The organism is Bacillus sp. sid0103 (assembly GCF_019219025.1).
In genome coordinates this window covers 1-57,671 of record NZ_JAHUWN010000030.1, presented here as the reverse complement: position 1 = coordinate 57,671, position 57,671 = coordinate 1, and the positions used below count along the sequence as shown (strand labels likewise).

Sequence of the window (57,671 nt, the reverse complement as noted above, 5' to 3'; positions counted from 1 at the left end):
CCCAAAAACGGAACCCTATATTGTCCGAATGCAAGGCCTTTTTGGACACTCCCCTTCTACAAAACCCTTCCACAAATACCTTACAACTCTTCTCCCCTCGTCTCAATAATATGCTTGTACCAATGAAACGACAGCTTTTTCTTTCGGTTTAAGTGATCCTGATGATCCACATAAATAAAGCCGTATTGCTTTTTATACCCATTCAGCCAGCTTAATAAATCAATCACAGACCATGCATAATATCCTTTTAAATGGATCCCTTCTTGAATGGCGCGCTTTACTACTTTTAAATGTTCCTCAATATATTTAATGCGTGGAACATCGACGATTTCACCTTCAATAATCGGATCTTCATCACCGAGGCCGTTTTCTGTTACATACATTTTTATATCACCATAACGCTCCTTTAACATATGCAGCCCGTCTAAGAATCCTTGCGGCGAGATTTCCCAGCCCCATTTTGTATAGGTTTTATCTTCCATTTTGACCGTCCGATAAAAGCCATCAAACGATGGGTTGCCTGGAGCTAACGTAGAGGTTTCCCGTGAATGTTCCTTAGTAGAACCAGTTTCATGATTTTTCTCTACTCGAATGGGCTGGTAATAATTAAGTCCGATAAAATCGTTTTTGGACGCATTTCTTCTCAACGTATCAAGCTCTTCTTCTGTCCAATTAGGGGTCCACCCTTTCTCCTTTAACTGCTCAACCACATAGGATGGATATTCTCCTTTTAAAATGGGGTCATAATACCAAAAAGTTTCATACTCATTCGCATGCCGAGCAGATGATACATTCTCAGGCTGATCATCTACACTGTATGCGGGTAAGAACACATGAGTAATCCCTATTTCGCCGTACTGTTTCAATTCCTTGTAGACTTCAACGGCTTTCGCATGAGCATAAAAAACGTAATGTGTTGCTTGAAAGTATTTATTCTCATCGTTTTGGATGCCTGGCGGATGTGCTCCTTTTAAATAGCCTAATCCGCAAAACATCACGGTTTCATTGAAGGTGATCCAATGTTTCACTCTGTCCCCGAATGCCCGAAAACAAATTTCTGCATACTTGACGAAGGCGTCAGCTGTTCGCTTATTCGTCCAGCCTCCGTCTTCCTCAAGCGTAAGAGGCAAATCCCAATGATACAAAGTAACAAATGGAACAATACCATACTTTAAACATTCATTAATAATATGATTATAAAATTCTAGGCCTTTTTCATTGACTTCCCCGTCTCCCGTCGGCAAAATCCGAGCCCATGAAATCGAAAACCGGTACGATTCAAGCCCCATCTCTGCCATAAGTTTAATATCTTCTTTGTAACGATGATAATGGTCAATCGCTACATCACCGTTCGTCCCTTCATACGTTTTTCCCGGAATCTTTGAAAAAACATCCCAATTCGTTAGCCCTTTCCCATCTTCATTCCAAGCCCCTTCTATTTGATAGGAAGCAGATGCCGCTCCAAATAAAAAATCATGTGGAAACTTCATTTTAAACCCTCCATTTTTATGCCAATTTATTAAATTTATAACCATCTATAAAATTTATAGGTACAAATACTAAAATGATTATATACCTATAATCCACATTTGACTAGATAATTCTCGGAAAACAATTAAAGATAGTATCTGCCTTGATGAAATAATTAAATCTAAAAAAATGAAAAAAGAGCTGGAGTTCAGCTCTTAAATTACTATTCTATAACGTAATCCACAAAAACATATTTTGTTGTATCTATGTCCGAACTAAAACTCGACCGACGAATCAATTAGTGGATGCTGATCAATTTTTCTCTGCAATCGATGATTTAAATAAAAACCATTTATTGGATGGATCATCAATTTGAATACATGATAGTGGTATCATCTGGTTGGAGTGAAGAATATTGTAGCCATTCATTATTCGTTACCATTGACTCTCTTTTTTAACCCGGATGGGCACGATTAGACTCTATTCGTTACCGTTTACTCTTTTTTTAACCCGGATGGGCACGATTAGACTTTATTCGTTACCGTTGACTCTCTTTTTTAATCCGGATGGGCACGATTAGACTCTATTCGTTACCGTTGACTCTCTTTTTTTACCGGGTGGGCACGATTAGACTCTATTCGTTACCATTGACTCTCTTTTTTAACCCGGGTGGGCACGATTAGACTCTATTCGTTACCGTTGACTCTCTTTTTTAACCCGGATGGGCACGATTAGACTCTATTCGTTACCGTTGACTCTCTTTTTTAACCCGGATGGGCACGATTAGACTCTATTCGTTACCATTGACTCTCTTTTTTAACCCGGATGGGCACGATGAGACTCTATTCGTTACCGTTGACTCTCTTTTTTAACCCGGGTGGGCACGATGAGACTCTATTCGTTACCGTTGACTCTCTTTTTTAACCCCCGACTGGCATGCGATGGGAAGCCTTTCTAATTCAGGGATTTTTATCAACAATACGCCGGGAGTGCGCATCAGTGAATCCGCTCCAAATAGTTTTATTCAAAAGATCCCTACTTTTGCCAAAGTTTATTTTTTCCTCCCGATATATAACAAGTGCGAGGAAATTCCAAGAATATATGGGTCTGCCGCCCTTTCTTTGATTAATGCAATAATTTTTTCTACTTCATGTTCCCCTTTGTCTCTCCAATACTTCCAACTATCATGGGTCAAATACGCCCCTACATTTGAACCTATTAATTCCAATGTTTCAAATCCGTGTGCTTCCATAAAAGGATTGATGTCTTCAATAGTAAAATAATACGCACCTGTGAAACGTCCCTCATCTGCGTGATTAAAGCAGCCTGTGTGAGAAAATTCTATAATGGTATCCATGTTATCGTGGGGTCTCCAATTCTCTGGATATAAGAGTGAAGTAAGAATATGTCTTATTCTCGGCATAAAAGCAACAAAAACGAGGCCATTCCTTTTTGTCACTCGATTTAATTCTTTAACCGCTTGAATTCGCTCATGTTCCTCCTGTAAATGATACATCGGCCCAAGCATTAAAGATGAATCAAACTGCTCATCCTTAAACATATTAAGATTTCTTGCATCAGCTGTATAAAAACCTTCAAATTTTCCTTCTAAATGAAGTTCTATAGCTATATTTTCAGCAATCTTTACTAATCTTGGTGTAAAATCTGTCAAGGTAACCTTATAGCCTTCTTTTGCAAGTTCCATTGCATATTTTCCAGGTCCTGCACCATTATCAAGCACATATCCTGTTTTAGGCAGATATTTTTTTATATAATGCCAATTAACTTGGAATTCAATTGGTTCTCGATCCAGTCTACCCCACTCATCAAACTCGCTATAATAGTTTATTATCTTATTCACAAAATCCCATCCATTTCCAACATTTTCATAAGTAAAATTCTATGAAAAACGTTAATCTCCTGCATGAAACAAATTCTTCATTTAATCATTTCAACTTAGGTAGTGAAATAAAAGAAAAGTATTTTCATTTTTTAAAGAGTTTCATATAATAGAAATTGCTTTTATTTTTAATAGGGAGAGATAAAATAGATATGGTATTTTATGGTTCAATAACCACAATGAAGAAAGAGACCCTTAATGGTACTCTCGAACAACTGTCCTTTTTCATATCTGAAAATTCAAAACCTTATTTATCATTGTCATGTGATGCATTATGATTGAGTTACCACACGTCTTTGATCAGGTTTTAATCGTCCTTTTCCCCATCCTGGTTTACCAATTGTTCTTTAATGAGAGCGATTACACGCGAAGAAAACCGTATGCCAAATTGTCTATGTTGCTGCTAATTATGTTATTGCTGACGATGTCGTTTCCTATTGAATTAGAAAAGGGATATTACTATGACTTTAGAGTCATACCTGTTATCATTTCGTTTGTTTATGCAGGTGTCATTCCTAGTTTCATCTTGGTAACCGTTCTGTTTCTATACAGGTTTTATCTTGGCGGCGATGGGATTTACCTCAATTTAGTGAATATTATACTTATTACTTCTCTTTTGTTATTTTTCAAGCTGAAGTGTCAATCCTTCTTGATGAAAAATAAGACGGTAGTAGTCAGCATTATCTATCTTGCATCCGTTGTAATCAAACTAATTTATCTGTTTAAGTACGATCAGACAGAACAAATAGCTTTCACGATTTCATTTTATATTATTTCCTGGATTAGTTTGCTGATGGTGGTATTTATCATCGATTATGTGGATCAGCATGTTAAGATCCAAAAGGAACTGCAAAGGGCTGAAAAATTGAATGTTATTAGTCAACTAGCAGCTTCCGTTGCGCATGAGGTACGAAACCCTATGACGACCGTTAATGGCTTTTTGCAGCTAATGCGTAGTGACACTCATTTAGATAATAATCATAAGGACTATATTGACATTTCACTTAGAGAATTAAACCATGCCCAATCCATTATTAATGATTACTTATCTTTAGCTAAACCTAATACAGAGGGGGTCAGCGCAATTAACCTCTCGAATGAAGTAAAGAATGTTATCGGACTCATCACTTCATACTCTACTATTAAGAATATCCGAATTGAATCCTCCATCCAAGATTCGTTATATATGAATGGAAATCGGGATGAATTGAAACAGATTTTGGTAAATATCATCAAAAATGGTATTGAAGCAATTGAAGACAATGGCCTTTTGACCGTAAATGCCTATTTACATAATCATGATGAAATTATCATTGAAGTGATTGATACAGGGATTGGAATGACAAAGGAACAGGTCAGCAAGGTCGGTACACCATTTTACTCGACAAAGGACAAAGGGACAGGTGTAGGCTTGACCATCTCGTATCAGTTAGTTCATTCGATGAAAGGAAAAGTGAAAATTGAAAGCGAACCTGGGAAAGGAACTACATTCATCCTAACCTTTCCAGCGGTCACAGTTGATTAATAAAAACAATAAATACTTCCTATCCTGCGGAATAATCCCTAGGATATTTTTTTGTCATCCGTTACCCGATTTAATGGCGAACGAGTGTATATAAAGGTTTCCCTTCTTATTCACTCCTATTTCGTAAATGCCCTATTTTAAACCATTCATGAATCGAATAATCCGAAATGGAAATAGTAAGTTTGTAAGAATACTACGCGGAAATTTAATTTCTTTTGAAAAAGTGGAGGGAAAACCATGGCTACAAGAAAAAAAGACAAGTTTGCCGTTTATTTAGGGAATATTGCTACGAATTTAAAAGAAAGTGCAAATTATTTTGCTGACTATAAACTAAAAAATGTTAGCGATTTGAAAATTTTTTCTGAAAAAATGAAGGAATATGAAAACAAAGGCGATGATTTGGTTCACGAAGTAACTAAAGATTTACATAATGCTTTCATCACCTATATAGAACGTGAGGATATTTTAACACTGACAATGAGTATGGATGATGTTTTAGATGGCTTAGAGCATACTGCTGCACTCTTTGAAATGTACTCCATTATCAATGCTGATGATTTTATGCTTAAGTTTGTTGAAGCCATCCGCAGTTGTGCAGCCGAAATTGAAATAGCGGTTGAAATGCTAGCCACAAAGAAATTACTTAACATGCGGGAGCATGCCATCAAAATTAAAGATTTGGAATCAAAATGTGATGGAATTTTACGTGAATCGATTACTAATCTGTTTGCAAATGAAAAAGACCCAATTCGTATTATTCAATATAAAGAAATCTATGAAGAGCTTGAAAACATTGCGGACTTCTGTCAGGTTGTGGCCAATACATTAGAAACGATTATTATGAAGAATGCGTAATCATATTTATGTTTATGATTATTTCAAGTCAATACATTTTTGGAAGTACCCATGACGATTATCGTTATCATCCTTATTCTTGCATTGATCTTCGAATTCATAAATGGTTTTCATGATACCGCCAACGCAATTGCCATGTCCGTGTCAACAAAAGCTTTATCACCACGATTTGCGGTTATCTATGCAGGAGGATTAAACTTTGTCGGGGCATTAACTTCACAAGCGGTTGCGAAATCGATTGGCGGAAAAATTGCCGATCCTTTTCAAATTGAAAATGGATTGCTAATCGTCATCGCAGCTCTTATTGCCGCAATTTTTTGGAACCTATTTACTTGGTATTATGGGATTCCCTCTTCTTCATCCCACACCTTAATCGGTTCAGTGGCTGGTGCAGTTATTTTTGGATCTGGTCTACATTCTATAAACTGGGAAGGATTCACCGATATTATTAAAGCTCTCATCATTTCTCCTTTTTTAGCGTTTGCAGTAGGATTTATCCTCATGAAACTACTAGCGATTATCTTTAAAAACGTAAATCCTTACCGTGCGACTCGAGGTTTTCGAGGGTTCCAAATCGTAGCCTCTGGTTTAGCCGCCTTTTCACATGGTGGAAATGATGGTCAAAAAACAATGGGAATCATTGTTTTTGCCTTGGTTGCCGGCGGTTTTCAATCCACGTTAGATGTTCCATTTTGGGTACAAGTACTTTGTGCCGGTACCATTGGTTTAGGAACCATGATTGGTGGAATGCGGATTATTAAAACAGTTGCTAAAAAAATATTTAAGGTAAAACCGATCAATGGATTTGCAGCAGATCTATCCTCATTTATCGTATTACAAGGTGCCACCATGCTAGGATTACCAGTATCGACAACCCATGTATCCTCATCTTCCATATTAGGTGTTGGTTCTTCAAAACGGTTTCGGGGGGTAAATTGGGGAGTGGCCATAAGAATTGTTACAACATGGGTCATTACACTCCCGATATCGGCAATAATAGCTGGTTTAATCATGATGATATTGAAAATTTTTGTATAAGTATGATATCTGCTGATAACAATGGTTCAGTATTTTTACCAGAGTCAGATAGTGTGAAACATAAAAAAGAGTGGTAATAAACAATTGAACATCATTTGTTTATTACCACTCTTTTTTTAATTCAACAGTTTATGAATGGGCATAATTTAAATGTTACATGTCAGCGGATTGGAAGGATGAACAAAATGATACACCAACTTACGATGTATTTTCCTTTAATGCTTACCATGATACTTTTGATTTTCGCTTGGATATATGCTTGGAGTAGTTTATTTACGGTGATAGAGACCATTTTTTTATTTTTGAACCTCTTGTCTTATCACCATGGATGGAACTTTTGGTGGTCATATGTGGTTTGGATTTTCATCTTTATTGCTCTCATCATTCATCAAAAAACACCATTATTTGCTTGGCTTCTCTGTTTTTCATGTACAATTTTTCTTATTCTCTATTTTCATATACCTGTTTTAAAAATGAAATAAGTACTATCAAAAAAAGCTGGTCTCTACCCTTGGTAGAAAACCAACTAAAATTTATTCATATATCTTGTAGTGAATTATAAAGCCTGTCCCTAAAAAACATTAGAGTGTTTCCGATTCTAGTCGGAATCCTTCGATAACCACATCTTCATCAATCTCTAATAATAGGCACCGTTTTCCTTGATACATAATATATTTTACATTTTTCAGGTCTTTTGGGCTGATCGAGACATCTGCCACCTTTGTATTAATTTTTATGGATTTAGGAAGTAAACTACTAGCTTTGAATTCATGGTTTTCATCATCTAAGACACTCTTAAAGGCATGTTCCACTTTGGCCGTCTCTACATTTTCAACGCCGCTTACCGTTAAGATCCGTTCAATGTCTCGAGAATCCAACATAGGGGCTTCACTTTCCTCATTTTCTTCATTCTCTTGCACCATTTTATCGATTTCCTCATACATATTGGAAATAACCTTGGAATCCACTTCGTTTCCTATCACTTCTTTTAAAATGAGTTCGAAACTGTCCTTATTTTCCTGTGCTGTCATGATCACTTCACAATTAAGAACCTCTTCAATAAATCTTCCATCTGGTTGATTCGGTTTTCCCGCACAATATAGAATATGGTTCACATCTGCACCATTGTCATTAAAAGCAGGGAACAGAAAACCTGACAATGGAGATGCTAAATTGATAATGGGATCAAAAACGGTATTTGGTTTGAATTCTTTCTCGATATAATCAAACAGCAAGGCTTTTTTCGGCTGATCCGTTTTATTAAGACTGCAAAGGATAAACTGGTTGGAAAAGACTTCATCATCCCCGCCCTCTTCGCTTTCCTCATCCCGTTTCTTGGTTGGTTTTCGATATTCTCCCCGGATAAACGTCACCATCGTATCAAATTCATAGGCAATATCAGCAAACATTTTCTCCACGATTTGGAGCATGTTTTCTTTCCAATCTTCGGAATTCACTTGTAATCCTTCGTAGAGGATGGTTTGTGTGCTGTCTTCTACATCCCGACTGAATTTCAGCTCAAATAGCTTGGCATCAAGAGAACCTGTCAAAACTTTCTTAAAGTTAGTCAAAAATAATTCTTGTGTTTCTTGTTCTAGCATTTGAAATGGTTGACTGACTTCATGATAAATCTCACCGGATTCTTTTTTTACATACACATTGAAGATTTCTTGAATTTGCAGGTAGTAATTGTCTAATTTAAATTGCTTACGGATATTAGCGATATCTTGTTTATTCATTTATCTCAACTCCCATTCCTGATTATACTGTTCAAATTTAAAAATAGGAATACTTATAAACTCCTAGGTTCGATTCAGAGTTACAACTTTTTACAAATACAGTCTTGAATATCTTTAAACTGGAATATCCTTTACTTTGAAGGCAATAAGTTATATGGAACACATTAAAGGAATTGAGGAGGTTCTAATGAAAGCAATCGTTTCTAACAAATATGGTCCCCCTGATGTGCTTGAATTAATAGAGGTAGAAAAACCAATCCCTGGGGACAATCAGGTACTGGTAAAAATACAGGCCGCTTCCGTAAATTTTGGTAACTTGGTCCTTTTAAAAGGAGAACCGTTCTTAGCCCGTTTTGCCTTCGGACTCTTTAAACCAAAATACAGCGTACCTGGAGGTGACATAGCAGGTCAAGTTGAGGCGGTTGGCAAAGGTGTACAGCTGTTCCAACCAGGTGACGAGGTGTTTGGTGATCTATCAGGTTTTGGCTGGGGAGGCTTTGCTGAATATGTATCGGTTCCGGAACGTGCACTAGCATTAAAACCAGCTAATCTGTCCTATGAAGAAGCCGCTTCGGTCCCTATGGCGGGTGTGACAGCCTTACAGGGTCTACGGGATAAAGGTAAGATTCAGTCAGGCCAAAAGGTATTAATTAATGGTGCGTCGGGTGGTGTCGGTACTTTCGCAGTCCAGATCGCAAAATCATTCGGAGCTGAGGTAACGGGTGTGTGCAGTACAAGAAATGTAGACATTTTGCAATCGCTTGGAGCAGACCATACGATTGACTATACCAAGGAAGATTTTACCCAAAAACCACAGCGTTATGACCTCATTCTAGGAGTTAACGGACATAAACCACTCTCAGCTTATAAGCGGATATTAAGTCCTGATGGAATTTTTGTGCATGTTGGGGGTTCAGGTTCACAAATGTTCCAAGCCATGGTCCTCGGGCCTTGGATTTCAATGACTGGAAAAAGGAAAATGGGTACCTTTTTACAAAGACCGAATCGCGATGATTTGATTTATATGAAAGAACTACTTGAAGCTGGCAAAGTCAAACCTGTCATTGATCGGAGTTATAAGTTAAGCGAAGTACCCGAAGCATTCCGATATTTTCAAGAAGGACACGCACAGGGAAAAGTGGTGATCGCGATGTAAAGTATTGTTGAATAACGGTGTTATTTTCCGAAAAACATCCCATATTTGCAATAACTCTAGTCCGATTAAAAAAAGAGCTGTGTAAACAGCTCTTTGGTAACTTTACCGAAATACCGGCACTTCTTTACTACTTATTTGCTTTGAATGTTCGCAATATATTTTTTAACGACTTCATATACATACTCTTGATTTGCTGATGCTGTATTTGGGTCGTACTTTCCGCCATTTGTTTTGTTATTAGATAGGATACGAATTCCCAAGAATGCAACGTCATATGCTTGGGCAATTTGTGCTGCGGCGGCACCTTCCATTTCCTCTACCGATGTACCATAATTCGTATGGAACCATTTAATGCGATCCACTTCATTATTCCAAACGTCGGCTGAACCGATTGTACCTTCAACTACCTTACCCTTGGTGTATTGATCTTTTACGGCATTCGCAGCTGCAAGCAGATCTTCATCACCTTCGTAGTAACGGACTTTTTCAGCGTTCGGATCTGATCCACTTCCTTCAGAAGCCATTAAGTCCATTGGTTTCCAATTAGTTGGGTCCATCCCATGGTTTTCTTCCATATTTCCTGTTTTTAATGAACCAATGTTTGTCGTTCTCTTTCCTAAAACAATATCAAACACGTTCAAATTTGGGTCATGTCCGCCTGATGTTCCTTGGTTAATAATGGCGATCGGGTTATATTTTTCAATCGCTACTGCTGTAGCAGCAGCTGTATTTTCCATTCCCTTACCTGTTTTAACGACAATAACAGGATAATTATTTAACTTACCTTTGTAAAACACAAAAGTTCCTGACTTTTCCACTTTAACTTTTTCTAATTTTTGTGCAAAATTTTCTGCTTCAATCGGCATTGGACCTTGAATGAGAATCGGTCTCGCAGCCCCTTCTACTTTTGATTCTACTAGTAAAGTAGAATTACGAAATGCAAGCAACGATAAGAATAGTACAACAATAGCTGCTAATGGAGCGTATTTCCTTAAGATTTTGTTTTTCATAAAAACCTCTCCCATTTCTTTTGATGTGGTTGATACACTCGATCGTTCTTGTCCAATGAAAAAGGTCTAGAAATGTAGATTGATATCTACCTTCTAGACCTACGAAAGTCAAAGTATCGATAATTAGCAAAAAATTGAAATTTCTGCTACCTCAAATAATGGCTAAGGCAAAAAAATTGCCGAAATAGAGGCCAAATACTTTAACTCGTAGTCTAGTTCTTTCATTGGGAACTAGGTAGAGACACTCAGACCATATTACCGAGTATATACGAGTAACGATATATAAGTTTATTACTTTCTTAATATAACAAACTTATAATTGAATTACAACGAAAAAGTGAATATTATTGAAAATATAAGTCTTAATGTTCGTGTTTACAAGGAAATTCATTAAAAAACGGGACTAATTACTTATAAATTTGGTTATTCTACAAATATTTATTAAAATTTACCTACATATTTTAATTGAAAATCTACCTGTTTTAATGGCTATTTCAATATGCATTATTTTTCATCATGCAACGTTCATGCGAACAGAAACTCAAAATAAAATACAAAATTTGTCCTCATGGGGCGTTCATGAGGACAGATATCCATAAATTAGCAGAAAAAAGCCCTTCTCAGTTGAGAAGAGCTTTAATTTATTAATTGATTAATTTAGCAATTACCATGGACAGCCTCTTTATCCAAGGCGATTTTCGCATAGTTTGCTGTATTTCGTATCATTTCATCAACCCGTATAACAAAGTGCTTCGTGGCATCTTTACGTAAGAACATTTGCGAAAATCGCCTAGAAACCTAGTAAATGATCCTTATTAATTAAGCTCCACAAGCAACAAAATTTACGAAAAAGGCCTTATCCAATATCCTCGCGTCGTCTTTGCCTATTTCTTTGTAATTCTCCTTGTTTCCATATGTATTTTTGCATATATAATGTTAAAACATCCTTCATAGTCTTTCCATTTCTTTCAACTGCCTCCCGAAAATCGTCTTTAATGCACTCTGGAACTTCGATCGATAATCGAGAGATTTTTACCTTTAATTTATTTCCCCTTCTACCCCTTGTTATTTTCCTTGTCTGTATCTGCTTCATTATTAATACCCCCTTGCCATTCTGAACTAAACAGGAACATTTTTCATTAAAAATATAAATATTTCAAATATTCATTTAGATAGAATGATTTTAACAATTGAAAGCGAATACATAAAAATGATATTTTTCGTGAAATTTCGACAAATTTTTCACTAACCTAATCAATTCCATTATTCGTGCATATCATCAAAAAAAAGTGCCTCCGTTGGCAGCTCATTGCATTAGGAAAAAAAAACGCCCTGCCCCAAAAGGACAAGACGTTAAAATGGTGTCAGGCACCGCAAAAAGACATTTGTCTTTTTATAGTGCCTGACACCATAAATTACTTTATTAGTTTTCTTTTATAGACGAAATAATACATACTTAGCGGCCACCAGAGTATACAAAAGATCGGGTATACGGCCCATACGGTATGCGGTGTAGAAATCACATTTAGGATGATAAAAAAGACCGCGATTATTAGAGTAGCATGAATAGAGAATTCAAAAAAGGTCTTTTTCTTAGCATGATAGATGGCAAGCGGCCACCAAACAATTGCAAATGTCGGAAAGATCACCCATGGATAACCTGGTGATAGCAGCAGATTAAGAATGGCATAATATAAAATGATACTGGTACTCCCTGCCAATGCAACCGTTAATGTTAGCGCATGCTTTTTTAAATAGATAAGAATGGGCCACCAGAAAATAGGATAAATTGCATATAGAGACCAATGAGAGTATGGCGAATACAGATAATTCTCAACGGTCAAAAAAGCGATAATAAGTGCGGAATAGGAAAGTGAAAGGTGTTTGTGTTTCCCATTCTTCAAACAATACAAACCAATTGGCCACAGTAAAAGAACAATGGAAGGATAAATAAACCACGGATAATGGGGGCTAGTTAAATAATTAACTAGTATAAAAAAGATAATACTCATTACACTTCCCGCTGCGGCAAAACCTGCATCAAATTTCTTCATGGCTCCCCCTCCTTACTTCGAACGCTGCCAATGAAAATACATAGACAAAGGCCACCATAATACCCCAAATGTTGGATAGACAAACCAAATGGTCCCAGGTGAATAAGCAAAATTAATAAACACAAATAGGGCTATGATTAAGATACTCCCCCAAATGGAAAAGCCCAAATTTATTTTTGACATATTCTTTTTCACTGGCTGCTTTATTCCCAGCTCATTCTTTAAATCTTCAATATCGCCAAAATCAACGATCGCTTTATTAATGGCATCTTCCTCTTCCTTACCTTGTTCCATTAAGTCCAACACTTTTTCTTCCAGGTTTTCCAAAACCTCCTGCTTAATCGCCTGCTTTTGCTCACTCTCCGGAACATCCTTAAACAACTCATCGACATGATTTCTTAACTTTTTCACTCTAATCCCTCCATAAACAAATCGATCACTTCTTTTGTTTCAATCCATTCCTTACTCATTTCTTTTAAATAGGCTTTTCCGAGGGTTGTGATTCGGTAGTACTTCCTTTTCCCGCCTTGGCTAACACTTCCCACGTAAGATTCGATAAGTTCCTTCTTCTCCAGCCGCTGAAACACCGCATAAAGAGTCGCCTCTTTAATTTGAAATCGATTGTTTGTCCGCAGGCTAATTTCCTTCGAAATTTCATAACCATACCGGAAATTACTCTATCTGTCAAAGTAATTTTTATTAACGTGATATACTCAATCTAAAAAAGTTTTTTAAGGTTTGTAATCGACTCTTATTTAAAAAAAAGAACCCATCTTTTTGTCAAAGATGGATTCTCTTAAGACTATTTAGTGATTTTACTTAAATAGAGACAGATTATCAGATGTATCATTTTGATGTCTCTGCAAGTTAGGTTCTACTTCGGATCTACTTCTTTACCAGTCTTAATATCTAACACTTTTGTATGATCCTGCGGGGATGTAATGACTTTACTTTTAGGTGCTTTTTTATGATGTTCCACCCAGTCCACGAGTAAGTCAAAAGCTTGATGGGCGTACGGAAGTAAAGGTTGCAGCTCTTTATTCGGATCCGTTGGATTGTTCCAGACCAAGCTGTCGACATGGTTTCCTTTTTCAATAGTATAAAGTCGGTGTAATTTGCCTTTTCCAGCTTGGTTTACTAGCTTGTCGTAAGCATCCGCATGGATGGACGGAAAAATTAAAGAGTCCCAAGAACCAGTTATACTAATCAACGGCACATCAATATCGCCGGTATTTTCAATCGCTTTTACATTTTGTTTGACTTCGCTCGGGCGTAACATATAATTGTAATCTTTAAAGATGGAATCGTAGGTACGATCACGAATACCATCTTTATAGTTTAAATAGTTTCTCCAATCAATTTGATTTGGAGCGGTTGAATCAAGTTCATCCCGATAAATATTTAATGTGAGGAACCAGTAGACCTGGTCATGATAACCCCACAGTTTTTCAGAACCTTTCGGTAAACCAGCTTTATACATTTTTTCCATTGCTGTTTGCTTTTCTTCGCCAGTACCGTAAAGGGCTTTCTCAGCATTATTGACGACTTGTGTTAACGAACTAATTAAATTCGGTTCATTCGCTCTCCATAACACACCTTCCCAATCCACTCCGCCATCATATAAAGCGGGTTCCCCTGTCTTATCTGGGCCGTCATGTTCAAGTGCATAACGGACGACATAACCGCCATTTGAAATTCCCATCGCATAGGTAGGAACTTTGTGTTTTTTTGTAATCAACTTACTGGCTGGAGTTTTCCTATCACTCTCTTTAATCAGCTTATCACGATAATTTTCAGTTAAGTATTTTTGTGCTGCAATGGTTAATTGTCTATAGCGTTGATTCCATTCAGAGATACTGTCATCCTCTGCAACTAAGGCGTTCTTTACTTTTGCGAGTGAATCGGTAGGATCAATTTCCCCTTGTGTTCCTTTATCCGTAGCAGCAAATGCATAACCCTTTGCTAAAACATAATCACTAAACAGTAAATCGGTCGCCGTTTCATTTCGAGTCGCGGGGATGCCGGCTACAACTAATTTTCCATTCCAGTTGTCTGGTACACGAATGACAAATTTCGCATCGTCAAACATACCGTTTACTTGAACACCGCTTACTGCTGCAGGGTTGTACATGTTATACCAACCGGTTCCTTCTTCCTTTTTCCCCCAATTATAAGGAGTCAGTCCTATATTCCCAAAGGCAGTTGCGGCTGCATATTGTGACGGGTTTTTCGTTGTTAACCAGTTTCCGTTTGTCCCATCAAACATGCTAACCGTAACGTCTTGTGCCCCCGATACTTCTGGAGAATAGGCAGCAGAGACACTCTTTTGCAAGAAATTCTGAGGAACAAGCGGAAACATTAATGCAGAGGCAGCAGCTATCGCTAAGACTTTACGTTTAACCAAAAAATCCCCTCCAATTCTTAATACTGAAAATAATGGTTTTCTTAATTTATAGTTTGAAAGAATCACATTTCATACATTCATTGCTGTTTTGCATCTTCGTTTTTAGTCTTGTTTTTACTGAGATACAGCAGTAACCAGCAATTCCGTACAAATTGTAAAAGAGGCTTCAGTTTTTCCCTTAACTTCCTCTAGTGTAACCCCTTCTTGTGTTTCCACTAAGACCATTCCTTCAGGCGTAAAATCAAATACAGCTAAATCAGTAATGAGGCGATGAACGACTTCTTTCCCTGTTAGTGGAAGTGTGCATTCTTTTTTAATTTTAGACTCGCCATATTTATTGACATGTTCCATGATCACAACTATGCGCTTAGCACCATTTACAAGATCCATCGCTCCGCCCATGCCTTTTACCATTTTCCCTGGTATCATCCAATTGGCAAGATCTCCTTTTTCTGAAACCTCCATACCGCCAAGAATGGCTAAATCAATATGGCCGCCGCGGATCATGGCAAAGGACTCGGCACTATCAAAATAAGAAGCGCCATTAACCGTTGTGACCGTTTCTTTCCCAGCGTTGATTAGATCAGGATCCACATGTTCCTCTTCCGGATAGGGCCCGATTCCCAAAAGACCATTTTCTGATTGAAGCAAAACACTGTATTCTGCAGGTATTTCATTTGCTAATAGCGTCGGTATTCCAATACCCAAATTGACATTCATCCCATCTTGTATTTCTTGCACTGCCCGCTTGATAATTTTTTGACGTACATCCATTGAAATTTCTCCTCCCTATGCTTGAATAACCGTCCGTCTCTCAATTCTCTTTTCATAACCTTTCCCTGCTAATAGTCGCTGCACATAGACGCTTGGTGTGTGAATGTGGTCAGGATTTAGTTCACCAGCGCCGACAATTTCTTCTACTTCTGCGATCGTTATTTTTCCAGCCATTGCTGCCAACGGGTTAAAATTTCTGGCCGTCTTGTGGTAAACTAAATTCCCTAACGAATCCGCTCTCCAAGCCTTTACTAAGGCAAAATCGCCAACAATGGCTTTTTCAAGGATATAGGTTTTTCCGTCAAAAATTTTATGTTCTTTTCCTTCGGCGATCGGTGTTCCAACTCCGGTTGCTGTATAAAATCCGGGAATGCCGGCACCGCCTGCACGGATTCGTTCAGCCAGGGTACCTTGTGGCACGAGCTCAACCTCTAATTCCCCGCTTAAAAATTGTCGTTCAAAAATCTTGTTCTCTCCAACATAGGAGGAAATCATTTTTTTAATTTGTTTATTCGCAAGTAAAAGTCCGAGTCCCCAATCATCGACACCACAATTATTGCTCACAACGGTTAAGTCTTTAACTCCTTTATCTCTTAAAGCCAGAATAGCCTTTTCTGGTATCCCGCAAAGGCCGAATCCTCCGACAATGATCGTGGCTCCGTCATGGATATCATCGATGGCTTTTTCAAACGAATCAATTATTTTTCCATTCTTCATTCTGTTTTCCCCTTTTTTATAGAATCATGCCTCGGAAACATGCTGATGCTTATTCCGAAAGCGTATTCATTTATCGACATGTATGAGCGGTACAACCTATCTACAGAAAACGGTTACAAAATTCTAACCTCCTATTCTATAAAATGCCTCCTTTCTTAATAATCATTAAGTAGCAAGTTTTATGCCAAATCTTTTTTATTATTCAGAATTAATTAAAAAGGGCAGGAATCCTTAGGTAACAATCATTTATATCTTTTTCTTGTGTAAATAAAATAAATATTTTCCGCTTTTTCGGAATATAATCCATATACCTTTTTCCGGAAAACAGGAATATTCCGCTTTTTCGGAAAACGCTTGTAAATAGTTTTAAAGTGCTCATTATTTATTTCCCGAAAACACCATTATCTAAAAAAGTGACTGATTTCATCACATACATACTTATTTACCAACTAAGAAAAACTAAGTTATCTATTTGAACTAAAATGCGGTGGTAAAAATGAAAGTGAACAGCGAGGTATCAAATGCTCTGCAAAACAATATACAAATTTTAAATACTATTTTAGGTAAGAGTTCTGATTTTCAAATAAGAGAAATTTATTTGACAAGTATAGATAAAAAAGCGGCAGTTCTATTCATCGATGAGATCGCCGATTCGAACGTTGTTCAACGACACGTAATAGAACCCCTAGTATCGTTCTACATACCCCATTCTAAAACGGATGAGGAACTGCTAGCTTTTATGGAATCAGCTGTCATTCAATCGATAAATATTACACGCGTGGAAGATGTGACACATGCTTCTAATGAGTTGCTGGAAGGCAAAACCCTTGTTATGGTGGAAGGAATAAATACGTTTCTCTCGGCCAATACAGCCAAATGGAACGGACGAAGCATAGAAAGCCCGAAAGGACAACGAGTTGCTAAAGGACCTGATGTCGGTTTCTCCGAAAATAGAAGTACAAACATCTCTCTCGTTCGTCAGATTATTAAAAATCCGAATGTAAGAGTAACCACCAAACAGTATGGAACAAACACCCGAACTGGTGTATCGGTTATGTACATTGAAAACATAGTGGATAAACAAGTGCTAGACAAAATTTATGCACGCCTAGAAAACCTCCAGTTGGATGCAGTGCTGGAAGCAAATTACATTGAAATGGTTCTGACGAAGGAGACCAAGTCTTTTTTTCCACTCATGCTCAATACGGATAGACCTGATGTAGTTGCTGGCGAAATGCTGGAAGGAAAAATCGCAATCTTTGTAGATGGTTCGCCTTTTGTTCTTATTGCTCCTGCGGTTCTTATTCAATTCTTCCAAACACCGGAGGACTATTATCAAGGTAAAACAGGTTTAGTCAATCCGCGATTGGTTCGTTTTTTTCTATTTATTTTTTCTATGTACATTCCTGGGATGTATGTAGCGTTTGTGACCTACCATGCAAATTTGTTACCTGTTAAACTGCTAGTGGGTTTTGTATCACAACGAGAATTGGTACCATTTCCAACATCGTTAGAAATAACCGTTTTGACGATTGTGCTAATTGCAATAAACGAAAGTTCCACTCGGTTACCTCAAAACATTGCTATTACAGTGTCCATTTTTGGAGGAATCATTTTGGGGCAGTCTGCAATAGAATCGCAATTAGTAGCAGCTGCTAGCTTAGTTGTAGTCAGTGTTACGTATATTTTCTTAAGTGTTGTCCCTATTAATACACTGAGAATAGCTGCAACAAATATCTCTCTTTGTTTTACTGCCATGGGTGCAGCACTTGGCTTCTACGGAATCGCCTTGTTGTCACTTCTATTATTGCTTCATCTTTGTTCTTTGCGTAGCTTTGGCGTACCTTATTTATCGCCTTTCGCTCCACTCGTTGCTCATGATTTAAAAGACAGCGCTATTCAGCTATCACAAGAGGAAATGACAAACGATGAATCTCATTACATGAACGAAGAAATGATGGAAGAGACAGATAAAGGGTAAAAAGGAGAAACGTATGCTAAGGAAATCAACTATAACCCTCTATCTAGCGATAGGATTAACCATCGCCTTAATGATAAGCAAACAAGTACAGGACAACATGTTGGATAAAATTAGCGTTATTTCTGCGATCGGGATTGATAAAAGTAAAAAAGGATACATCGTTACCCTCCAAAAATATAATCCAGCTGCCACCAGCAAAGAAGGAGCAGCTGAACTAGGCTCGTATACGTACAGTGCACACGGACGAACCATTCCTGAAGCAATCGACCGTATTCAAAATAAATTCTCGCGGACAATCTTCTTGGAAAGCGTGGAAGTGGCTGTATTAGGGGAATCATTGGTAAAATCCGAAGGAATAAATGCTCTTGCGGATTACTTTTTGCGGGAATCCAATCTTCCTTCCAATATAAGGTGGGTCATATCAAAGGGAGTGAAACCAGATAAACTGCTTCAAATCATCATGCCTATTCAAAAGGTTTCGGGAACAAGATTCGAAGAAATGTTGAATCGAAAACGTGAGTCCTGGGGGAATCTCTCGGATATGACTGCCGACAAAATAAAGGGAATGGTATTACAAAATAGGACAGAACTAACCATCCCTTATATTACCAAAATAGGTCGTACTTCAAAGGGAATTTCAAAAAGCAATATAGAAAAGGCGAGTCCAGATATGACAGTAGAGATAGAAGGATTAGCTGTGTTTCAACATCAACGATTTTCATACTGGCTTTCTTCACAGGAAAGCAACCTATATGCGTTAACCCGAACCAAAATACAAGATACTACAATGGTAACGAAGTGCCGTAAACAGTCTGGATACGTGACGTGGAAAGACATGCGAAGCAAATCTGTTATACATTTACTAGATAAAAAGGGAGTTCCATCCTTTCTTCTTCAGGTTCAAATAAAAGCTGAAGTGTCGGATGTGTCTTGCAAGATGGACACTTCTACTGTCCAAGCCATTGCCCAATTGGAACATGATGCAGAACATGACCTTCAAAACCAGATTAATCATCTGATAAAGAAAACGCAAAATAAAAAAACCGATATAGATGGATTTGGAGAAACTTTGTATCGAAAACAACCTGATCGGTGGGACAGGGTTAAAAATGATTGGGATTCCGTCTATTCAACCGTACCCATTCGGATAAGAGTGAGGGTTGATCTTATAGAGCCAGGAGAATTTTCATCGCAATAAAATTGACTCTATTTATGGAAAGGACTCGATAGGATGATGGTCAGATTAGCGCCAATTGAAATATTTTCCTTAATGATCAACTTTTTGCTAGGAAGTGCTATTGTCGTAGGATGGAACTTCGAAACAAAACAAGATGCTTGGATCACGATCTTGTTGTCGGTAGGTTTGGGAGTGGGGATTTTTTATTTCTATGTCCTTCTTCACTCATTAGGCAAATGGGGAAACTTAATTCAACTCTTAGAACTAGGATTTGGAAAGTGGATATCCAAACTACTTGGATTTATTTATTGTCTATACTTTTTATACATTGCCGGAAGAGTGTTGAAAGATTTTTCTTTTTTCATCGGTCAAGTGCTATTTAACAATATCCCTTCTGGGTTTATATCCTTCACGTTTCTTTTGGTGGTGTCATATAGTTGTTTCCTTGGGATCGAAGCTACGGCAAGAAGCTCATTGATCTTATGTGCAGTTACATGCGTTATTATTTTGGTACTCCTGGTATTTGGATACCTATCTCCTTATTTTGAACTTAGCCATTTAACTCCAGTTTTTCGGACGAGCTGGAAGCAGATCATTTCTTCCGTATTCCCTACCGGATTAACCTTTCCGTATGGAGAGCTCATCGTATTTACCATGGTATTTCCCTATGTAAACGATAGAAAAGCCTTACGAAAATACGGTTGGATTTCTGTGTGTACAACTGGAGTGTTACTACTTGTAGCCGGAGAAATGATATTAGGCTTGTTAAGCCCTGAAACAGTCAACTTGTATGTATTTCCTTTTATAAAGGCTGTCGAGCTAACCGCCGTCTTAGATTTCCTGCCACACTTAGACGCTTTTGTGGTGATACTCAATCTTATAGGTGGATTTGTTAAAATTTCTATATATATGTACGGCGGGTTAATGATTCTTGCTCAATTGTTTCCAAAGGCAAAGCAAAATCGACAAATTATAGCTGCAACAATCCTAACCTTTTTATTTGCATTTACATTATCTAAAAACATCATTCAACACTTGTTCATTGGATTGAAAGTCGTTCCACTTTATTTGCATATACCATTACAACTTATCATTCCATTAATCTTACTGATCAGTTTGAGTATAAAGAAATATATAGTAAAATCATTATAAAAAACGTCACACCCAACATTCCGCACTTAAGTGAAAAAAGGCGTAGATTTTTACTCATATCTTACCTGAGGAGCACCATTTTTTTCATAGTCGAAAAATAACGTTCTAAAGGAATGCTAAATTGCTGGTTAACTCATTAAAAAAGGAGCGCCGCAAGAAAAGGCAGATCTCCAAATCGATCCGCCTTCTATTGGCCCAAATAAATGAAAACGATTGGGCTAATTCTTTTGCACGATTGATTGTATGTTCTTTGATTTCCTGTGTTTTTTCGAGCTTTGCAGCGTGTCCTTCAACAAATAGTCTTTCCAATGGAGCAGCAAAGCCACCTTATTGATCCTTTTAAGTGCATCATTCAGCATTTATTAACTTATTTTGTAGCTGAGAAGCAGCGAAAAGTGCAGCTTTGTCTTGTAGAACGTCCTCAGGTTGGTTCCCTTCTCCAAGGACATATCCACCAAAATCCATTCCCATAAAATCAAAGATATACTTAAACTGTTGAATCATGGGCAGACCTTTCAGGTATGGATGATCGCCTCCAACAGCAATCACAAATGCTTTTTTGGACGCCATTTTATTTTTGAAGTCAGGAAATTTTGGATCCCTTAATGTTTGAGACCACCTGTCTATAAAGTTTTTCATAGTTCCCGACATACTGTACCAGTAGATGGGAGTAGAAAATATTAAAATGTCATGCGGCAGGATACGTTCAATGATGGAGTTATACTCATCATTTCTATCCTGAAATCCATCGGGCGAATGGCGCATGTCTACAATGGGTTGGATATGATGTTCTTTTAAGTAAATTTTTTCTGGAGCGATTCCTTGAATAACGTGTTCTGTGAGTGTTTCTGTATTGCCATTTGGACGGGTTCCCCCATATATAACTGCTATTGACATATCTTCTTGCTCCTTTTCTTAAAAATTAAAACTTTTTCAGCATAAGTACTAATAGTTCTTTTTTTATTATAATCAACTATTATGTATTAATCTCGTTGATCACTTAATCAGATCGTTCAATATGAAATAACAAATCCTTACATGAAAAAACCCTTCTCAAACGAGATGGGCTTACTCCTTCTCCGTTATAAACCAACCCTCAGGTTTTTTTTCTATATGAAAAACATCTTCATCGAATTTTTTGCGAAGTGCTTTATATTCCTCATTTTCAATTTTAATCTCTGAAACTCTGATTTGTTTTAGTGTAATTTCGGGCTTTTTGAGTTCAAATATCAAATCTTTAATAAGAAAAAAGGTTCTTTGTCGTTTCATCCTCTCCACTTCCTTCCTTTAATATTTCTTACATATAGAATTAGGCAAAAATGAATGAAACCCTATAAAATTCTTTGTAAATTTATTGTAACAAAAGAATCCCTACTCATTCAAGAATGGCATATTAAGCTGGATAGGAAGATATTAAAAATCATGGAGAAAGTAAAACCAATTATTAATCATTCCTTAATTTTTTAAGCAACTGGAAAATCTGACCTCTATGATGGGATTCATGTTCAATCAAATGATACACAACCCACTCAGGTGTGACGTCATATTGTTCCAGTACTCTTGGTTTACGCCAATCTGTTAGGTCCATTGAACGAAAGTGGGAAAGAAATACTTCACGAACCTTATTTAGGCGGTGAAAATGTTCTTCTAAACTTTGTCCCTCCATGTGGGCTAAAGAGCCGTCTTGGGACCTGTGTTCTAACGGAAACATCGAGCGTATTTCGGGATCCCATTCGGTAACAAGTACCTCTTCATATAACCAATCTGCCTCGATCAAGGCAATGTGATACAACAGCGAGCCAATCGTTTGTCTTTCATCCATTTTGGTATCGAGTATCGATTGGCTGATACCAGTTAATTCTGTTAAAAGAGTACGGCGAACATCTTCTAAACACCATAGCCATCGGCCAATTTCTTCGTTATATCCTGGTAAGGAAGATACCAGTAAACTTCTTCTCTCCATTGAGATCATCCTCCTCTTAATTAAAGTACTTACATTCTATCAAAAAGGGTGTTTTCCTTCTTTTAAATAGCTTTTTTCGTAAATAATGTTGTAAAAACTTAAGGAGAATCAAATTTTGTGGAAAAGTACTTTCTAATTTTTTGATATTTATGATTTATTTATCGACTTTTCCCTACAATAGGCGAATTTGTGAGTTTTATGAGCGAATTCTTTGCTTCAATGGGCGAATTTAGTGTATTCATGAGAGAATTTTGTTTTTTAATGGTGGAAAAATGAATGAACTCCATAAAAAAAAGATGCTTTCCCACGGCATCTTTTTTTGAATTCCAACAATTAGTTGAAATTACTTTTCATATAGATAGTAATCCTGAGAATGGTAACTTCTAAATCCACATGATTCATAAAGTCTTAAGGCATGGGCATTTTTGGCCTCGACCTCGAGAAAAATAGGCAGCCCTTTTTGATGCTCCATTACTACCACGTTTGTTAACGCTTTTCTCCCAATCCCTCTTCCCTGAAGTTCAGGTAAAACGGTAAAACCATAAATCCACGCTTCGCGATTTGATTCGGAAACGCGCATTTTCCCTGCAGCTCTTCCTCCTGCCTCGATAATGAGGCGGTGATCACTACTGTTATCTCTAATCAGCTGATTAAACTCCCGCGCTTCCTTTTCATTCAATCCAAAGCCCAAGACTTCCAGTTGTATTTCGGTTTCCTTATCTTCATCTGAAATAGACGGTCTTAGGGTAACCGTGGAATCCTCGATTAATTCTGTTTCCTGCCATTTCATTTGATATTCAGCAACCTCAAAGGTACATGGAATATTCTTCAAAAACTGCTTGGCTGATTGGGATTCCGTTGGAGCGTTTAACAAAATCCTAGAAAATCGTTTTTGCACCTCGCTAAGGCCCATCTCCATTAAGCTTGAGAATATCCCTTTTCTTCGATAATCCGGGTGCACCATCCCGCAAATCTCTACTTTATCGCCAAACGCATAGCAACCAAGAAAACCGACTAGTTTGCCATCTTCATAATGGAAGAAGTCTTCTTTTTTATTTCCTAAGCGATTTTCAAGCATATCAAAATTCAACTTCAGATGAAAGCCTCCCTCATCTTCGCAAACCTTCTGAAGTGCTTTTATTTCTAACAATTGTTCCTTTGTTAACATCCAGTTCACCTCTATTCATCGTCACCTATTCCTATTCTTGACAGTGGGTTGTCATTCCTTCTTTTCCAAAAACAAATTTTTGCAAATAAAAAAAGCCACCATGATGGCAGCTTATATGTTTACTTTGGTATTGGGATTTCTAATGTATTTATTTTTGAACCATCCTTTGCTGAGTAAACAAATAATTGCAATGTAAGAGGATTGCTTGAAACTAACGCTTTATCAAACGTAATTTCAAAATCTCCCCAAGCAGGTGCACCTGCTGTTTGGTAATTACTTTCTTTCACCACTTTGTCTCCATCATAAAGAGCATATTGAAACACCCCTTCAAAGACTTGGGCTTTCCCGGTTATAATGATGGTATCAGTGGTTTCCTTGACGACGACATCCTTAAATACTTCATTTTGATATACGTTTTTTTCTGGTTCATGGGTAACAGGATCTTCTGGTTCATGGGTAACGGGCTCCTCTGGTTTATTGGGCTCCGATGGATTTTCTCCGTTGGGTTCTGTGACAGGTGGTTTTTCTTTGACCACTTCTTGATGTTGGTTATACCAGGCAAAACCCATTGCAGCAATGACGATAACGACCAAAATAAAAAGTTTTTTCATTATTTTATCCCGCCTATTTTCTTTTCATTTATTATATTTTATTTGTTTCTCTAAAATCCGTGTTTTGAAAAAGCAAATCCAAAAAAATTTGAATTCGTCTATATTTTTGAGTTAATTATGAGAAAAGTAATAAGTCTGGTTTTTTTAATTATGACTGTCGTATCAGGCTGCCGAGTGAAGTGCATGTGGTGAGCAAGTGGTAATGGCTGGTGTGGATTTAATTAGGTGGATGATAATGTCTATGATGGAAGGTAATACAGGTGTTATAGCGGTGAAGAATATCGTCACGAGCTTTATCAGCAAATCAAAAATAGCATCAATTTTTATTGTACCATCTTTCTAAGATGATTCTTTTGTAAAAGACGCTACTTTACAGCTTATCTCGCTTGAAAAAGCATTCATGGATGGCTCCATGAATGCTTTTTGTTCGGACTCTATTTTACCGAGAAATCAGATTAACTAAGTTCTACTTCATTTAGGTTTGAAGGTTTTACAACAGGTTTCGGCTGAGGTACCAGCCGTATCGACATGATTCTTTTCACCCAATTCGGAAGAAAATTCAGTATCATAGCGTGCATGGTTATCTATTTCAACCATAATTTTTTCCGCAGTACAAACATTTCCTTCTCCATAAAACGTACAATTGGCGATCGAACAAGATACTTCAACTTTAGGCATTGCCATACCTCCTAGTTAATGACCTGTTGCTTTATTATTTTTTGTAAAAACAATTTTTTCATTCACTGGATCATTACTTATTTGGGTTCTGGAAATAATATGATAAGGGTTTGAAGAACTAGTTACCAAAAAACGTCATAATCTTATCAAAGTATGAGGAATCATTTTGCCAACGATTTGAAACATATTTTCTTCTCAAAAAAATGAATGCAGAGTAGATTGAAACCAAAAGAAAAAGGATTCGTCTATATTTTTGAGGTGGTAATATGAGGAAATCAATCACTCTGTTTATTGTAATTTTGACCATCCTGTCAGGCTGCCAAACAATAGGTCAACGTTCTGTCATTGATTGGGTCGATTTTATTAAGTGGGACGATAAAATGTATGAAGGAATTTATACAGGTATTATTGCTGATCAAAAGTTCATCGAAAAAAAACTCGGAGAGGTGAAATTTAAGGTAGCTGATAATGTTTCCGATCTTGAGTATAAAATTAAAAATGGCGATGCTGCCTTCCACGAAAAAGGAACAAACATTTATACGATTAAGGGAGAGCCCAATCTCCTTGCCATTAAAACCGCTGGGGCCATAAATGGCTATAACCTTTACTACGCAAGAGATGAGGAAAAGTTTCACTGGCAATTTCAAGATATGCCCTTAGAAAAAGTCAATCGAATCGAAATTTATCAACATAATCCTGAAGATGGTACCAAACGAATGACAGAATTAAAAAATCCGGATCAAGTTAGCAAATTTCTTCAGATATTAAAAAATAGTAAAGAATCTCCTAACTTTCATCCGAATACGGAAAAAGTTGATCCTGATATGTTTGAAATGGTATTGTACACAGGTGACCCCGTGGCCTATAAGTTTTCCTTTCAGTTCGATGGACACAGCTATTTCTGGTATCCATCAGACATGGCCATTTTATCCAATGAAATTCAGGCATTTATTCCAAGTAACTAAATGGTACTTACATGATAAATTAATTAATATATGCCGTACCTGGGGAAGCATTGAGAAACTGGTGTACCAACTTATTTTTTTGTATGATATCCATTCTCTCCATATGGTTGGATCTCGTCAAACCACTTCTCTTCAAGTTTTCGCAGCTCTTCTTTTTCGTTAAAGTATTCTACTTCCTTCTTTTTGAGGACTTCCAATACTTCGATTTTAAAAGCATCTTTGCCATATTCTAACCACTCTTTTTGTAATTCTTTATTTTTATGACCATTCATATCAAGCATGAATTTAACTCCGTTTAACGTTTTTAAATTCTTCGTGCTTGCAATAAAGCTCTTCTGATTTTTGGTGTTTTTAATCTGATAGATTCCCGCTTCTACAGGTGTTTCTTTATATAATTGCTTCAATTCTTTTTTACGATCCATTTGATTTACCCACTTTCTATATTACTTTTTCAACCAATATTGACTGCCGTCTGCTTTACGATCTAAAAATCCATATTCGATTAAATACCTTCTGAGGAGTGCATAATCATCATAGAAGGTCAGCAACAATTGGTTTAATTCCTTTTCATCATACGTTCTTTCGCATTTTACATGTTCGACAATCTTGCGTAAGATCACTAGTTTTTCCTTTTCTCTAAGTGGAAATTTTTTCAATCGACCTTCCAACTCACCAGGAAAATACTTCTTCACAATTTCCGTTTGCTCATCTTCGGTAATATTGTAACGTTCATCAAGCATCTTCGCCGTTTTATGTACTGGTACAAAAGCTGGCGCATGTTTATCTTTTTCTTTTAATAATTCCATCATCGTCAAGAATATCTTAGCTTGGCGCTCTTTCTCTTTTAAAGCAAACCGATGATGCCTTATGGTAGAGGTACTTCCAATGCCCATTTCCTTTTGCACTTCAGTATCGTTTTTCCCTTGAAAAAATAAATGAAGAAGCTGATTCTGATGTTCAGTGAGACCGGTAAATTTTTTATCTAATTCCATTAGAGATTCAAAAACGGAATGGTGGGTAACTTCAATATGAACACGTATAAACCTTTCTGCTTCATAAAGAATATCCTCAAGAGGATAAATAATCCCCTTCTCTAATTTCTTACCACATAAGAGGCATATAAAGGAATCTGCATCCTCCGTATATCCCCTCTTCAGTTCTTCAATCGAGGCATTCCAAAATATTTCAGAAAGCTCCATAGATTAGGCACCTCCTTTTAACTTATACATATTTTATAAACATTAATTAAATTCGTTTGTTTATTTACAAACATATTAAAATAAAGTTTAATTATTGTCAATGAATCTCATAATATTAAACCTACTTGTTTATAAATGTGACAGATACTCGTCCGAAAGTTTTCACCTTTTTTATCCCAGTTAAGACAAAAGGCAACGAACCAATTTGGTTCGCTGCCTCTTTTTTTAGTGGTCTATTAACTTGCTCGTGTCTCTGGTGAAAGGTTGTGAATCTCGCCATGATTCCTTTTTTTCTTCGTTTTCGGTTTTTCAATGCCTGGTGCCTTAATCGTCATGGCGATGAGTAATGAGACAATGCTCAATACTGCAATAAGCTTAAAGGTAGGTAGGAAACCACCTAAGGCAGAAGCAATAAATGATCCAGAAATGGCGCCAATTCCGAAGCCCTGATAAATGATTCCGTAGTTTTTGCTCTGATTTTTCAAGCCAAAGAAATCAGCTACAATCGCTGGGAATATCGTAATGTTACCGCCAAAACAGAAGGCAATCCCGGCTACACAGGCAAAGAACAAGACATAATTAAGTTGGATAAAGCTTAATACTGTCACCGATGCTGCTGTGACAAGAAGTGGATAAAGCTTAATACTGTCACCGATGCTGCTGTGACAAGAAGTGCACCTGATACCACTCTTAACCGGCCCACTTTATCTGATAATGCCCCGAGAATGATGCGTCCGCTTGTATTAAAGATGGCAACTAATGCTACAGCATTACTTGCAGCTTCAAGATCAAGTCCTACTAATCTAACACCAATATCCTTAACAATCCCAATCAGGAATAAGCCACTCATGCACGCTGTGAAGAAAATGAAAAATAATAGATAAGCCTGCTTTGTTTTAAGCATTTCTTTAACAGTGAAATCTGTTTGGATGCTGCCACCATGGGTTTGCGGCTCCTGACTCATTTTTGCTTCCCGTATAAGGAATGAACCACCCACAACCAAAATCAGGACGATTAATCCCCAGTAAAAGAAGGCTTGGGACACTCCAACTGATTGGATGAGTGAACCGTTAATAAACTTGAATAACAAACTTCCCGTACCGTACGCCCCTACTGAAATTCCAGAAATAAGTCCTTTTCTCTCCGGAAACCACTTAATTAGATTAGATAAGGAGGTGATGTACGCCGTGCCGTCTGCTGCCCCAACTACAACCCCTACTAAAATATAAAGCATCCACAATGACGATACCTGGGAACTAAGAATTAATCCTGCCCCGAGCACAAGACCTGCACAACCAATTAAACGACGAAGGCCCCATTTATCCTGCAGCTTCCCGGCAAACAACGTAGAGAATGCCAAGGCGAAGCTTGTAATAGAAAACGTAATAGCAACTGAATTTAACTTCCAATGAAAGAGTTCTACTAACGGCTGGTTAAAAAGACTCCACGTATAGATGGTACCTAATCCCATCTGTACAATAATCGTTCCTAACACAATCAGCCATCGACGATCTGTATTTGATTTCATTGCGATCTCCTCTTTTCTTCCCTATAAAAATGATAATGTTTAACATAAGAATCAATATTTGATCTTGTTTACATCATCATAGCATCGAAAAAAAGAAAGAAACCGTTTTCGGAATGAGATGCCTATTATTCGGAATGAACGGAGGTTATAGGTGCATAATTTGTCGAAACGCTTTCACTCTGCTTCTGCTGACTGGAATTTCCTCTGTGAGATCTTTCAGACGGAGCATAAAGGTTTGATTAAACCATGGAACAATTTCACGGATTTTGGTCACGTTAACCGTATAAGACCGGTGACAGCGAAAGAAATGGTTTTCTGGCAGCAGGGAATCAAACTCCGTTATGCTCATCGGCATGGTATACTCCTCCTTCTGGGTATACACCAATGTAACTTTTTCACTTGCCATCGCGAAATAGATATCATTCACATCTGTGACGATTATTTTATCATTCTTTTTCAAATTGATCCGACCAGCAGCCTTCGAAGGGATTTCACTTAGCTGTTCTTGAGCATTCAGATGAGATTCGAGTTTTCTATCTGGGAGCGTTGTTTCAGCGTAATCTCGTTTAAAGGCAGATTCCAGCCTGCTTAACATCGCGGCAATCCGCTTCTCGTCATAAGGCTTTAAGATATAATCAAAGGCTTCAAGCTCAAAGGCTTGTGCTGCATGCTCTTTGTAGGCTGTGGTAAAAACAATATAAGGCCTTTTTGTAAATTTACTAATGGTGCTCGCCAACAGCATCCCATCAAGGGAAGGAATATTTATATCCAAAAAGATCACATCTGTATCCTTCTCCTGCAAAAATTTTAGAACATCTAATCCATCATCAAAGAAATGAGTTACTTCAATTTCACTATAGGCTTCCACTAAATACTCCAGTTCTTCTCGAGCTGGTATTTCATCTTCTACAATAATCGCTCTCATGGGTTCTCCTTTACCATATCAAAAAAAACTTCTGTTCCAGGTGATAGCCGGTGAATGACCAGTCCATGTCCAAAGATGAGTTTCACTCGCTGGTGAACATTATACAAGCCGATTTTGTTGGCGGGTACATCATCTTGGAGCAACCGATGAATGACATCCTCACTAATTCCTGCCCCTGTATCCTTGACACTAATTCTTATTTTTTTCCCCAAATCCTTAACCGAAATGGTCACCACTCCTGGGCCTTTTATCGTTAAGATCCCATGGATAATGGCATTTTCGACTAAAGGCTGGATGAGCAGGCTCGGTATGTTGACATTTATATCGTCAATATCGTATTCCACCGTTAATCGGCTGCCGAAACGCGCCTTCTCGATCTCCACATAATCACGGACTTGTTCTAATTCTTTATGAATATCAATCAATTCATCACTTATTTCTAAATTGTAACGCATATAGCCAGAAAGATTGATGATCAACTCCCGTGCCTTGTCCGGATTTCTGCGTGTAGTGGAGGCAATTGCATTTAGTGCATTAAATAAAAAGTGCGGATTAATCTTAGTTTGAAGTGCCTTCAACTCCGCCTTGTTTGCCGCTTCCCTAATCTGTTCAATACGGGAAACCTCCATAAGTGTGGAGATAATTTGCGATAGTCCGATCGCCATAGTCTGCAGTGAATAGGTCATTTTATAGGCTTTGCGGTAGTAGATTTTAAGAGTTCCTGTCACCTCTCCATGCTCCTCAAAGGGAACAATCAGAAGAGAGTGAATTTGCGGTGTATGGTGATCCGCCACTTGATTCCGAATAACGAATTTCCCACTATGAATCGCTTCTTTTGTCAAATCACTAATGATTTCATGCCTGATGACATATCGTTCTTCTCCAAATCCTACATAAGCGAGGACATTATGGGTATCTGTAATGGCAACTGCGTCGGCCTTTATATCATTTTTGATAATACCGCAAATCTTCCTCAGGGAATCCGAGTTAACAGACCGAAAGTATGGCAGTGTCTTATTGGCGATATCCAATGCTAACTTTGCCTGTCTCGCTGCAATCAATTCTTTTTCACCTTCAACACTCATCACAAGCAAAACAATTAAGCCAATGTTCACCTCTCCTGCAATCATAGGAAAGGCAATTTTAGAGACAATGTCCAAACCTAGTTCAAATGGATTGGCCATCAGAAGAATTAGCACCATAGTCAACATTTCAGTCAACATTCCAGCTGCGATCCCATAAATCCAACGCATGGACCTCTTTACTCTTCGGTTAATATACCCTGAAACAATCCCTGCTAAAATGCTCGTAATGAGACATGGGATCGAAGTGGGTCCACCAATATCAATTACATATCGATGGACTCCAGAAACAATCCCAGTAATGATGCCTACCCAGGGTCCAAATAAGATTCCACCCGAAACGACAGCGATAATCCTGACATTGACAAGTGACCCTTCCACATTTATTCCCGAATACGTACCAAATATGGCAAATAAGCAAAACACAAGTGTAATGACCACACGCTCTGTAGGAGAATGCTGGTCTTTTTGAAGTGACTCCTTAAATCTTGGGATCCGAATCATAAAGAACAGGCAAATCAAAAGCAAGGCAGCCCGTTCAAATAAATGGATCAGCATTTCTAATGTTGTATTCATCTAAAGTTCCCTTCTATATTTCTAATACCTCAAATTCAAAGGCATCCTGGGCGTAATTTTTCCATTCAAATTGCAGTTTTTATTTGTATGATTCCCCATAACAAGCATAAATTTTATTCCTTCTTTCAAACTAAAGCAATTCTATTTTGGAGAAATCAAATGATTTTTTCCACCTATCTGCTTGAATTTTATGCACCCAATATCTAATTAAATAAGCAGGTTTAATAAGAAAAAGTCACTCTTTTCATTTTTACAAATTCTATAATGTAATTGTCTTAAGAATGATGACGATTGTCCATACCACTCTTGTCCTATGACAATATAATAAAATGTACTTATCAGTTCATTCAAAATAAAACTGGTAAAGCTACATCCTTCATTAAAAAACCTTCAAAGATAGGATGAAGAAGCTTATGCGAACCATTGTATTTATTGAAACGAACAAATCCGGATCCAGTAGAGAAGCAATAAAAGCTGCGGAAAGACTCGGCTATTTTACGGTGTTATTCACCAATAGACAAAAATTCATTCAGCAAAGAACAGAATTTCCCGAAGTCCATCAAATGATGTTAGTGGAATTATCCAATTATGATGAAATAAAAAATAACCTTAACCAACTGCAAAAACAAGGGAAACAAATAAAAGGCATTTTGAGTTTTGTACATTCTTACGTTCATCTAGCAGCAGTCTTATCAGAAGAATTTTGTACAAGTGTAGTCTCTACTGATGCAATTTTAAAAATGGAAAATAAAGTTTTAACTCGTGAGCTTCTCAAAGGACACCCAAATTCTCCCCATTTTGCCCTTTATAATCCGGATGATTTTACCTTGGAGAATTTTATTGATCAAGCCAAGAACTATTTACCTCTTATTGTAAAGTCTCCCACATCTGCCGGCTCAAAAGATGTTATGTTGGCAAATAATGAAAACCAGTTGAAGCTGGTAATACAAGAATTACTAAAAAAAAATGAACAGATTTTACTAGAGGAGTATCTAGAAGGACCCCAATATTTAATTGAAGTTTTAGTGCACAATGGAAAAGTTCATATTGTCGCGATCATCGAACAACAGATTACTCTTTTTCAACGATTTATCGTAACCGGATATTGTTTACTACCATATGTAAATCAAAGAATGTACGATCGTATCCTTGAAGCAGTAAGTTCCATCTTAAAGGCTTTTCAAATGAAAAATGGTGCCTGTCACCTGGAAATGCGTTTAATAAATGGGGTATGGAAATTAATTGAAATTAACCCAAGAATCTCAGGTGGAGCGATGAATCGAATCATTGAAGTCGGATATGGAATTAATTTAGTAGAGGAAACCATTCAATTAATGTTAGGAAATAAGCCTCGCCTTACTAAAAAACACAGAAAGTATGTTTATGCACATTATTTAACAGTTGATTCTAGAGGAAAATTAAATAAGGTAACGGGGAAAGAACTCAGCTCTCAATATCCCGGTGTAGAAGAGGTGTTTATAAAACCCCGACATGGACAGGTAGTACGTCCGCCTATATCAATGGGAGATCGTTGCGGATACATTTTGGCATCCTCATATTTTAAAGTAGAAGCGAAAAGATTTGCCATGCAAGCAGCCAGCAATATACATTTCTACATTGACCCAATTTAAAAATTCCGAGTGACAAGTTAATGATTGAACAAAAATTCTATTCTTTTTATTAGGAAAAGAATTTGGAGAGGTGGAAAAGAAGTAAAATGACGCTAATTGGCATGCTTCATCATCGTAGAGATCCAATTAATGTAAAGAAAGCATATGCTTATGCCGCTGTAGCAAAAGCAGAAGGTGTAACCTTTTTTTACTTTACCCTAGGGAAGGTGAATATAAAACAGCAAAAAATTTTAGGTAAAGCCTATGAAAATGGAAAATGGATTGAAAAGGAATTTCCTTTCCCTGATGTCATTTATAATGCAAGTTATCTTGCAGGTGAGAAAACGAAACAAATCTTTGATTATTTGTTTGATAGGATTCCGTTTACAAGTCATTCTATTGGGGACAAATTAACAGTATATAACAGAATTAGTAAAGCAACTAAATATAAACATTACCTTATTCCTTTTTATGAATTAACGGACGTTCAGATTTTTTTTGACATGATTAAACGGTTTAAAAAAGTTATTATTAAACCATTATCTGGGCATCAAGGTGGAGGCGTTGTTTTTATTGAAAATGATGGATCAAATCATTACAAAATGAATGATGCAGGATTAGAATCATCTATTAATGAAAAAGAAATGCTAAACTGGTTATCTCATAAAATAAAAGAACAAGATTACGTAGTTCAACAGTTTATTACAAGTCAAACAAAATCGGGTCATGTTTTTGATTTCAGGTTGCATGTACAAAAAAATGGAGAAGGAAAATGGGTTATTACTTCTATATATCCAAGGATAGGGCGTTTAGGGACCATTACATCTAATATGGGGAGTGGTGGTTATAGTACTTACCAGGATATTTTTTTAAAAACAGAATTTGGTGATTCCTGGTATGATATTAAAAGATATCTTGAACAGTTTGCGATAAGTTTTTCCAATCATTTTGATTCTTTATATGACAATGAATTGGATGAATTAGGAATTGATGTCGGAATTGATGCAAACCAAAAACTATGGCTTTTTGAAGTGAATTGGAGACCAGGTCCGCCTAATATCTATCATCTTGAATTAGATGTAGCCAAAAATACAATTTTGTATGCTAAATATCTAGCTGATACACATAAATATTAGATGGGAAATCATATAACACACTAAATACCCTCAACAATTCATTTCCGGCATTTTGTAATAATCATAGTGTCTATATAGTGCCCCCCAAACATTAAGGTCGCTGTCATGGCGTCCTATTTTTTTCTTTCCACATTTAAATCCCTAAAAAAAGGCAGCTTGCCGCTCATGAACTACACCTCCAATTGTGAACAATTGGGTTGCAATTCATTAATGGCAAGCTGCCTTTTAATGAGAAAAGTTTCTACCATCTTAACTTCTTAAATAGTCGATGACATCATCGAAGTCTGAGTCTTCCCCGCCCGTTTTGAAATAAACAATGTCATTTGGGATTAAAAATGAATCAAAAAACCTCTTCATTTCATCTGCATCTGAAAAATGATAAACATTTTGCGGATTCACTCCTGCCTCTATAGCTGGCTTTTGAAAATCTTTTGCAATAAACCCTTTGGTGATGAGAATATCGACCCCTGTATAACCGAGTAGCTGTCCTGCCTTTTCGTATTCTTCATCTGCATATTTTCCCAGTGCTGCCATTCTTCCCAGAACAGCAATCTTTCTTTGGGATGGCAATGCTATCCTGCTTAATGTTTCTAAACCTTTTCTTAAGGAAGCAGGATTTGACTTCCAAGTATCATCGACCAACGTAATATGATTTCGTCCTTCCATTAATTGAAAATGCGATCTCATGTGATGAAAGGAAGATAATCTCTTTAAAGCATAGTGAATATCCACTCCTAAGATTACAGCGGCTGCTAATGAAGCGGCTGCATTATATACATTATGACCACCAAGACCCGATATATATCCTTTATATTCCCTTTGCTTATATTCCATCCAAAAAGTCATGCCGGATGTATGATATTGATACTTCTTAATCCTAAAAATAGCATCCTTGTTTTTTCCGAATGTTATAATCTCTCCTTTAAATTTTGAAGTATCGATGGAGGAGAGATATCGGTCGTCCGAATTTAGGATGAGAATTCCCTCATTGTTCATACCTTGCATTATTTTTGCCTTCTCTGCTAGATAATCATCAAATGATCGAATTTTATCCGTATGATCCACATCAATCATTGTCATAATCCCAATCGTCGGGTAAAAATACTTACAGGACTCCGTCATATCCCTTTTTTTAGATACGGCTGTTTCAAACACTGCCACATCCGTATCTTCATTAATTCCCATTAAATAAGGAAGGTTGTAATAATCGGCATTTTTGCTGGATATGGTTGCCTGCACATTGTGTGTTTCTTCCAAAATGTGTTTTATCATTTCTTTCGTTGTAGACTTCCCACATGTACCAGTAATGGCGACTACAGGAATGTTAAACAGATGCCTGTAGTACGAAGTAAATTTAAAGAAACTGTCTTTGAGATCCTTTACCATAATGATTTGCTTGGGATTTAATCTTTCCATATTAGAAAATGGTGTATCTGTAACGATGAATACATTCTTGTAATTCTTTATAGATTCAATAGGCACTTCTTTATTGTTCAAACGAAAAAATAACGTATGACTCCTAATTTCAAATCTGTCATTAGTGACTTTCTTAATCCGTATCCCTTTTTGCTTTTCATTAGGCTGAATGTTCATGGCAGTTAAAATGTTCTCCAATAATAATGTCTTCAAAATGTCCCTCCTGAAGTTCCTTTTTTGAAAAAAAGCATTCCCCCAATAATACTGTTCTATATGGTAGTAGTGATTGAATCACTTTGAATTCAAACGCTAATGTATCATATGACGTGTCCCCTAATGCAGGTGTGTGATAAATACTCAGGTAATTAGCGGAAAATAACAGGCTTTATTCATTTTCTTAAGGAAATAAAACCGTAAATTTTAACATAAAGTTCCATAACCCTTTGAAAAGAACAAAAATAAGTCGGGATTTTCACCCCGACTTTATTGCAATCTAATCCTGTCTTTTGTTGTTCACTTTCGCTATATTCCGTATTAAGCATAGGACTTCACAATAGTCCTCACTCATTCAGATATAAGCAATATACGTTCTTTGCCTTGTTGTTTTTCGGCTTTATAAAGTTCAATTTTTGAAAATAGGCGGTTCATTTTAAACACCGCTTTCATAAAATTCAATCGTATCCACGTTTTTTATCCATAGTTTTGCGTCCGTCCCATTAGTATTTGCCTTCCAAAGGTTTTTGTTGTTATCTGTAATCGAGGTTTTTCTAATCCAAACAATCTTATCAATCGACTTAACGTAAAAAGGGTCATAATCACCATATCCTTTAGGTGGTTCTGTTATTTTTTGTTGTTTATTTTCCTTAATATCGATGAAATAAAGGGAAGGTAACGGATGTTTGCTAAAATCATTTGACCATTCTGCTTCCTTGCTTCTTGACGTAACAATTGTGTTGTCAGATATCCAATCAAAATCAAGATCGATGTAGTTCTCTGGTGTATATTTTGTGGATGCAGGCATTACCTCTATTTTTAAATCCTTATTCTTAAACCCAAAAACAATTCTTCCACCGCCTGAAATATATGCAATGGTATCGTTGGATGGCGCCCATTTTGGTTTGCCAACATGTAGAATAATTTCATCTAAAACTTTAAAGTTCTTACTATCACTTGATATGACACATAGCATGTTACTATCCATTGACCAGGAAGCGGTGGGTGAGACGATGAATGAAATCCATTTTTTACTCGGTGAATAGTTAAAATCGTCCGCATAAACTGCAAGGATTTTGTTATCCTTATTTGTACCAATTTCATTTGGAAGGGTGAAAAAATGATCAACACCGCCGAATAATACAACTTCTTTATAATTGTCTCCAACTTTTTTGGTAAAAAGAATGGCACTTGTCCAACCGTCCGGTCGAAGAGTGCCAGCGGATGCAAGCAAAAAACCGCTGCCATCTGGTAGCCATGTATAACTATTAACGCCGTTTGAAATATTATAGAACCGTGTGAAATCAGATATGTCTAATGTACCTTCTTGATTAAAGGCTATAACATTTTTCTTTGGCGACCATGATGGGCCTTGGGCATCATAAAATATTTTCTTTTTTTCTCCTGTTAGAATATGATAGGCCCAGGTTTCATGCTGAAATTCTTTATCCTTACGTTCTGCCGGAGCTTCATTTTGATACAAAAGCCATTGTCCGTCCTTGGACCATTTCGGTTGACCGAATACTTTCCCGGTTTTTGTAATTTGCTTTTCTTCGTTGTTGATAAACGTCCAAAAATTCCCGTCTCTAATAAATGCAGCTTTTACATCCTTTTCATTTGCCGCAAAAGTAGGTATTGGATGAAGCATCGACATAAAAAGTATCATTAGTAAAATCCTTATCATAGTTGGGACCTCCCTCAGGATTTAGCTAAAATGGGTTAGAAAGAACGTATTGAAACAAACGTGGTAGCTGGAGTTACCCAGGCGTTATTGAATCGTTAAAGTTCTTCAGCACTTGTTTTAGCTTTAACTGGCGAACAGGATAAGAGAAATAAACATGCGTTCAATATCGAAAGATACTTTTTCATAATGAACCTCCCTTATTCGATTTCTCTTAGTTTGCCTCATTGAAACAAAAAAGCCTTCCCGGTAGTGGGAAGGTGATGTTTATATTTTGAAATTAATTTTTAATTATTTGGTAATTCTTTGCGATCATTTGCCTCTGGTAGTTTTTCAATCCAACCATTGTTTATGGCTTGTGGGTATAGGACTATCGTAATAATAACCGTTAAGAGAATAATTGCGATACATACCATTGTTTTTGAAGCAAATTTTAAATGGCGAGCCAATTTAAATCCTAAAATGATTAACACAGAATTTATGATTAATATTGTTGGAATAGCTACTTTCGATATGTTTTTTCCAAGCGGGGTTTTCGTTCAATGACGGATTGTGGTGAAAGTTCTTGTACCTTGAAGAGTTTCACTTCAACACCTGCTTGTTTCCCTGCATCAGTACCCCACTGAGCTAATTGATAGTTTGTTCCGATAGTACTGTAGTAAATAATCGTTATTTTTCATAGTCTGGGTCTAAATAAATGAAAAGTCGATGTATCTTGTAATCCCGTATTTCAAACACATTACAAAAGCGTCCTGCATGGGTGACACCGGCACGCCACTCTTTTCCATTGGAAGTAACACCAGAACTTGTACCCTCAACGACAACCGTGTCGCCTTGAATTATATAGTTAAAATAAGCGTAGTCGTGGGTGATGGATTTAAAGCTTGGACCATCAAAAACTAGTTTTTTGATGTCTTCAATTCCATTTGCAATTCCCATCTTTGGGAAATAAAGTTGGGCATCCTCGGCAAATAATTCAAGAAAAGCAGGATTGCCCTGGTCAGCTAGTTTAAAGTATTCAAGCGCAACAGACTTACGTTGCTCATCTGTCATGGATTTTTGTGTTATTTCCATAATTAATCCTCCTATTTATATTTTTCTAATCATAGCAATACTCAAAGGCAAATACATTTTCAATTAACTACAACAATTTTTCCATTAGCCGCATTGCTTTCCATCAAGAGATGTGCCTTATCGATTTCAGCAAGTGGGAAAACATTTGCAATTGGAACATTAATTTTATGTTGTTCAATATGGTTGAATAGTTCAACTAGCAATTTCTCTTTAAAATTTACACCGCTATCAAACTGGGTAAAATACGTACCAGAAGGAATATCCATCATAGGTTCAAAGTTTTCCAACACCCATTCCCCGCCTAATATTCCGGTCATGCACAAGATTCCGTGCTCAGAAAGTAACTTCAGCGAATGTTTCAACGTGACCGTACCTACTAGTTCTAAGACTTTGTTCACGCCATTTGGAAAAAGGGAGAAAAGTTGTTCTGATAAACTTCCATCATCAAGTAACACAAAATCCGCACCATATTCTTTTAAAAATTCCAACTTGTTTGTGTTTCGAGTAGTCGAAATGACAGTAGCACCGACACTTTTAGCAAGTTGCAATGCAGCTAGTCCAACAGAGCTGCTGCCTCCACGGATCAGCAGAGTTTCTCCCTTTTTAAGCTGAAGCGGATCAAAAAGAGAGGCATATGCTGTGTAATACATTTCAGGGATAGCTGCTAATTCCACCCAGTCCATATCATTGTCAATCGGATAAACCTGTGAGGATGGAATTAGCGCATATTCCGCATAACTCCCATCAAACTCACGCCCAAGACCACCCATCAGTGATACAACCCTTTGACCTTTTTGAAATGAACTATCTGATGGATCTTCAATTTCTCCTGCACATTCGATTCCAATGATTCGAGGAAGTTTTACAGATGGTGAATCACCTTGTCTAGTAAAAATCTCCGATCGATTGATACCAAAAGCTTTGATTTTTACCAGTACCCACCCCGGCCTCACTTTAGGTGTTGATACTTCCTGTACAGCCAATTCACTTGCTGTACAGGGCTTTTCTAATACAACAGCTTTCATTTTCAAATCCCCCTTATACGCTATTTTTTCAAGAGACCTTCCTTTATTAAGAAGTCTCTTGCCACATCTTCGGCGCTCTTTCCTTCGACCCCAACTTCATAGTTCATTTTTTGCATTTGACTATCGGTAATCTTTCCGGCAAGTTTGTTCAATGCTGGTACAATCTCTGGGTATTTATCTATGGTTTCTTGCCGCAATAAAGGTGAGCCTTGATATGGCGGGAAGAAATGCTTATCATCTTCAAGAACAACTAGGTGGTATTTTTGCAGTTCACCATCTGTTGAATAGGCGTTCATCAGATTTACTTTGCCTGTTTGAATGGCATGATACCTTACAGACGGGTCCATTGTAACAATCTTAAAATTCAAGCCATATTTCTGCGCCAAGCCGGGATATCCATCTTTTATGTCAGCAAACTCTGGATCAAAACCGGCTGTAACATACTGCCCGACTTTTACAAGGTCGGAAATCTTTTTCAGATCATACTTTTTTGCAAAATCTTCTGGGACCGCTATTGCATAGGTGTCATTAAATTGCATTGGGGATAACAATGCCATGTTATATTTTTTAGCCATACCTTCTTTTGCTTGTGTGTACACTTCCTTACTGTTTGTGCTTACAGGGTTCTCTTTTAGTAAGTTGGCAATGGCGGTTCCCGAAAATTCCGGATAAACATCAACATCCTTCGATTTTAATGCATTAAATACAAAGGTCGTATCGCCTAAGCCTGTTCTTAACTTTACTTTCAATTCTGTATTTTCTTCGATTAATAATTTATACATATTATCTAGAATTTCCGGCTCTGGACCAAATTTGCCAGAGATCACAATCGGCTTTTGCTCTTTTTGAAAAAGTGTCGGACCAATCATCGAGCCAACGATTAGAACGATAACAAGTGCGAAAGCACCAGAGGCGATCATTATCTTTTTAAAGGAAATTCTTTCGAGTCTTCGAAGTAGAAGGTCAAAAATAATCGCTAAAAGTGCGGAGGGCACAGCTCCCAGGATAATAAGTGAATAATCGTTTCGGGATATTCCAAGTAGAATAATATCCCCTAAACCACCTGCTCCGATGAGTGAAGCAATTGTGGCAGTTCCTATAATAAAAATGGTAGCTGTTCGGATACCTGCCATGATGACAGGCATGGCTAAAGGAAGCTCGACTTTTAATAGTCTTTTTCTTCTGTTCATTCCCATGGCGCTTGCGGCTTCAAGTAAGGAGGGCTCTACCTCTTTTATTCCTGTATAGGTATTACGTAACAGAGGAAGCAGAGCATAAGCGATTAGTGCAATCACAGCAGGGACCGTTCCTATTCCAAAAAGTGGGATCAGAAGACCCAACAAGGCTAAAGAAGGAATGGTTTGCAGCACTCCAGTAATACCAATGATATATTCAGCCATACTTTGTTTTCGTGTTAAATAGATTCCTAGTGGAATCGCAATAATTAATGAGAAAAAAAGAGCGATTAACGATATTTCTATATGTTGCAAAAGAGCGTTCAGAAGCTGAGATTTTCTATCTGATAAGACACTTACCAAATTACTCATGAATTTGCCCTCCTTCTCTCAAATATCGTGACATTACCTTCACTGCATTTTGTCTGCTGATGATCCCGATTACTTTTCCATTTTCCTCTACAGAAATTGGTTCGAATGATGCTAGTAGTTCTAATACTTCATCTACTGGAGTAGATAAGGAAATGGTTTTCATATCGGACAATAATGCTTGTTCTCCTGTAATGGGAGTGATAAGTTTCTCCAAATCAATCGATAATTTACCGCTCCCAACAAAATCACGCACAAAATCATTGGCAGGATTGGTTAAGAATTCGTGTGGAGTACCAACCTGAACGATTTCACCATCTTTCATCAGACAAATACGGTCCCCTAGCTTTAAAGCTTCTTGCATATCATGTGTGACAAAGACAATCGTTTTTTTCAGTTTTCGTTGAATTTCAAGCAGATCATCCTGTATTTTTTCCCGGCTAAATGGATCAAGCGCACTAAACGGTTCGTCCATCAAAATGATTTCGGGGTCGGCAGCTAAAGCTCTTATTACACCAATTCGTTGCTGCTGTCCGCCCGATAGTTCACTAGGTTTACGATTTCGATATTCTTTTGGGTCAAGACCTACCATTTTTAACAATTTATCGACACGAGCAGCAATCTTTTTTTTGTCCCAATTCTTTAGTTCCGGTACAACTGCAATATTTTCAGCAATTGTCATATGTGGAAAAAGAGCAATTTGCTGAAGCACATACCCAATATTCCAACGAAGTTCATTGATATCATAATCGCTTATTTTCTTCCCATTAATCCAAACCCAACCTTTTGATAATTCGATGAGGCGATTAATCATTTTTAATGTGGTTGTCTTACCAGAACCACTGGGTCCGATTAAAACAAAAAATTCGCCTTTCTTTATTTCAAAATCTAAAGACTTTACGGCAAAGGGTCCATTAGGGAATTGTTTCGATACTTGTTCAAATCGTATCATTTTTATCTCTCCTTTCATTATTCTTTTTCACTATTCAAAATTTGAATTATAAATACATAGACATCTATATAATTATCAAAAAAAATTAAAATCTTTCTAGGATTTTTGCTAACAAACGTTCCAACTGTTCTTTTTCGGTGTGCGTTAAACCCCCATAAATGACAGTGTTTAATTTTTCTGAGATCTCACGAAAAATCGGTTCCAGCTGGGTTCCCTTTTCCGTAAGATTGATTAAAGTTACTCTGCTGTCCTCCTGACTCTTTTTTCTCTCTACAAACCCTAGTTTCTGTAATTTATCAATTAAAACTGTTACTGTCGGTTGAGTGCGATGAATTTTTTCAGCCAGCTCCTTCACGGATAAGCCATTTTTTCCGTAAAGGCACACTAAAATATCCCCATGAGATGGGGAGATACCATCCACTCCGTGTTTGTTAAGCTCCGACAAAATCAAATTGTTTACTGCGTCTCTAATCTTTCCAACTTTTGATGCTGTGTCATATTTTATCATGTTTTTCATTATACATAGATATCTATGTATTTTCAAGTAAATAATATTTCATTTTACTTTTTGTTCCTATAGCACAATAAAAAATGAGTTAACTGCAACAACCCAGATAAATAACTCAAGTTTCCTTTAGCTAAGTTCAATTCTTCGCCATCTTCCTTTCGGAACATCTCAATTAAAAGATGGTATAAATGAGTCAATAGAAAATGTCCTATTGACTCATTTATTTATTATTGATTCGCTTTTTTTACCCATTCCGCAACTGTAGCTGTTCCCGTTGACTGTTCACCACTGAACAGAAAACTCGTGTTTTCCTTTTGAGAAAGAATTGTATCAAGAACTTCGTAAATAACTGTTTCGTTGAATATTTTTCTTTTTATTCTTTGATGAATTCCTGTGTACTTCTCACTGTATCAATTGGGCGAACTAATTTTTCTATTTCTACACGTTTAGGCTCTAAGAATGGAGGTAAAGATAACTTTTCCCCAAGCGTTTCATAAGGTTCGTCACCCATAAAACCAGGACCATCGGTAGCGAACTCAAATAAAATTTGCGGTGCCACTCTTGCGTATAAGGACTCAAAAAAGTGACGATTTACATAACCTGATGTATGGAATTCAAAACTATTCATCCGTTCAATCCATTCTTCTAAAACAGAGCGATTCTCTACACGTAATGCCGCATGGTGAACCGTGCCAAAACCTTGCCGGGCTTCAGGAAGAATGGCATTATGTTCAACAATGACCGAGGCACCATTCCCGCCTTCCCCCACTTCAAATAAATGGAATGCCCCTTCTTTATCTGTCTCTTTAAATAATAGGACTTTTTCCATCATTTCTTTAAAGTAATCAAAGTTCGCAATACGAACAAAAATGGGTCCTAATCCAGTAATGGCATATTCCAGTGGAATTGGACCTTTTTGCCATGGTGTTCCAGATTCCACCCCTTTATTGAATTCATCTGAAATCAATTGATATTGCTGATCATCAAAATCAATGAAAGAGAGGGTTTTCTTACCAAATTGCTCTTTGATTCCAGTATGTTTGACTTCTAAACGATCAAAGCGTTTTACCCAATAGTTTAATGATTCATCACTCGGTACACGAAACGATGTCTTTGAAATCTCGTTTGTACCATGTAAGCCTTTCGGAATACCGGGGAAATCAAAGAAAGTCATGTCTGTGCCTGCGCTGCCTTTATCATCTGCAAAGAAAAGATGATAGGTTTGAATATCATCTTGATTGACCGTTTTCTTAACTAAACGCATTCCTAAAACATAAGTGAAAAATTCATAGTTCTTTTCTGCACTACTTGTAATAGCAGTTACATGGTGTATTCCTTTTAGATGGTTCATTCTATATTCCTCCAAGAGTTAATTTAAGATCAATGGTCGTAATTTTTCTTCGATCACTTTTCGATTAGGTTCCAAAAATGGTGGAAGTGCTAGTTTTTCCCCCATTGTTTCCATTGGTTCATCTGTCGCAAATCCTGGGGTATCCGTTGATAATTCAAATAAGATACCATTGGGTTCCCTGAAATATAATGCCTTGAAGTAATACCGTTCCACTTTTCCTGAATTCGGTAACCTGTATTCTTTCAATCGTACAGCCCATTGTTCATATTCTTCCTCGTTCGGAACACGGAAGGCAACATGGTGAACACCTCCACGACCTAAGCGGACTCTTGGCAAATCGGGTCTTGTTTCAATATGAACTTCCGCACCGCTGCCCCCTTCTCCAGTTACATAAATCAATATATCTGGATAATCCCCTTCAAGTGATGGATAAGAACCAGCATAGCGAAAACCCATAACTTCTGTTAAAACACCGATAGTTGGTTCAGCAATTGCGACTGTGAGAGTTACAGGTCCTAAACCAATAATGGCATGTTCCAGTGGAATGTCATCCTTTTTCCAAGGAATCCCAGCTCTCACACCTTTTTCACCGTTATCGGCTACCAGTATTAAGCGAGTCCCCTCGAAATCTCTGAAAGCCAATGTATCACGATTTACTCTTTTTTGAATATCATCATGTTCAACCCCAAATTGTATAAAACGCTCTTTCCAAAATAATAATGAATCTGAATTTCTAACCCTTAGTGATACAGTAGAAATATCTGAAGTTCCCCTGTATGTTTGCCCAAGATGAGGAATGTCAAAGAACGTAACTTCAGTTCCTGGGGTTCCTTCCGCGTCAGCATAAAAAAGATGATAGGATTCTGTATTATCTTGGTTAACCGTTTTCTTTACCAATCTCATTCCTAAAATTTTTGTATAAAATTCATAATTTTTTTCCGCTTTTCCTGTTAATATTGATACATGATGTAGTCCTAATAGTTCCATCTCATTTCACTCCTGTCACAATATTGATTTAATTCTTTTGTTAGAAATTAAAGTGCCCCTGTAATAGGTAAAGGTCTCATAAAAGACCGATATTTTAGAACAAAAAAGAATCTAAAGCATACTGACCCGGACCGACCAAAGCTATACCAATAGCAACTGCAAGTAAAGTTAAGTTGTATTCATATCCATTAGCTGTTGCCCATAATCCATTAGGAGCATGGACTTTAACAATCGCCATTGCCATAGTCCCTGCAATCAAAATTCCTGCAAGTGGCGTTAAAAGTCCTAATGCAAACAAAATTCCGCCAATCAATTCTGCTAACCCTGCGAAAAGAGCCATGGTCACTCCTGGTTTCATGCCAATGGATTCAAACCATCCACCGGTTCCTTTCAATCCATAGCCACCGAACCAGCCAAATAATTTTTGAGCACCGTGACCCACAAATAGTAAACCAATTACCAAACGAATGATTAATAAACCAATGTTTATCATCTTAAAGTCCTCCTGTTTTTTATCTCGAATTCAAGATATTATTTTAAAAAAAATGCACGTTTAAACTTTATTCCTTACTTTTTTCAAAAGATTCACCAATGTCTCTGCCTCATCAGAATTTAATGAATCAAACATATCATCAACTAACTCATGATATTTCAACATGATTTCATTCATCAATTCACCTCCATTATCAGTTAATGTCACATGTATCACTCGGCGATCATCTGGACAGGCATGACGGCCTAATAAACCTCTTTGTTCTAGCTTATCTATAACATAGGTCATCGAACCACTTGAGACCAATATGCAATTTCCAATTTGTTGAATCGTTTGTTTCCCTTTTTGATAAAGTACCTCTAAAACAGAAAATTCTGTAATACCAAGCTTGTTTTTTGTCATTTCTTCCTTTATTCGATCATGAATTGCTTTAGATGTTTGCATTAATATCAGAAAGGGCAAATTATTGCATTTCCTCTCCATTAATTTAACCCCCTTAAATAATCTCGAATTAAGTTATCTTGAATCTGAGATAATAATAATACTTATTAATTTTTTTGTCAATAGCATTTTATTTTTAGAACTAAGCTGTCCGTTAGTTCAACAAGAAAAAGCGGCCTCAATGAGAGCTCTGATCATAAACTCAAGCACCCGTTACTTTAAGTACATTTCTTCACAAACTTAACTTCTTCCCTTTAGCCTACCTTAATCCCAAAGGCCAATTCGTATCAATTATGGTAGGTGCAGTAATTTGTTTCTAAGAAGAACCTAAAAAAGCCCTTTCTTATAGGGCTTTTTTTTGATTGAGACTATCTCTGTTTTAAGGTCTATGTCTATGCTTGAATATGGTCTATAGCGGCTACTTTCTAGATTATGCATCTGTTTATATGAAGAACCAAGGTGGTTAAGCCCCTTTTATTTTTTATTTTCTATTTTTAATTTATCTAAGCACTTTTTAGCGTTAAGGAGTCTTTTTTTCGCTACATAATACAGCAGTTTCGATTAATGATTTTTTCTCATAGTAAAGATTGGGCTTTTATATTTCGCAAGAGCCCTGACACCTTTTGGATTTAATCATAATTTGTATGGAATAGATGTAAAGGAGGTTATTAAATGGATGGTGTAGGAGCTGGTGGAGGTTTTGCATTAGTAGTTGTATTGTTTATCCTGCTTATTATTATTGGAGCGTCCTTTATGGGTGGAGGATACGGCGGTGGATTTTATTAATTAAATACTCCTATTGAAAGGGGGGGATATTTATGTTCGGTTACGGAGGATTCGGCGGCTGTGGTGGCTACGGTTATGGTGGCGGCTTTGGTTATGGCGGAGGTTTTGCCTTAATCGTTGTCTTGTTTATTTTATTAATCATCATTGGAGCAACTGTCTTTTATTAATTAAAAGCATCCAACCTAATTTTTTCAAATAAAAAAGCCCTTGTTTTAGGGCTTTTTTATTTGGCTGTAATGCACCGAACGCATAATAAAGCACTGAGGAAGTATAATGTGTCGGTATGGCTGATAGTCACTTCTAGCTTATGCATCAGTTTATATAAAGTATCATCAGATTAAGCCCTTATTTTATATTATAACTTCTATACCTAATACCCCAAGGGCATTCGACTGTTAGCAAGCCTTTCATCCCCTAATTTCCTTTTTGTCTCAAAATTTCTTTAATGAAGTGAAAAATCCTTGTTCAACTAAACTCCCGTTAGGGAAAAAAATAAAGGGATAAACACCCCAACCCCATCTTCAACAAGCTTCGAATGCCACCCGTTCATATTCGCCAGGCTTTACCTCTACGCGCAACTCATGCGTAAAAGGAACTTTCCGGTAAGCCGTAATCTCCGTGGTGAATCCGTCATCCCATACCTTAAGCTTTACCGGTAGCTTATATTCCATCGCATATGCTATCCGCTGGTCAAACTCCTCGGTATCGAATTCGCTTAGTAGCGGACGTGGCTGTCGCTCATCAACATTAAACATTTCCCGCTGCTGTTCGAATGCTTGCGGGATGAATGACGCTGCATTCCATTTCATTTTTCCGCGATCTCTTATAGTCATAACGAACATCTCCTTCATTCCTAGTGTATGCGAACAAATGTTTTGTATAAATAAAAGAATAAAGGCTCTGTTAAAAATGAATGTTTAATAATTACTCAAAATAAAAAAGGAACATTAATGTCCTTAGAGTAGCTTTCTGAACAAAAGTTAGTTGAAGAACTGAAAAATTAAATGCTAATTGCAGACGTTTCTTTTCATTTTTGAAATTGTATTAGTAAATCGCATATTTTGTTCTAACCATAGGATGATTGTCCAATCCATCCTTGTCTTAAGAAATATATATAGATAGTGAAAAGTTTTACTTCAGATATTTCAATAGGTGGTGAAAAGATATGGGTTGGGGCCTATGTGGCGGTTACGGATACGACAGTTACAGTTATGGCGGCGGTTATGGCGGCAGTACTTTTGTATTAATCGTTGTATTGTTCATTCTGTTGATCATCGTACTTGCTAGTGTCTGCTAATGTTAAATAATCAAAACAGTTGGATTTTTCGAGCAAAGTCAATTGACATAAGAATAGTTGGAGGTGCTATATATGGGTGACGGAATGGGAACTGCGTTAATCGTTGTATTGTTCATTCTTCTAATCATTATCGGATCTTCTTTCATGAGCTACTAAAATGCACAGAGCAAAGGGCAGGTTAAGTTAATCTGCCCTTTGTTATAGAGACTTCTGAAATGAAAGGAGGATGATTACAGATGGTTTTTTTTGAATTTGGTCGAAGAGACTTTCGCGACGACTTTAGAAGAAGACGGTTTTTCCCCTTTGAAATCATTTTTTTCCCCTTTGAATTCGAAAGAAAAAGACGCTTTGAATTCGATAGAGAAAGAAGAAGACGCAGATTCTAATAAAGCAAATGATTTAAACAGTGTTTCTAGGAGACTTATAAAATTTCAAGGAATCTCCTGATTCCTACCGATGGCGGACCCCCAAGGCGAGTAACTGACGGCGTCGCCTTGGGCGTTAAAGAATTACATCTGATTTTGGGGTGTTATTTTTTTAGTCGGCATAAAAGCGTTTTTCTATGTTTTTGTGAAACAAATCCAGGCATAGCAATCATATTAAAGAGTTTCAAAATGTCCATCCCATACTTAATTTACTTTTAATCAGCACTTGTCCCATTCAACTTTATTCTGGGTGCATATGTTATTATTATCCAAGTCCACCAAGCATATATCAATACCTCAGAAGAGGCGTTTGCATTTATTGCAGACGTTTTTTTGCATTTTTAGAAATAGTTTTTTTCCGATGATGATTGTCCAATTAACGCTTATCCAAATTGAGAGTATTATTCCATTTTCTGATAAAAAGGTGGTGAAAGGATATGTGGAGATTATGTGGATACGGCGGTGGGTATGGCGGCAGCGGCTTTGTATTAATCGTTGTATTGTTCATTTTGATAATTATCGTACTGAGCGTGGTTTAATAAACCAAACGGTACGAATTTGGCTGAGTATAATCCCACCACAATATTTAATTATACCATAATCACCCATTTGTGTTATTCCACTAAACTGATTCGTTAGCGGAACAAGAAAAGGGATTGCCGCAGCAGTCCCCCATATTTAACCCTAGCACCTTAGATATGACCTACTAATTTATTCAACCTGTCATATTGCCTATTAATGAACATTTTTACTGATTCATCTCTATTTAACAAAGTTCCATCTAAATCGAATATAACAGCTTTAATCATTTCTGAACCCACTCTCCCCCAATTTAAGGATCTTATATTCTTCTCTTTCGTTAGCCCAAAGTCCTTTTTCAACTATCTTGATTCGTTAGTGAAAGAAGGTATTAGAACAAGTAAAGGACAACGTTAAACGTCGCCCCTTTCATTGTTACCTTTTTATTATTTTTAACATCGAGTTAGCATTTGTCTGAAATTCATATGGTACTTTAACTTCTTCAACTGTACAACCATTATCAGCGAGATATTTTATTAATTTATCTAAATGTTCATAGCGCTTTCCTTCTAAATCAACTAAAGGGAAAATACGAATTTCCTCATTAGTAACTCTCAATAACTCATTTAGTGTTTTGATATGAAATTGGTAATCTAATCGGTCAGCATACATAAATAGAAAATGTGCAGAAAGAAGTATATCAAATTCTGAATCCTTAAACGGCAAAGAAGGTAAAGTAACGGGAATGTATCTTTCACTCGATTCCATCATATCATTAGCACATTCTTTTAAGGCACTTAAACGATGTTTCCTAAGACCGTCTACATCTTTGAAATAATCCCATATATAATTGCTCTTGGCTTTTTGCATATGCTCCATAGCATGTTCAATGTCCTGAAGACCTTTATTTTTCAAGTCTTCGCCAGAATGATAATACGCAATATCACAAGCTTTTACATCAAAACCAGATTTGTTACCAACAGCAGTAAACGAACAAGCTCCTGCTGGACAATCGAGTATTTTCTTTCCCTCTAGTTCTTCTTTTGAAAGAGAAAACATATCAAAATACTCTTCAAAAGTTCTCCCGATAAAAACAATTCTTTCTAAATCTAACTTTGTACTCTGCTCAACTATACTCAACTAAACTCACCTCTTCTAATAGAATTAAATTAATATTATTACAATTTATTGGAAAAGTTAACCTTTTTCCACCCGTTAGTCAGAACAAATATAGATTTTTATTTACGATTCAATCCATTTATTTATTCGATTTATCCCCTGCGTTCAATACTTAACAATTGTTGTAATACCACGATGTGTAATATAATTTCGGTGGTTAAGATCCTCTAACCACTTTATAGAATTTAATTGATACAAACCATAAATGTTCCTGTAAGTATAACTCCCTACATTTACTTCAATCGGCTCAGGATGTTCTTCCAACCTTTGTTTGTATTCTTCGAAAACGTGTTGATTTGGTACTTGGTAAATTTCCAAAACATCTCCTAATTCCAGATACTTTTCAATGTATGTTAGAAATAAGCGATTTCCAACACCATTTACTTCATAAACGTAGGGCAAAGAAAACAACCCCTCAATCTTTTTCTTCCAATAATCATCAACCTCTTGAACAGAGAAAAAGATAACATCTTCCTCACGTTCAAATATTGTTCGATTATTGTATTCTTCAATTTCATCTGGTATTTCAAATGGTTTGGATGAAGCTAAGAATGTAATTTGGGTCATTTTTTAAATTTCCTTCCCTAAAAAACTAAAATGGTACTGTCCCATTGAGTTAACCAACTATTTAATTAATAGATATTATTTAACTCCTGCTCCAACAAGAAAAAAGGATCGCATCAGCGGTCCCCATCTTTAACTCTTGCACCTGTTACTTTAAGTACAATTCTTCACAATCTATTTAGTAATTGAACTAGCAATAAGATAGGGTTTCAAGCTAAATCAAAGCAGGACACACTATCGATTTTTCAATGTTTCTATTTAAAAAGGATCATGACTGAATCCATTATCGCTTCATATCCAATTTGAATATAAATTTTATTGGAAGTAGGATTACTAATATCAGTGTATAAACTTGTTGTTTTATAACCTCGATCTAACAAGTTTTGAGTGAAAGCAGAAACACAATCTGAAGCATATCCCTTTTTTCTTTCGCTAATCGGTGTGTAAACACAGCTGATTGTAATATTATTTTGGGTTGGACGAGTAGCATAAGCCATAGAAACCAATTCTTCGTTCACTACCCACGCAACGAAATTCCCTTTATTAATCATTAATTTAGCTTTTTTATCTGCTTCCTCTAAACTTATAGGTTGGTTAGTTTCATAACAAAACTGATACACCCATTCTTTAATTGTGTGATGATCCTTTTCTATAATTCTCCGAAGCATTCCATGTGTATTTGTTTTTTTTACAACTTTTTCTAGTTTATAAATTTTTTGGTCCATAAAGACATTGGCTTGAATCCCTTTTAAGTTCGAAACATAAATAGCTAAATCAGTAGTTAATTTCTTTTCACCAATAAAGCCCGGTATTTCTTGAATTGTGTTACTCAACTTTTCTCCTATTACGTGTATTTCTTTGGACGTAAAAGAAACTGATTTTGATAAGATTATTTGTCCAGGATGTGTTTGTAGTAAGACCAACCCAATGTCGTTGTCTTTTATTACCGTTGCCATCAAAAGAGGATTTTCTTCATTTTCATTTATAGATAGCAAGACGCCTAAAACTAGATTGTTTTCAGCTTCAAATTTTTCTAAGAATGAGATCACATCTTTCTTAAATAATGTAAGATTCTCATACTGCACTAGTTTTATCAAACAAACCATCCCCCCTTTGGGTAATCCCTGAATGATTAATAGCATTTCTAAAAAAATACTCTTGAAAAACTAAATTATGTATCCTTTATTAAACTAAATTGTCCGTTCAACAAGAAAAAGCTGCCCAGAAATGGCAGCTGAATCTCCATAGTTTTGAATGTAAGACCATTTTTCTCATGCTGGTTTAACTGGACTTTAATACTCGAAAGAGATTTGGAAGTTAAATCAAGAACCGACTCAAACTGGGCTTTAAGGGATATCTTACATGTTCAATAATAATTTATCGAAGAAAATTCTCGATGATGGAGATTTGTTCTTCCGTATTTAAAGCTGGTGCATGTCCTAGTTTTGGAATCGATACCATTTGACAGTTTGGTTTTTGCTGCATTTTTACCGCCACATCTAGGGGCAATACGTCTGATATCTCCCCTCGTATGAGTAATATTTTAGATTGAATGGCTTCCCACTGGTTCCATAAGTTTAAATCCTCGGTGTGCTGAAATTGTAAAGCAATGTTCGGGTCATAATTAGGACTAATTCCACCATCATCTCTTCGTCTGCAAGAATATTGGGTAAAATCATTCCATTCCTGTTCGTTAGAAAGACCAAATGTGGCATAAATAGTCTTATAATAATTCTTTAGTTCGATAAAGGTTTTGAATTGTGGAGGAGTTCCAACATAACTGATAATTCGTTTTATGCCTTCAATATCTTGAACAGCATTATCAGAAGCACCTGCACCAATGTCATTTAAAATTAAGTGGGTAATACGATTTTGGTGAAGAGGCGTTCCAGCAATACGAATCCCAATAGCTCCTCCCATCGAGGTTCCTACCCAACGGGCTTGCTCTATTCCTAAATGGTCTAATAATCCAATAGCTAAATTACTGTAATTTTCAAAACAATAATCCTTTTCAGGGAAAGAACTCCATTGGCTCCATCCTCTCCCAATCGTATCAGGACAAAGGATATGATAATCTTGAGCTAAATGGCGAGCCAAAATATCAAAGTCCCGCCCGTTCCGAGTTAAGCCGTGCCAACAAACCACAGTTGGTTTCTGCGGATCACCCCATTGCGTAAAATGAACTTCCATTCCATTAATGGTTTCAAATCTAGATTTAGGTAATACCAAACTTCATTCTCCTTCATTTATAATATTCTGTTAATTAATTATTCGCTATACGTGAAGATATCCCTTCATAAAATAGTGGCACTGCCTCTTTTAAAAATACAATCCTTCAGCATCGGATGAACAGTTTCTCAGAAAGAAAATCCACTGACATACCGAGTAAATTTTCAAGCTCTTGTTTAATTTAGTTTTCTTAAATTCAACTAATTGAACGAGTTCATTGTTTTTATCTACTTCAAACAATTAAGCTTTCATCTATGGACGTAACACTGCGTTATGAATATTTTACGGCATTTATTGACAAAACAATATAAGAAGTCTAATTCCCGTGAAGGAGTGGATAGTATATGCCACATTGGCACCCGCGCCGAACGCAAATCGAGCAAAGGATGTTGCCTGACGAATTTTCTTTAAATCCCCTATTCGCCCGCAAAGGAGAAGAGGCCGTTCCGCGTTTTCGTATGCGTGATCAAGGCATGTTACCTGAAACCGCGTATCAAATTGTACACGATGAAATCACACTAGATGGGAATGCCCGTCTCAATCTTGCAACATTCGTTACCACCTGGATGGAGCCTTCCGCAGAACGTTTATATGCCGAATCAGTCGACAAGAACATGATTGATAAGGACGAATACCCGCAGACGGCGGCGATAGAGGAACGCTGTGTTCGAATTTTAGCCGATCTCTGGAATTCGCCCGACCCTCATAATACGATGGGTGTTTCGACAACGGGATCGTCGGAAGCGTGTATGCTCGGGGGACTTGCGTTAAAGCGACGCTGGCAAAACGCGCGCAAAAAACAAGGAAAACCAATTGACCGGCCAAATATCGTATTTAGTTCCGCAGTTCAGGTCGTTTGGGAAAAATTCGCGAACTATTGGGACGTCGAACCGCGTTATGTGAACATTTCCCCAGATCATCCTTATTTGGATCCCGGGGGAGTACTCACTGCCGTAGACGAAAATACAATCGCTGTGGTGCCGATTCTTGGGGAGACCTATACCGGTCTTTACGAACCGGTCGCCGCAATTGCGAAAGCCTTGGACGAGCTTCAGGCCAGAACGGGTCTCGATATTCCGATACATGTAGACGCTGCTTCAGGAGGATTTATAGCACCGTTCCTTCAACCTGACTTAGTCTGGGATTTTCGGTTGGCTAGGGTGAAGTCCATCAATGTTTCCGGACATAAATATGGATTAGTTTACCCAGGTCTTGGATGGATAATTTGGCGTGAGGCTGAAGATCTCCCTGAGGATCTCATCTTTCGAGTGTCTTATTTAGGCGGGAACATGCCGACGGTTGCCCTGAATTTCTCTAGACCTGGCGCACAAGTACTCCTGCAATACTATAACTTTCTGCGTTTAGGCAAAGACGGATACTATGAGGTGCAAAAGGCTTCTCAAGCAGTGGCGCACTTACTAAGCAAGGCGATTCTTGACATGGGACCTTTTGAACTACTTACAGACGGCTCGGATATTCCGGTATTTGCATGGCGATTGAAAGAAGGATACACCTCAAACTGGAATCTTTATGACTTGTCTCGACAATTGCGCATATTCGGCTGGCAAGTGCCTGCTTATCCTTTACCCCCAGACATGGAAGAAGTAACGATCATGCGTATTGTGGTTCGAAATGGATTTTCTATGGACTTGGCTCACCTGTTCTTGATGAACTTCAAACAAGCCGTCTCATATCTGGATTCCTTGGATGGGCCAATCCCACATGACACAAAGCACGACAATGGTTTTCACCATTGATCTCGAAACATTCAAGATAGCAGCAGTATTATCCAAGGAATATGAAATCGAGCTGGAAGCAACAAAGACCTGCTATTTGTATAAAAAATTGTGCTTTCAAACCTTTTAAGCAAGAGCTTGAAAGCACAATTCTATTGATTTTATCTGGTAGAATGTGAGTAATTTCAAGTGCTAATTCTCCGCCAAACGAATATCCAAGTAAGTCTACTTTTTCAAAACCCGTCCACTCTTGGATTGCCTAAATAATCTCCGATTAACTCTTTAAAAGTAAATGCCTCATTAGCAGTCGGACTATCACTTCTCCCACATCCACGTTGTTCATAATAAACAATAGTTCTTTCCATCGAGAGTAAAGGACCTATAGTTCGTTCAAAGGCATATAAATTGCCACCTGGTCCTCCGTGAATAATAAATAAAGGGATTGCCCGTTATTTCAATAAGAAAAGCCGCCTACATGGCAGCTCGATTTTCAACACTTGCATCCGTTAGCTGAAGAACGTCCCTCATTTTTGTTCTCTAAACTACTAATTTTTTCAATGAGAATATTACTCCTTCGTATTAAAGTAATGCACACCAAAATGGGATATGATATTCTTGTAATGGTTACAATGTTTTATTTATTGGTTATCAATTCTCAGATGAATTTAGAGGAATAAAATGACAAAAGCAAATTGGAACGTTAACCCTGCCAATAGTAATGTTAATTTTTCAGTAAACAAAATGATCGTTTCTACGGTTTACGGAGCATTTCGTAAATTTAATGCTTCAATTGAGGCAGACCTAGTTGATTTAACAACAGCAAATATTCATTTCAATATAGATGTATCTAGTATTAAAACTCATAATACTATTCTAGATGCTCACCTTAGGACGAATTTATTTGATTATGAGCAATTTCCTACAATCACATTTAAATCAAAAAATATTGTGAAAAAGGATACAGATAAGTATGATATTTACGGGTTATTAACTGTTCGAGGACTTTCACGTTTTGAAACATTCAATATTTCTATTAATAGATCTGGAAAGAATTCTTGTGAAAATGAAAAAGTTATATTCAGTAGTAAGGGACAAATTTATAGAAACGATTACGGTTTATCTTTACCTTCAACTATAAATCCATTTGGTTTTCTAATAGGAGATATAATTACCATTTCAATCCAAATTGAAGCATTAAAAGAATAATTCGAAAACAGTTGTTCATTATAATGGAATGATAAATGGTGGTTCCGACTCATTGTGGTCCGTTTCTTTTTTATGAAATAATTGTGCTTACTGTGAATAATAAAAGCCTAGCAATTATTGCTAGGCTCCAATTAAAATAATCACAATCGTGATACTTTCTCTTATCTTGAAGATTTATTGTAAACTCACTATTCTTATTCTGTTGATAACGATTTAAGACTCCCATTTTGATCAAGCTCGCTTTTGTGCCACGTAACCTTGGTTGACTATCTTTTTATTATTTAAGTAACGTGATAATCCAAATGTTGTAATACTTGCAAACACAACACTTAACGCACTAAACCATGTAATGGAAGATAATGATATTTGCCCCACAATTACTCCACCTAAACCTGCACCAACCGCGAAACCTAATTGCATCATCGATTGGTTCAGACCTAGCAGCACATCTGAGGATTCAGGTGATATCGTTGCTAAATTATATTGCTGAGTTGCACCTGATGACCATCCTGCAAATGACCAGACTGTCAATATAATAAATACTGCAATAATGGAATGTGATAGGAATGAAAGCACGACTAAAGATGTTACGTTTACAAGTAACCCTCTTTTTAATGTAAAAATTACGCCTCTTTTATCTGCACTTAGGCCACCTAGTTTAGAACCAAATAAGCTTGCAACTCCAAGAACAAGTAAAGTAATGCTTAAAAGATGTTCACTCATACCTACAGTATTTACAAGGAATGGAGATAAATAAGTAAAAATAATCCCGTACCCTGTCATTAATAAGAAGGTGATTGATAATGCTAAAGCAATTTTTGGTTTTTTGAACATAGCAATTTGACTCGTTAAAGGGATTGAAGTATCACCATTCATTTTTGGTATGGTATTTAAAACAATAAAAATGACAAGTAAAACTAATAATGCGATACCGATAAATACAAATTTCCAGCCATACGTAGATGTAATAAAACGTCCAATAGGAACACCAATGATTAATGATGCGGTAAATCCCATGACAACTGTTGCAATTGAACTTGCCTTTTTATTAGCAGGTGCAATCTTTGCTGCGATACTTAAAACTGTAACGACCGCTACACCTGTACTTAAAGCCATAATAATAATATAAGCTTCCTTCTATTCTAGTGATTTAAATTAATGTATGAAGATGCTTCTTAACATCGTATTCTTCCAATTTTTCACCATTTTTTAAACGATGAATAAAATCAGGATTAGAAATGAATGGACGTCCGAAAGCAGCGACATCAATTATTCCTTCTTCAATCGCCTGATTCGCCATTTCTGGATTTAATGTACCTACCCCAATAATGACACCATCCCAGTATTTTCGGACTAATTGATGCATCGTTTTTCCATCTGCAAGCACTCGATCAAATTGCATAATCGATGGGTGAATCATTGTTGCACCCGCTTCCTTAAATGCCTCAATAAATATACGAATAGCCATTTCTGGATCTTCCCACATGTAATTTGGTATATCTGCTTTATGAGCAGAGAATCGGACCATTGTTCGTTCTGTACCGATTGTGTCGACAACTGCTTTAATTACTTCTTTCATGAAGGTTAATCTTTGAGCAAGGTCACCACCATATTCGTCTGTCCGATGATTGGTTATATCTGAATTAAATTGG

58 protein-coding genes, 3 pseudogenes and 1 riboswitch are annotated in these 57,671 nt (G+C 37.0%); of the genes and pseudogenes, 17 read left to right on the top strand and 44 right to left on the bottom strand.

Annotated features, from left to right (window positions below; translation table 11 throughout):
* Nucleotides 1–80: 80 nt before the first annotated feature.
* Nucleotides 81–1,490 carry a GH1 family beta-glucosidase gene (locus KW850_RS26125; protein ID WP_218350679.1) on the bottom strand — a complete coding sequence of 470 codons (1,410 nt, stop codon included), beginning with the start codon at nt 1,488–1,490 and terminating at the stop codon, nt 81–83.
* Nucleotides 1,491–2,521: 1,031 nt separating this feature from the next.
* On the bottom strand, nt 2,522–3,331 hold the full coding sequence (locus KW850_RS26120) for a class I SAM-dependent methyltransferase (RefSeq protein WP_218350678.1): 810 nt from the start codon (nt 3,329–3,331) through the stop codon (nt 2,522–2,524).
* 313 nt (nt 3,332–3,644) lie between these two features.
* Between KW850_RS26120 and KW850_RS26115 the strand changes: the two genes are divergently transcribed.
* The 3 genes from KW850_RS26115 (at nt 3,645) to KW850_RS26105 (ending at nt 6,788) form a co-directional block, all read left to right on the top strand.
* Nucleotides 3,645–4,895 carry an ATP-binding protein gene (locus KW850_RS26115; protein ID WP_256358460.1) on the top strand — a complete coding sequence of 417 codons (1,251 nt, stop codon included), beginning with the start codon at nt 3,645–3,647 and terminating at the stop codon, nt 4,893–4,895.
* Between the two features lie 237 nt (nt 4,896–5,132).
* Nucleotides 5,133–5,750, top strand: coding sequence for a DUF47 domain-containing protein (locus KW850_RS26110; protein WP_218350677.1), 618 nt, complete (start codon nt 5,133–5,135; stop codon nt 5,748–5,750).
* Between the two features lie 51 nt (nt 5,751–5,801).
* Nucleotides 5,802–6,788 carry an inorganic phosphate transporter gene (locus tag KW850_RS26105; RefSeq protein ID WP_218350676.1) on the top strand — a complete coding sequence of 329 codons (987 nt, stop codon included), beginning with the start codon at nt 5,802–5,804 and terminating at the stop codon, nt 6,786–6,788.
* A 581-nt stretch (nt 6,789–7,369) separates the two neighbouring features.
* Here KW850_RS26105 and KW850_RS26100 read toward each other — a convergent pair.
* Nucleotides 7,370–8,527 carry a DUF4317 domain-containing protein gene (locus KW850_RS26100; RefSeq protein WP_218350675.1) on the bottom strand — a complete coding sequence of 386 codons (1,158 nt, stop codon included), beginning with the start codon at nt 8,525–8,527 and terminating at the stop codon, nt 7,370–7,372.
* 187 nt (nt 8,528–8,714) lie between these two features.
* Here KW850_RS26100 and KW850_RS26095 point away from each other — a divergent pair, with 187 nt between their 5' ends.
* Nucleotides 8,715–9,683 (top strand): NAD(P)-dependent alcohol dehydrogenase, encoded by a 969-nt coding sequence (locus KW850_RS26095; RefSeq protein WP_218350674.1) that lies wholly within the window; start codon nt 8,715–8,717, stop codon nt 9,681–9,683.
* A 131-nt stretch (nt 9,684–9,814) separates the two neighbouring features.
* Here the strand turns inward: KW850_RS26095 and KW850_RS26090 are convergent, their stop codons facing one another.
* The 8 genes and pseudogenes from KW850_RS26090 to KW850_RS26055 form a co-directional block, all read right to left on the bottom strand.
* Nucleotides 9,815–10,693, bottom strand: coding sequence for a 5'-methylthioadenosine/S-adenosylhomocysteine nucleosidase (locus tag KW850_RS26090; RefSeq protein ID WP_218350673.1), 879 nt, complete (start codon nt 10,691–10,693; stop codon nt 9,815–9,817).
* Between the two features lie 188 nt (nt 10,694–10,881).
* Nucleotides 10,882–10,985, bottom strand: a riboswitch (purine riboswitch).
* 564 nt (nt 10,986–11,549) lie between these two features.
* Nucleotides 11,550–11,786 (bottom strand): hypothetical protein, encoded by a 237-nt coding sequence (locus tag KW850_RS26085; RefSeq protein ID WP_218350672.1) that lies wholly within the window; start codon nt 11,784–11,786, stop codon nt 11,550–11,552.
* A gap of 322 nt (nt 11,787–12,108) precedes the next feature.
* Nucleotides 12,109–12,747 (bottom strand): 2TM domain-containing protein, encoded by a 639-nt coding sequence (locus tag KW850_RS26080; RefSeq protein ID WP_218350671.1) that lies wholly within the window; start codon nt 12,745–12,747, stop codon nt 12,109–12,111.
* A 12-nt stretch (nt 12,748–12,759) separates the two neighbouring features.
* Entirely contained in the window at nt 12,760–13,158 is a 399-nt protein-coding gene (locus tag KW850_RS26075; protein ID WP_218350670.1) for a permease prefix domain 1-containing protein, read from the bottom strand.
* Nucleotides 13,155–13,415, bottom strand: a pseudogene (locus KW850_RS26070) (PadR family transcriptional regulator); the annotation flags it as partial. The pseudogene KW850_RS26070 and the gene KW850_RS26075, both read right to left, overlap by 4 nt.
* A gap of 206 nt (nt 13,416–13,621) precedes the next feature.
* Entirely contained in the window at nt 13,622–15,106 is a 1,485-nt protein-coding gene (locus KW850_RS26065) for an alpha/beta hydrolase (RefSeq protein ID WP_218350696.1), read from the bottom strand.
* 159 nt (nt 15,107–15,265) lie between these two features.
* The gene (locus KW850_RS26060) at nt 15,266–15,925 is read right to left on the bottom strand and encodes a 3-oxoacid CoA-transferase subunit B (RefSeq protein WP_218350669.1); all 660 of its coding nucleotides are present in this window, start codon (nt 15,923–15,925) and stop codon (nt 15,266–15,268) included.
* Nucleotides 15,926–15,940: 15 nt separating this feature from the next.
* Entirely contained in the window at nt 15,941–16,642 is a 702-nt protein-coding gene (locus KW850_RS26055; RefSeq protein ID WP_218350668.1) for a CoA transferase subunit A, read from the bottom strand.
* 496 nt (nt 16,643–17,138) lie between these two features.
* Here KW850_RS26055 and KW850_RS26050 point away from each other — a divergent pair, with 496 nt between their 5' ends.
* Genes KW850_RS26050 through KW850_RS26040 form a run of 3 tightly spaced genes read left to right on the top strand, consistent with a single transcriptional unit; the run spans nt 17,139 to nt 20,952 of the window.
* Nucleotides 17,139–18,623, top strand: a complete 1,485-nt coding sequence (locus KW850_RS26050) for a spore germination protein (protein ID WP_218350667.1) — start codon at nt 17,139–17,141, stop codon at nt 18,621–18,623.
* A 13-nt stretch (nt 18,624–18,636) separates the two neighbouring features.
* On the top strand, nt 18,637–19,821 hold the full coding sequence (locus tag KW850_RS26045) for a Ger(x)C family spore germination protein (RefSeq protein WP_218350666.1): 1,185 nt from the start codon (nt 18,637–18,639) through the stop codon (nt 19,819–19,821).
* Between the two features lie 33 nt (nt 19,822–19,854).
* Nucleotides 19,855–20,952 (top strand): GerAB/ArcD/ProY family transporter, encoded by a 1,098-nt coding sequence (locus KW850_RS26040; protein ID WP_218350665.1) that lies wholly within the window; start codon nt 19,855–19,857, stop codon nt 20,950–20,952.
* A gap of 105 nt (nt 20,953–21,057) precedes the next feature.
* Here KW850_RS26040 and KW850_RS34360 read toward each other — a convergent pair whose 3' ends face one another.
* The 7 genes from KW850_RS34360 to KW850_RS26005 all read right to left on the bottom strand — a co-directional run bounded on the left by KW850_RS34360 (nt 21,058) and on the right by KW850_RS26005 (nt 25,372).
* Nucleotides 21,058–21,261, bottom strand: coding sequence for a hypothetical protein (locus KW850_RS34360; protein WP_218350664.1), 204 nt, complete (start codon nt 21,259–21,261; stop codon nt 21,058–21,060).
* A gap of 39 nt (nt 21,262–21,300) precedes the next feature.
* Nucleotides 21,301–21,849 carry a flavodoxin family protein gene (locus tag KW850_RS26030; protein WP_218350663.1) on the bottom strand — a complete coding sequence of 183 codons (549 nt, stop codon included), beginning with the start codon at nt 21,847–21,849 and terminating at the stop codon, nt 21,301–21,303.
* 171 nt (nt 21,850–22,020) lie between these two features.
* Complete coding sequence (locus KW850_RS26025; RefSeq protein WP_218350662.1) at nt 22,021–22,221, bottom strand: hypothetical protein; 201 nt, start codon at nt 22,219–22,221, stop codon at nt 22,021–22,023.
* Nucleotides 22,222–22,396: 175 nt separating this feature from the next.
* Entirely contained in the window at nt 22,397–22,915 is a 519-nt protein-coding gene (locus tag KW850_RS26020; RefSeq protein WP_218350661.1) for a DinB family protein, read from the bottom strand.
* A gap of 343 nt (nt 22,916–23,258) precedes the next feature.
* On the bottom strand, nt 23,259–24,083 hold the full coding sequence (locus KW850_RS26015) for a GNAT family N-acetyltransferase (RefSeq protein WP_218350660.1): 825 nt from the start codon (nt 24,081–24,083) through the stop codon (nt 23,259–23,261).
* Between the two features lie 119 nt (nt 24,084–24,202).
* Entirely contained in the window at nt 24,203–24,694 is a 492-nt protein-coding gene (locus KW850_RS26010) for a Gmad2 immunoglobulin-like domain-containing protein (RefSeq protein ID WP_218350659.1), read from the bottom strand.
* A 471-nt stretch (nt 24,695–25,165) separates the two neighbouring features.
* Nucleotides 25,166–25,372, bottom strand: a complete 207-nt coding sequence (locus KW850_RS26005; RefSeq protein WP_218350658.1) for a DUF1540 domain-containing protein — start codon at nt 25,370–25,372, stop codon at nt 25,166–25,168.
* 266 nt (nt 25,373–25,638) lie between these two features.
* Here KW850_RS26005 and KW850_RS26000 point away from each other — a divergent pair, with 266 nt between their 5' ends.
* The gene (locus KW850_RS26000) at nt 25,639–26,337 is read left to right on the top strand and encodes a lipoprotein (RefSeq protein ID WP_218350657.1); all 699 of its coding nucleotides are present in this window, start codon (nt 25,639–25,641) and stop codon (nt 26,335–26,337) included.
* 71 nt (nt 26,338–26,408) lie between these two features.
* Here KW850_RS26000 and KW850_RS25995 read toward each other — a convergent pair whose 3' ends face one another.
* The 5 genes and pseudogenes from KW850_RS25995 to KW850_RS25975 form a co-directional block, all read right to left on the bottom strand.
* Nucleotides 26,409–26,759 (bottom strand): GIY-YIG nuclease family protein, encoded by a 351-nt coding sequence (locus tag KW850_RS25995; protein WP_218350656.1) that lies wholly within the window; start codon nt 26,757–26,759, stop codon nt 26,409–26,411.
* A gap of 21 nt (nt 26,760–26,780) precedes the next feature.
* Nucleotides 26,781–27,536 carry a DUF2087 domain-containing protein gene (locus tag KW850_RS25990; protein ID WP_218350655.1) on the bottom strand — a complete coding sequence of 252 codons (756 nt, stop codon included), beginning with the start codon at nt 27,534–27,536 and terminating at the stop codon, nt 26,781–26,783.
* 236 nt (nt 27,537–27,772) lie between these two features.
* A pseudogene (locus KW850_RS25985) lies at nt 27,773–29,064 on the bottom strand (L-lactate MFS transporter).
* Nucleotides 29,065–29,209: 145 nt separating this feature from the next.
* Nucleotides 29,210–29,989: a LytR/AlgR family response regulator transcription factor gene (locus tag KW850_RS25980; RefSeq protein ID WP_218350654.1), complete on the bottom strand. Its 780-nt coding sequence runs from the start codon at nt 29,987–29,989 to the stop codon at nt 29,210–29,212.
* Nucleotides 29,986–31,647: a sensor histidine kinase gene (locus tag KW850_RS25975; protein WP_218350653.1), complete on the bottom strand. Its 1,662-nt coding sequence runs from the start codon at nt 31,645–31,647 to the stop codon at nt 29,986–29,988. The genes KW850_RS25980 and KW850_RS25975 overlap by 4 nt, the downstream gene beginning before the upstream one ends.
* Before the next feature lie 413 nt (nt 31,648–32,060).
* Here KW850_RS25975 and KW850_RS25970 point away from each other — a divergent pair, with 413 nt between their 5' ends.
* Together KW850_RS25970 and KW850_RS25965 are read left to right on the top strand one after the other, a co-directional pair.
* Nucleotides 32,061–33,278, top strand: a complete 1,218-nt coding sequence (locus tag KW850_RS25970) for an ATP-grasp domain-containing protein (protein ID WP_218350652.1) — start codon at nt 32,061–32,063, stop codon at nt 33,276–33,278.
* 86 nt (nt 33,279–33,364) lie between these two features.
* Nucleotides 33,365–34,393 carry a YheC/YheD family endospore coat-associated protein gene (locus KW850_RS25965; RefSeq protein ID WP_218350651.1) on the top strand — a complete coding sequence of 343 codons (1,029 nt, stop codon included), beginning with the start codon at nt 33,365–33,367 and terminating at the stop codon, nt 34,391–34,393.
* A gap of 249 nt (nt 34,394–34,642) precedes the next feature.
* On the opposite strand, the gene KW850_RS25960 is transcribed toward KW850_RS25965, so the two are convergent.
* From KW850_RS25960 to KW850_RS25910, 11 genes are all read right to left on the bottom strand, one after another.
* The gene (locus tag KW850_RS25960; RefSeq protein WP_218350650.1) at nt 34,643–36,022 is read right to left on the bottom strand and encodes a Mur ligase family protein; all 1,380 of its coding nucleotides are present in this window, start codon (nt 36,020–36,022) and stop codon (nt 34,643–34,645) included.
* A gap of 436 nt (nt 36,023–36,458) precedes the next feature.
* Nucleotides 36,459–37,706, bottom strand: a complete 1,248-nt coding sequence (locus KW850_RS25955; RefSeq protein ID WP_218350649.1) for a TolB family protein — start codon at nt 37,704–37,706, stop codon at nt 36,459–36,461.
* 666 nt (nt 37,707–38,372) lie between these two features.
* Entirely contained in the window at nt 38,373–38,777 is a 405-nt protein-coding gene (locus KW850_RS25950) for a nuclear transport factor 2 family protein (protein WP_218350648.1), read from the bottom strand.
* A gap of 59 nt (nt 38,778–38,836) precedes the next feature.
* Nucleotides 38,837–39,802: a zinc-binding alcohol dehydrogenase family protein gene (locus tag KW850_RS25945; protein ID WP_218350647.1), complete on the bottom strand. Its 966-nt coding sequence runs from the start codon at nt 39,800–39,802 to the stop codon at nt 38,837–38,839.
* Nucleotides 39,803–39,822: 20 nt separating this feature from the next.
* Complete coding sequence (gene opuFB / locus KW850_RS25940; RefSeq protein WP_218350646.1) at nt 39,823–41,349, bottom strand: osmoprotectant update ABC transporter permease/substrate-binding subunit OpuFB; 1,527 nt, start codon at nt 41,347–41,349, stop codon at nt 39,823–39,825.
* Nucleotides 41,342–42,298: an osmoprotectant update ABC transporter ATP-binding subunit OpuFA gene (gene opuFA / locus KW850_RS25935; protein ID WP_218350645.1), complete on the bottom strand. Its 957-nt coding sequence runs from the start codon at nt 42,296–42,298 to the stop codon at nt 41,342–41,344. Before opuFA ends, opuFB begins: the two co-directional genes overlap by 8 nt.
* A gap of 85 nt (nt 42,299–42,383) precedes the next feature.
* The gene (locus tag KW850_RS25930) at nt 42,384–42,815 is read right to left on the bottom strand and encodes a MarR family winged helix-turn-helix transcriptional regulator (protein ID WP_374226391.1); all 432 of its coding nucleotides are present in this window, start codon (nt 42,813–42,815) and stop codon (nt 42,384–42,386) included.
* A gap of 364 nt (nt 42,816–43,179) precedes the next feature.
* Nucleotides 43,180–44,157 (bottom strand): ring-cleaving dioxygenase, encoded by a 978-nt coding sequence (locus KW850_RS25925; protein ID WP_218350644.1) that lies wholly within the window; start codon nt 44,155–44,157, stop codon nt 43,180–43,182.
* An 18-nt stretch (nt 44,158–44,175) separates the two neighbouring features.
* Nucleotides 44,176–45,144 (bottom strand): ring-cleaving dioxygenase, encoded by a 969-nt coding sequence (locus KW850_RS25920; RefSeq protein WP_218350643.1) that lies wholly within the window; start codon nt 45,142–45,144, stop codon nt 44,176–44,178.
* Nucleotides 45,145–45,238: 94 nt separating this feature from the next.
* The gene (locus tag KW850_RS25915; RefSeq protein ID WP_218350642.1) at nt 45,239–45,637 is read right to left on the bottom strand and encodes a DoxX family protein; all 399 of its coding nucleotides are present in this window, start codon (nt 45,635–45,637) and stop codon (nt 45,239–45,241) included.
* A gap of 60 nt (nt 45,638–45,697) precedes the next feature.
* Nucleotides 45,698–46,120: a MarR family winged helix-turn-helix transcriptional regulator gene (locus KW850_RS25910; protein ID WP_218350641.1), complete on the bottom strand. Its 423-nt coding sequence runs from the start codon at nt 46,118–46,120 to the stop codon at nt 45,698–45,700.
* Nucleotides 46,121–46,750: 630 nt separating this feature from the next.
* Here KW850_RS25910 and KW850_RS25905 point away from each other — a divergent pair.
* Both KW850_RS25905 and KW850_RS25900 read left to right on the top strand, forming a co-directional pair.
* Nucleotides 46,751–46,864, top strand: a complete 114-nt coding sequence (locus KW850_RS25905) for a YjcZ family sporulation protein (protein WP_205178538.1) — start codon at nt 46,751–46,753, stop codon at nt 46,862–46,864.
* A 32-nt stretch (nt 46,865–46,896) separates the two neighbouring features.
* On the top strand, nt 46,897–47,031 hold the full coding sequence (locus KW850_RS25900) for a YjcZ family sporulation protein (RefSeq protein WP_088085489.1): 135 nt from the start codon (nt 46,897–46,899) through the stop codon (nt 47,029–47,031).
* Between the two features lie 354 nt (nt 47,032–47,385).
* On the opposite strand, the gene KW850_RS25895 is transcribed toward KW850_RS25900, so the two are convergent.
* On the bottom strand, nt 47,386–47,697 hold the full coding sequence (locus KW850_RS25895; protein ID WP_218350640.1) for a YolD-like family protein: 312 nt from the start codon (nt 47,695–47,697) through the stop codon (nt 47,386–47,388).
* Nucleotides 47,698–48,029: 332 nt separating this feature from the next.
* Between KW850_RS25895 and KW850_RS25890 the strand changes: the two genes are divergently transcribed.
* The 3 genes from KW850_RS25890 (at nt 48,030) to KW850_RS25880 (ending at nt 49,125) form a co-directional block, all read left to right on the top strand.
* Nucleotides 48,030–48,161, top strand: a complete 132-nt coding sequence (locus KW850_RS25890) for a YjcZ family sporulation protein (protein WP_218350639.1) — start codon at nt 48,030–48,032, stop codon at nt 48,159–48,161.
* Between the two features lie 72 nt (nt 48,162–48,233).
* Nucleotides 48,234–48,317 (top strand): YjcZ family sporulation protein, encoded by an 84-nt coding sequence (locus KW850_RS25885; RefSeq protein ID WP_218350694.1) that lies wholly within the window; start codon nt 48,234–48,236, stop codon nt 48,315–48,317.
* Between the two features lie 706 nt (nt 48,318–49,023).
* Nucleotides 49,024–49,125, top strand: coding sequence for a YjcZ family sporulation protein (locus KW850_RS25880; RefSeq protein ID WP_218350638.1), 102 nt, complete (start codon nt 49,024–49,026; stop codon nt 49,123–49,125).
* Nucleotides 49,126–49,281: 156 nt separating this feature from the next.
* Here KW850_RS25880 and KW850_RS33555 read toward each other — a convergent pair.
* The 5 genes and pseudogenes from KW850_RS33555 to KW850_RS25860 form a co-directional block, all read right to left on the bottom strand.
* Nucleotides 49,282–49,395 (bottom strand): annotated as a pseudogene (locus KW850_RS33555) (HAD family hydrolase); the annotation flags it as partial.
* A gap of 145 nt (nt 49,396–49,540) precedes the next feature.
* Complete coding sequence (locus tag KW850_RS25875; protein ID WP_218350637.1) at nt 49,541–50,245, bottom strand: SAM-dependent methyltransferase; 705 nt, start codon at nt 50,243–50,245, stop codon at nt 49,541–49,543.
* A gap of 144 nt (nt 50,246–50,389) precedes the next feature.
* A complete protein-coding gene (locus KW850_RS25870; protein ID WP_218350636.1) occupies nt 50,390–50,851 on the bottom strand; it encodes a hypothetical protein in 462 nt (153 codons plus the stop codon).
* 251 nt (nt 50,852–51,102) lie between these two features.
* Nucleotides 51,103–51,945: a GNAT family N-acetyltransferase gene (locus tag KW850_RS25865; RefSeq protein ID WP_218350635.1), complete on the bottom strand. Its 843-nt coding sequence runs from the start codon at nt 51,943–51,945 to the stop codon at nt 51,103–51,105.
* Nucleotides 51,946–52,225: 280 nt separating this feature from the next.
* Nucleotides 52,226–53,077 carry an alpha/beta fold hydrolase gene (locus KW850_RS25860; RefSeq protein ID WP_218350634.1) on the bottom strand — a complete coding sequence of 284 codons (852 nt, stop codon included), beginning with the start codon at nt 53,075–53,077 and terminating at the stop codon, nt 52,226–52,228.
* A 344-nt stretch (nt 53,078–53,421) separates the two neighbouring features.
* On the opposite strand from KW850_RS25860, the gene gad reads away from it, so the two are divergent.
* On the top strand, nt 53,422–54,834 hold the full coding sequence (gene gad / locus KW850_RS25855; RefSeq protein ID WP_218350633.1) for a glutamate decarboxylase: 1,413 nt from the start codon (nt 53,422–53,424) through the stop codon (nt 54,832–54,834).
* 28 nt (nt 54,835–54,862) lie between these two features.
* Here the strand turns inward: gad and KW850_RS34355 are convergent, their stop codons facing one another.
* Both KW850_RS34355 and KW850_RS34350 read right to left on the bottom strand, forming a co-directional pair.
* On the bottom strand, nt 54,863–55,069 hold the full coding sequence (locus KW850_RS34355) for an alpha/beta fold hydrolase (RefSeq protein ID WP_218350693.1): 207 nt from the start codon (nt 55,067–55,069) through the stop codon (nt 54,863–54,865).
* Complete coding sequence (locus KW850_RS34350) at nt 55,047–55,241, bottom strand: hypothetical protein (protein WP_374226392.1); 195 nt, start codon at nt 55,239–55,241, stop codon at nt 55,047–55,049. Before KW850_RS34350 ends, KW850_RS34355 begins: the two co-directional genes overlap by 23 nt.
* Nucleotides 55,242–55,491: 250 nt before the next feature.
* On the opposite strand from KW850_RS34350, the gene KW850_RS25845 reads away from it, so the two are divergent.
* Entirely contained in the window at nt 55,492–56,019 is a 528-nt protein-coding gene (locus tag KW850_RS25845) for a YceI family protein (protein WP_218350632.1), read from the top strand.
* Between the two features lie 231 nt (nt 56,020–56,250).
* Here KW850_RS25845 and KW850_RS25840 read toward each other — a convergent pair whose 3' ends face one another.
* The gene (locus tag KW850_RS25840; RefSeq protein ID WP_218350631.1) at nt 56,251–57,135 is read right to left on the bottom strand and encodes an MFS transporter; all 885 of its coding nucleotides are present in this window, start codon (nt 57,133–57,135) and stop codon (nt 56,251–56,253) included.
* 34 nt (nt 57,136–57,169) lie between these two features.
* On the bottom strand, nt 57,170–57,671 hold a 502-nt coding region (locus KW850_RS25835), incomplete at its 5' end, for an oxidoreductase (protein WP_483862191.1).

What these genes read in the sequence shown, in the direction of transcription:
- KW850_RS26115 (WP_256358460.1), top strand. Translation starts at nt 3,645, where the DNA reads ATGATTGAGTTACCACACGTCTTTGATCAGGTTTTAATCGTCCTTTTC.
- KW850_RS25925 (WP_218350644.1), bottom strand. Translation starts at nt 44,157, where the DNA reads ATGAACCATCTAAAAGGAATACACCATGTAACTGCTATTACAAGTAGT.
- KW850_RS25995 (WP_218350656.1), bottom strand. Translation starts at nt 26,759, where the DNA reads ATGGATCGTAAAAAAGAATTGAAGCAATTATATAAAGAAACACCTGTA.
- KW850_RS26105 (WP_218350676.1), top strand. Translation starts at nt 5,802, where the DNA reads ATGACGATTATCGTTATCATCCTTATTCTTGCATTGATCTTCGAATTC.
- KW850_RS26060 (WP_218350669.1), bottom strand. Translation starts at nt 15,925, where the DNA reads ATGGATGTACGTCAAAAAATTATCAAGCGGGCAGTGCAAGAAATACAA.
- KW850_RS26125 (WP_218350679.1), bottom strand. Translation starts at nt 1,490, where the DNA reads ATGAAGTTTCCACATGATTTTTTATTTGGAGCGGCATCTGCTTCCTAT.
- KW850_RS25890 (WP_218350639.1), top strand. Translation starts at nt 48,030, where the DNA reads ATGGGTTGGGGCCTATGTGGCGGTTACGGATACGACAGTTACAGTTAT.
- KW850_RS26030 (WP_218350663.1), bottom strand. Translation starts at nt 21,849, where the DNA reads ATGTCAATAGCAGTTATATATGGGGGAACCCGTCCAAATGGCAATACA.
- KW850_RS26055 (WP_218350668.1), bottom strand. Translation starts at nt 16,642, where the DNA reads ATGAAGAATGGAAAAATAATTGATTCGTTTGAAAAAGCCATCGATGAT.
- KW850_RS25880 (WP_218350638.1), top strand. Translation starts at nt 49,024, where the DNA reads ATGTGGAGATTATGTGGATACGGCGGTGGGTATGGCGGCAGCGGCTTT.
- KW850_RS25965 (WP_218350651.1), top strand. Translation starts at nt 33,365, where the DNA reads ATGACGCTAATTGGCATGCTTCATCATCGTAGAGATCCAATTAATGTA.
- KW850_RS25900 (WP_088085489.1), top strand. Translation starts at nt 46,897, where the DNA reads ATGTTCGGTTACGGAGGATTCGGCGGCTGTGGTGGCTACGGTTATGGT.
- KW850_RS26015 (WP_218350660.1), bottom strand. Translation starts at nt 24,083, where the DNA reads ATGTTAACAAAGGAACAATTGTTAGAAATAAAAGCACTTCAGAAGGTT.
- KW850_RS25975 (WP_218350653.1), bottom strand. Translation starts at nt 31,647, where the DNA reads ATGAATACAACATTAGAAATGCTGATCCATTTATTTGAACGGGCTGCC.
- KW850_RS25970 (WP_218350652.1), top strand. Translation starts at nt 32,061, where the DNA reads ATGCGAACCATTGTATTTATTGAAACGAACAAATCCGGATCCAGTAGA.
- KW850_RS25950 (WP_218350648.1), bottom strand. Translation starts at nt 38,777, where the DNA reads ATGGAAATAACACAAAAATCCATGACAGATGAGCAACGTAAGTCTGTT.
- KW850_RS26010 (WP_218350659.1), bottom strand. Translation starts at nt 24,694, where the DNA reads ATGAAAAAACTTTTTATTTTGGTCGTTATCGTCATTGCTGCAATGGGT.
- KW850_RS26100 (WP_218350675.1), bottom strand. Translation starts at nt 8,527, where the DNA reads ATGAATAAACAAGATATCGCTAATATCCGTAAGCAATTTAAATTAGAC.
- KW850_RS26095 (WP_218350674.1), top strand. Translation starts at nt 8,715, where the DNA reads ATGAAAGCAATCGTTTCTAACAAATATGGTCCCCCTGATGTGCTTGAA.
- KW850_RS26085 (WP_218350672.1), bottom strand. Translation starts at nt 11,786, where the DNA reads ATGAAGCAGATACAGACAAGGAAAATAACAAGGGGTAGAAGGGGAAAT.
- KW850_RS26005 (WP_218350658.1), bottom strand. Translation starts at nt 25,372, where the DNA reads ATGCCTAAAGTTGAAGTATCTTGTTCGATCGCCAATTGTACGTTTTAT.
- KW850_RS25870 (WP_218350636.1), bottom strand. Translation starts at nt 50,851, where the DNA reads ATGACCCAAATTACATTCTTAGCTTCATCCAAACCATTTGAAATACCA.
- KW850_RS26050 (WP_218350667.1), top strand. Translation starts at nt 17,139, where the DNA reads ATGAAAGTGAACAGCGAGGTATCAAATGCTCTGCAAAACAATATACAA.
- KW850_RS26000 (WP_218350657.1), top strand. Translation starts at nt 25,639, where the DNA reads ATGAGGAAATCAATCACTCTGTTTATTGTAATTTTGACCATCCTGTCA.
- KW850_RS25840 (WP_218350631.1), bottom strand. Translation starts at nt 57,135, where the DNA reads ATGGCTTTAAGTACAGGTGTAGCGGTCGTTACAGTTTTAAGTATCGCA.
- KW850_RS25990 (WP_218350655.1), bottom strand. Translation starts at nt 27,536, where the DNA reads ATGGAGCTTTCTGAAATATTTTGGAATGCCTCGATTGAAGAACTGAAG.
- KW850_RS26110 (WP_218350677.1), top strand. Translation starts at nt 5,133, where the DNA reads ATGGCTACAAGAAAAAAAGACAAGTTTGCCGTTTATTTAGGGAATATT.
- KW850_RS26025 (WP_218350662.1), bottom strand. Translation starts at nt 22,221, where the DNA reads ATGAAACGACAAAGAACCTTTTTTCTTATTAAAGATTTGATATTTGAA.
- gad (WP_218350633.1), top strand. Translation starts at nt 53,422, where the DNA reads ATGCCACATTGGCACCCGCGCCGAACGCAAATCGAGCAAAGGATGTTG.
- KW850_RS25930 (WP_374226391.1), bottom strand. Translation starts at nt 42,815, where the DNA reads ATGAAAAACATGATAAAATATGACACAGCATCAAAAGTTGGAAAGATT.
- KW850_RS25910 (WP_218350641.1), bottom strand. Translation starts at nt 46,120, where the DNA reads ATGGAGAGGAAATGCAATAATTTGCCCTTTCTGATATTAATGCAAACA.
- KW850_RS25980 (WP_218350654.1), bottom strand. Translation starts at nt 29,989, where the DNA reads ATGAGAGCGATTATTGTAGAAGATGAAATACCAGCTCGAGAAGAACTG.
- KW850_RS25955 (WP_218350649.1), bottom strand. Translation starts at nt 37,706, where the DNA reads ATGATAAGGATTTTACTAATGATACTTTTTATGTCGATGCTTCATCCA.
- KW850_RS26090 (WP_218350673.1), bottom strand. Translation starts at nt 10,693, where the DNA reads ATGAAAAACAAAATCTTAAGGAAATACGCTCCATTAGCAGCTATTGTT.
- KW850_RS25895 (WP_218350640.1), bottom strand. Translation starts at nt 47,697, where the DNA reads ATGACTATAAGAGATCGCGGAAAAATGAAATGGAATGCAGCGTCATTC.
- KW850_RS26040 (WP_218350665.1), top strand. Translation starts at nt 19,855, where the DNA reads ATGATGGTCAGATTAGCGCCAATTGAAATATTTTCCTTAATGATCAAC.
- KW850_RS25915 (WP_218350642.1), bottom strand. Translation starts at nt 45,637, where the DNA reads ATGATAAACATTGGTTTATTAATCATTCGTTTGGTAATTGGTTTACTA.
- opuFB (WP_218350646.1), bottom strand. Translation starts at nt 41,349, where the DNA reads ATGAGTAATTTGGTAAGTGTCTTATCAGATAGAAAATCTCAGCTTCTG.
- KW850_RS25885 (WP_218350694.1), top strand. Translation starts at nt 48,234, where the DNA reads ATGGGTGACGGAATGGGAACTGCGTTAATCGTTGTATTGTTCATTCTT.
- KW850_RS26045 (WP_218350666.1), top strand. Translation starts at nt 18,637, where the DNA reads ATGCTAAGGAAATCAACTATAACCCTCTATCTAGCGATAGGATTAACC.
- opuFA (WP_218350645.1), bottom strand. Translation starts at nt 42,298, where the DNA reads ATGATACGATTTGAACAAGTATCGAAACAATTCCCTAATGGACCCTTT.
- KW850_RS25845 (WP_218350632.1), top strand. Translation starts at nt 55,492, where the DNA reads ATGACAAAAGCAAATTGGAACGTTAACCCTGCCAATAGTAATGTTAAT.
- KW850_RS25920 (WP_218350643.1), bottom strand. Translation starts at nt 45,144, where the DNA reads ATGGAACTATTAGGACTACATCATGTATCAATATTAACAGGAAAAGCG.
- KW850_RS25905 (WP_205178538.1), top strand. Translation starts at nt 46,751, where the DNA reads ATGGATGGTGTAGGAGCTGGTGGAGGTTTTGCATTAGTAGTTGTATTG.
- KW850_RS25945 (WP_218350647.1), bottom strand. Translation starts at nt 39,802, where the DNA reads ATGAAAGCTGTTGTATTAGAAAAGCCCTGTACAGCAAGTGAATTGGCT.
- KW850_RS26065 (WP_218350696.1), bottom strand. Translation starts at nt 15,106, where the DNA reads ATGTTTCCGCTTGTTCCTCAGAATTTCTTGCAAAAGAGTGTCTCTGCT.
- KW850_RS26020 (WP_218350661.1), bottom strand. Translation starts at nt 22,915, where the DNA reads ATGGAGAGAAGAAGTTTACTGGTATCTTCCTTACCAGGATATAACGAA.
- KW850_RS26080 (WP_218350671.1), bottom strand. Translation starts at nt 12,747, where the DNA reads ATGAAGAAATTTGATGCAGGTTTTGCCGCAGCGGGAAGTGTAATGAGT.